49 protein-coding genes (1 of these 49 cut by a window edge) are annotated in these 48,019 nt (G+C 70.9%); 23 read left to right on the forward strand and 26 right to left on the reverse strand.

Annotated features, from left to right (window positions below; translation table 11 throughout):
• Positions 1 to 108: the end of a hypothetical protein gene (locus ACFWVV_RS23180; protein ID WP_384348591.1), read on the forward strand. 264 nt of this gene lie to the left of the window's left edge; 108 of the gene's 372 nt are visible here — the last part of the coding sequence; its start codon lies off the left edge, out of view; its stop codon occupies positions 106 to 108.
• A 126-nt stretch (positions 109 to 234) separates the two neighbouring features.
• Here ACFWVV_RS23180 and ACFWVV_RS23185 read toward each other — a convergent pair whose 3' ends face one another.
• A complete protein-coding gene (locus ACFWVV_RS23185) occupies positions 235 to 663 on the reverse strand; it encodes a nucleoside deaminase (RefSeq protein WP_384348588.1) in 429 nt (142 codons plus the stop codon).
• Between the two features lie 151 nt (positions 664 to 814).
• On the opposite strand from ACFWVV_RS23185, the gene ACFWVV_RS23190 reads away from it, so the two are divergent.
• The 5 genes from ACFWVV_RS23190 to ACFWVV_RS23210 all read left to right on the forward strand — a co-directional run bounded on the left by ACFWVV_RS23190 (position 815) and on the right by ACFWVV_RS23210 (position 5,615).
• The gene (locus ACFWVV_RS23190) at positions 815 to 1,285 is read left to right on the forward strand and encodes an Lrp/AsnC family transcriptional regulator (protein WP_384348585.1); all 471 of its coding nucleotides are present in this window, start codon (positions 815 to 817) and stop codon (positions 1,283 to 1,285) included.
• A 1,283-nt stretch (positions 1,286 to 2,568) separates the two neighbouring features.
• The gene (locus ACFWVV_RS23195) at positions 2,569 to 3,009 is read left to right on the forward strand and encodes a hypothetical protein (protein ID WP_384348582.1); all 441 of its coding nucleotides are present in this window, start codon (positions 2,569 to 2,571) and stop codon (positions 3,007 to 3,009) included.
• 156 nt (positions 3,010 to 3,165) lie between these two features.
• Entirely contained in the window at positions 3,166 to 3,852 is a 687-nt protein-coding gene (locus ACFWVV_RS23200; RefSeq protein ID WP_384348579.1) for a maleylpyruvate isomerase N-terminal domain-containing protein, read from the forward strand.
• Between the two features lie 368 nt (positions 3,853 to 4,220).
• Positions 4,221 to 5,054 carry an NAD(P)H-binding protein gene (locus ACFWVV_RS23205; protein ID WP_384348577.1) on the forward strand — a complete coding sequence of 278 codons (834 nt, stop codon included), beginning with the start codon at positions 4,221 to 4,223 and terminating at the stop codon, positions 5,052 to 5,054.
• Positions 5,055 to 5,117: 63 nt separating this feature from the next.
• On the forward strand, positions 5,118 to 5,615 hold the full coding sequence (locus tag ACFWVV_RS23210; RefSeq protein WP_384348575.1) for an HIT family protein: 498 nt from the start codon (positions 5,118 to 5,120) through the stop codon (positions 5,613 to 5,615).
• 11 nt (positions 5,616 to 5,626) lie between these two features.
• Here ACFWVV_RS23210 and ACFWVV_RS23215 read toward each other — a convergent pair whose 3' ends face one another.
• Positions 5,627 to 6,313 (reverse strand): lysophospholipid acyltransferase family protein, encoded by a 687-nt coding sequence (locus ACFWVV_RS23215; RefSeq protein ID WP_384348572.1) that lies wholly within the window; start codon positions 6,311 to 6,313, stop codon positions 5,627 to 5,629.
• A gap of 300 nt (positions 6,314 to 6,613) precedes the next feature.
• Here ACFWVV_RS23215 and ACFWVV_RS23220 point away from each other — a divergent pair, with 300 nt between their 5' ends.
• Positions 6,614 to 7,393: an alpha/beta fold hydrolase gene (locus tag ACFWVV_RS23220; RefSeq protein WP_384348569.1), complete on the forward strand. Its 780-nt coding sequence runs from the start codon at positions 6,614 to 6,616 to the stop codon at positions 7,391 to 7,393.
• Positions 7,394 to 7,498: 105 nt separating this feature from the next.
• Here ACFWVV_RS23220 and ACFWVV_RS23225 read toward each other — a convergent pair whose 3' ends face one another.
• Together ACFWVV_RS23225 and ACFWVV_RS23230 are read right to left on the reverse strand one after the other, a co-directional pair.
• Positions 7,499 to 8,272: a hypothetical protein gene (locus tag ACFWVV_RS23225; RefSeq protein WP_384348566.1), complete on the reverse strand. Its 774-nt coding sequence runs from the start codon at positions 8,270 to 8,272 to the stop codon at positions 7,499 to 7,501.
• On the reverse strand, positions 8,253 to 9,482 hold the full coding sequence (locus ACFWVV_RS23230; RefSeq protein ID WP_384348564.1) for a hypothetical protein: 1,230 nt from the start codon (positions 9,480 to 9,482) through the stop codon (positions 8,253 to 8,255). Before ACFWVV_RS23230 ends, ACFWVV_RS23225 begins: the two co-directional genes overlap by 20 nt.
• Positions 9,483 to 9,698: 216 nt before the next feature.
• Here ACFWVV_RS23230 and ACFWVV_RS23235 point away from each other — a divergent pair, with 216 nt between their 5' ends.
• The 3 genes from ACFWVV_RS23235 to ACFWVV_RS23245 all read left to right on the forward strand — a co-directional run bounded on the left by ACFWVV_RS23235 (position 9,699) and on the right by ACFWVV_RS23245 (position 12,061).
• Positions 9,699 to 10,208, forward strand: a complete 510-nt coding sequence (locus ACFWVV_RS23235; RefSeq protein WP_384348726.1) for a GNAT family N-acetyltransferase — start codon at positions 9,699 to 9,701, stop codon at positions 10,206 to 10,208.
• A 69-nt stretch (positions 10,209 to 10,277) separates the two neighbouring features.
• Complete coding sequence (locus ACFWVV_RS23240; RefSeq protein ID WP_384348561.1) at positions 10,278 to 10,766, forward strand: MarR family winged helix-turn-helix transcriptional regulator; 489 nt, start codon at positions 10,278 to 10,280, stop codon at positions 10,764 to 10,766.
• Positions 10,763 to 12,061: an MFS transporter gene (locus ACFWVV_RS23245; RefSeq protein WP_384348558.1), complete on the forward strand. Its 1,299-nt coding sequence runs from the start codon at positions 10,763 to 10,765 to the stop codon at positions 12,059 to 12,061. The genes ACFWVV_RS23240 and ACFWVV_RS23245 overlap by 4 nt, the downstream gene beginning before the upstream one ends.
• A gap of 71 nt (positions 12,062 to 12,132) precedes the next feature.
• Here the strand turns inward: ACFWVV_RS23245 and ACFWVV_RS23250 are convergent, their stop codons facing one another.
• Entirely contained in the window at positions 12,133 to 14,001 is a 1,869-nt protein-coding gene (locus ACFWVV_RS23250; protein WP_384348723.1) for an ABC transporter ATP-binding protein, read from the reverse strand.
• A 762-nt stretch (positions 14,002 to 14,763) separates the two neighbouring features.
• Between ACFWVV_RS23250 and ACFWVV_RS23255 the strand changes: the two genes are divergently transcribed.
• Both ACFWVV_RS23255 and leuE read left to right on the forward strand, forming a co-directional pair.
• A complete protein-coding gene (locus ACFWVV_RS23255) occupies positions 14,764 to 15,237 on the forward strand; it encodes a hypothetical protein (protein ID WP_384348556.1) in 474 nt (157 codons plus the stop codon).
• Positions 15,238 to 15,555: 318 nt separating this feature from the next.
• Positions 15,556 to 16,218, forward strand: a complete 663-nt coding sequence (gene leuE / locus ACFWVV_RS23260; protein WP_384348553.1) for a leucine efflux protein LeuE — start codon at positions 15,556 to 15,558, stop codon at positions 16,216 to 16,218.
• Between the two features lie 162 nt (positions 16,219 to 16,380).
• On the opposite strand, the gene ACFWVV_RS23265 is transcribed toward leuE, so the two are convergent.
• Entirely contained in the window at positions 16,381 to 17,097 is a 717-nt protein-coding gene (locus ACFWVV_RS23265; protein WP_384348549.1) for a S1 family peptidase, read from the reverse strand.
• Positions 17,098 to 17,489: 392 nt separating this feature from the next.
• Positions 17,490 to 18,638, reverse strand: a complete 1,149-nt coding sequence (gene rho / locus ACFWVV_RS23270) for a transcription termination factor Rho (protein WP_384348546.1) — start codon at positions 18,636 to 18,638, stop codon at positions 17,490 to 17,492.
• A gap of 483 nt (positions 18,639 to 19,121) precedes the next feature.
• Between rho and ACFWVV_RS23275 the strand changes: the two genes are divergently transcribed.
• Entirely contained in the window at positions 19,122 to 19,841 is a 720-nt protein-coding gene (locus ACFWVV_RS23275) for a class I SAM-dependent methyltransferase (protein ID WP_384348543.1), read from the forward strand.
• A gap of 26 nt (positions 19,842 to 19,867) precedes the next feature.
• Here the strand turns inward: ACFWVV_RS23275 and ACFWVV_RS23280 are convergent, their stop codons facing one another.
• The 3 genes from ACFWVV_RS23280 to ACFWVV_RS23290 all read right to left on the reverse strand — a co-directional run bounded on the left by ACFWVV_RS23280 (position 19,868) and on the right by ACFWVV_RS23290 (position 22,198).
• A complete protein-coding gene (locus ACFWVV_RS23280; RefSeq protein ID WP_384348540.1) occupies positions 19,868 to 20,068 on the reverse strand; it encodes a hypothetical protein in 201 nt (66 codons plus the stop codon).
• Between the two features lie 226 nt (positions 20,069 to 20,294).
• Complete coding sequence (locus tag ACFWVV_RS23285; RefSeq protein WP_384348538.1) at positions 20,295 to 21,011, reverse strand: esterase/lipase family protein; 717 nt, start codon at positions 21,009 to 21,011, stop codon at positions 20,295 to 20,297.
• 479 nt (positions 21,012 to 21,490) lie between these two features.
• On the reverse strand, positions 21,491 to 22,198 hold the full coding sequence (locus ACFWVV_RS23290) for a class I SAM-dependent methyltransferase (RefSeq protein ID WP_384348535.1): 708 nt from the start codon (positions 22,196 to 22,198) through the stop codon (positions 21,491 to 21,493).
• 328 nt (positions 22,199 to 22,526) lie between these two features.
• Between ACFWVV_RS23290 and ACFWVV_RS23295 the strand changes: the two genes are divergently transcribed.
• On the forward strand, positions 22,527 to 22,970 hold the full coding sequence (locus ACFWVV_RS23295) for a nuclear transport factor 2 family protein (protein WP_384348533.1): 444 nt from the start codon (positions 22,527 to 22,529) through the stop codon (positions 22,968 to 22,970).
• Positions 22,971 to 23,469: 499 nt separating this feature from the next.
• On the opposite strand, the gene ACFWVV_RS23300 is transcribed toward ACFWVV_RS23295, so the two are convergent.
• Positions 23,470 to 23,865, reverse strand: coding sequence for a hypothetical protein (locus ACFWVV_RS23300; RefSeq protein ID WP_384348530.1), 396 nt, complete (start codon positions 23,863 to 23,865; stop codon positions 23,470 to 23,472).
• Positions 23,866 to 24,060: 195 nt separating this feature from the next.
• Positions 24,061 to 25,311, reverse strand: a complete 1,251-nt coding sequence (locus tag ACFWVV_RS23305; RefSeq protein WP_384348527.1) for an acyltransferase — start codon at positions 25,309 to 25,311, stop codon at positions 24,061 to 24,063.
• Between the two features lie 466 nt (positions 25,312 to 25,777).
• Between ACFWVV_RS23305 and ACFWVV_RS23310 the strand changes: the two genes are divergently transcribed.
• Positions 25,778 to 26,461, forward strand: coding sequence for an esterase/lipase family protein (locus ACFWVV_RS23310; RefSeq protein WP_384348525.1), 684 nt, complete (start codon positions 25,778 to 25,780; stop codon positions 26,459 to 26,461).
• Positions 26,462 to 26,522: 61 nt separating this feature from the next.
• Here the strand turns inward: ACFWVV_RS23310 and ACFWVV_RS23315 are convergent, their stop codons facing one another.
• Both ACFWVV_RS23315 and ACFWVV_RS23320 read right to left on the reverse strand, forming a co-directional pair.
• Positions 26,523 to 28,076, reverse strand: coding sequence for a PH domain-containing protein (locus ACFWVV_RS23315; protein ID WP_384348523.1), 1,554 nt, complete (start codon positions 28,074 to 28,076; stop codon positions 26,523 to 26,525).
• Positions 28,073 to 28,546: a PH domain-containing protein gene (locus ACFWVV_RS23320; RefSeq protein ID WP_384348520.1), complete on the reverse strand. Its 474-nt coding sequence runs from the start codon at positions 28,544 to 28,546 to the stop codon at positions 28,073 to 28,075. The genes ACFWVV_RS23315 and ACFWVV_RS23320 overlap by 4 nt, the downstream gene beginning before the upstream one ends.
• 241 nt (positions 28,547 to 28,787) lie before the next feature.
• Between ACFWVV_RS23320 and ACFWVV_RS23325 the strand changes: the two genes are divergently transcribed.
• From ACFWVV_RS23325 to ACFWVV_RS23335, 3 genes are all read left to right on the forward strand, one after another.
• Positions 28,788 to 29,417, forward strand: coding sequence for a TetR/AcrR family transcriptional regulator (locus ACFWVV_RS23325; RefSeq protein ID WP_384348518.1), 630 nt, complete (start codon positions 28,788 to 28,790; stop codon positions 29,415 to 29,417).
• Positions 29,418 to 29,566: 149 nt separating this feature from the next.
• On the forward strand, positions 29,567 to 30,505 hold the full coding sequence (locus ACFWVV_RS23330) for an NADP-dependent oxidoreductase (protein WP_384348515.1): 939 nt from the start codon (positions 29,567 to 29,569) through the stop codon (positions 30,503 to 30,505).
• A gap of 271 nt (positions 30,506 to 30,776) precedes the next feature.
• A complete protein-coding gene (locus ACFWVV_RS23335) occupies positions 30,777 to 31,499 on the forward strand; it encodes a hypothetical protein (protein ID WP_384348512.1) in 723 nt (240 codons plus the stop codon).
• A 121-nt stretch (positions 31,500 to 31,620) separates the two neighbouring features.
• Here the strand turns inward: ACFWVV_RS23335 and ACFWVV_RS23340 are convergent, their stop codons facing one another.
• Both ACFWVV_RS23340 and ACFWVV_RS23345 read right to left on the reverse strand, forming a co-directional pair.
• Entirely contained in the window at positions 31,621 to 31,986 is a 366-nt protein-coding gene (locus ACFWVV_RS23340; protein ID WP_384348509.1) for a hypothetical protein, read from the reverse strand.
• A complete protein-coding gene (locus ACFWVV_RS23345) occupies positions 31,983 to 32,246 on the reverse strand; it encodes a hypothetical protein (protein ID WP_384348506.1) in 264 nt (87 codons plus the stop codon). The genes ACFWVV_RS23340 and ACFWVV_RS23345 overlap by 4 nt, the downstream gene beginning before the upstream one ends.
• 228 nt (positions 32,247 to 32,474) lie before the next feature.
• Here ACFWVV_RS23345 and ACFWVV_RS23350 point away from each other — a divergent pair, with 228 nt between their 5' ends.
• Together ACFWVV_RS23350 and ACFWVV_RS23355 are read left to right on the forward strand one after the other, a co-directional pair.
• A complete protein-coding gene (locus ACFWVV_RS23350; RefSeq protein WP_384348503.1) occupies positions 32,475 to 32,777 on the forward strand; it encodes a hypothetical protein in 303 nt (100 codons plus the stop codon).
• 207 nt (positions 32,778 to 32,984) lie between these two features.
• Complete coding sequence (locus ACFWVV_RS23355) at positions 32,985 to 33,812, forward strand: PaaX family transcriptional regulator C-terminal domain-containing protein (RefSeq protein WP_384348500.1); 828 nt, start codon at positions 32,985 to 32,987, stop codon at positions 33,810 to 33,812.
• Positions 33,813 to 33,866: 54 nt separating this feature from the next.
• Here ACFWVV_RS23355 and lexA read toward each other — a convergent pair whose 3' ends face one another.
• The 8 genes from lexA to ACFWVV_RS23395 all read right to left on the reverse strand — a co-directional run bounded on the left by lexA (position 33,867) and on the right by ACFWVV_RS23395 (position 41,215).
• Positions 33,867 to 34,547: a transcriptional repressor LexA gene (lexA, locus tag ACFWVV_RS23360; RefSeq protein WP_384348497.1), complete on the reverse strand. Its 681-nt coding sequence runs from the start codon at positions 34,545 to 34,547 to the stop codon at positions 33,867 to 33,869.
• Positions 34,548 to 34,690: 143 nt separating this feature from the next.
• A complete protein-coding gene (locus ACFWVV_RS23365; RefSeq protein WP_384348494.1) occupies positions 34,691 to 35,296 on the reverse strand; it encodes a hypothetical protein in 606 nt (201 codons plus the stop codon).
• A gap of 165 nt (positions 35,297 to 35,461) precedes the next feature.
• On the reverse strand, positions 35,462 to 36,331 hold the full coding sequence (locus ACFWVV_RS23370) for a 4Fe-4S domain-containing protein (RefSeq protein WP_384348492.1): 870 nt from the start codon (positions 36,329 to 36,331) through the stop codon (positions 35,462 to 35,464).
• 276 nt (positions 36,332 to 36,607) lie between these two features.
• Positions 36,608 to 36,973 (reverse strand): hypothetical protein, encoded by a 366-nt coding sequence (locus tag ACFWVV_RS23375; protein ID WP_384348489.1) that lies wholly within the window; start codon positions 36,971 to 36,973, stop codon positions 36,608 to 36,610.
• 186 nt (positions 36,974 to 37,159) lie between these two features.
• A complete protein-coding gene (locus ACFWVV_RS23380; RefSeq protein WP_384348487.1) occupies positions 37,160 to 38,002 on the reverse strand; it encodes a glycosyltransferase family 2 protein in 843 nt (280 codons plus the stop codon).
• The gene (locus ACFWVV_RS23385; protein ID WP_384348484.1) at positions 37,999 to 39,033 is read right to left on the reverse strand and encodes a glycosyltransferase; all 1,035 of its coding nucleotides are present in this window, start codon (positions 39,031 to 39,033) and stop codon (positions 37,999 to 38,001) included. The genes ACFWVV_RS23380 and ACFWVV_RS23385 overlap by 4 nt, the downstream gene beginning before the upstream one ends.
• A complete protein-coding gene (locus ACFWVV_RS23390) occupies positions 39,030 to 40,100 on the reverse strand; it encodes a glycosyltransferase (RefSeq protein WP_384348481.1) in 1,071 nt (356 codons plus the stop codon). The genes ACFWVV_RS23385 and ACFWVV_RS23390 overlap by 4 nt, the downstream gene beginning before the upstream one ends.
• The gene (locus tag ACFWVV_RS23395; RefSeq protein ID WP_384348478.1) at positions 40,097 to 41,215 is read right to left on the reverse strand and encodes a glycosyltransferase family 1 protein; all 1,119 of its coding nucleotides are present in this window, start codon (positions 41,213 to 41,215) and stop codon (positions 40,097 to 40,099) included. Before ACFWVV_RS23395 ends, ACFWVV_RS23390 begins: the two co-directional genes overlap by 4 nt.
• A gap of 323 nt (positions 41,216 to 41,538) precedes the next feature.
• Here ACFWVV_RS23395 and ACFWVV_RS23400 point away from each other — a divergent pair, with 323 nt between their 5' ends.
• From ACFWVV_RS23400 to kstD, 3 genes are all read left to right on the forward strand, one after another.
• On the forward strand, positions 41,539 to 42,633 hold the full coding sequence (locus ACFWVV_RS23400; protein ID WP_384348720.1) for a glutamate--cysteine ligase: 1,095 nt from the start codon (positions 41,539 to 41,541) through the stop codon (positions 42,631 to 42,633).
• A 158-nt stretch (positions 42,634 to 42,791) separates the two neighbouring features.
• Positions 42,792 to 43,709: an SDR family oxidoreductase gene (locus ACFWVV_RS23405; RefSeq protein ID WP_384348475.1), complete on the forward strand. Its 918-nt coding sequence runs from the start codon at positions 42,792 to 42,794 to the stop codon at positions 43,707 to 43,709.
• A 361-nt stretch (positions 43,710 to 44,070) separates the two neighbouring features.
• Entirely contained in the window at positions 44,071 to 45,837 is a 1,767-nt protein-coding gene (gene kstD / locus ACFWVV_RS23410; protein ID WP_384348472.1) for a 3-oxosteroid 1-dehydrogenase, read from the forward strand.
• A 59-nt stretch (positions 45,838 to 45,896) separates the two neighbouring features.
• Here kstD and ACFWVV_RS23415 read toward each other — a convergent pair whose 3' ends face one another.
• Positions 45,897 to 46,841 (reverse strand): aldo/keto reductase family oxidoreductase, encoded by a 945-nt coding sequence (locus ACFWVV_RS23415; protein WP_384348469.1) that lies wholly within the window; start codon positions 46,839 to 46,841, stop codon positions 45,897 to 45,899.
• A complete protein-coding gene (locus ACFWVV_RS23420; RefSeq protein ID WP_384348467.1) occupies positions 46,838 to 47,824 on the reverse strand; it encodes an NAD-dependent protein deacetylase in 987 nt (328 codons plus the stop codon). Before ACFWVV_RS23420 ends, ACFWVV_RS23415 begins: the two co-directional genes overlap by 4 nt.
• Positions 47,825 to 48,019: the final 195 nt, after the last annotated feature.

Genomic DNA, 48,019 nt, shown 5'->3' on the forward strand with positions numbered 1-48,019 from the left:
CCCTCGGCGACGGACGGCCAGGAGGCAAGTCCCCCTCCCGGCCGGCCCGGGGGCAAGGTGGGCACCGAGCCGCACGGCACCACCCACCGGGTTTCACCCCCGCGGTAGCAGTGACCGCCGACGCGCAGAAACGTTCGGCCGGACGGCCGCGCCCCGGGCCGCTGCTCAAGGCGGTGCCGCCCGCCGCCGCCCGGTGAAACCGCGGCCGGCGCTAGCGCCCGGTGAAACCGCCGGTCAGCGGTAGTAGGGCTCGACCACGGCCCGCACCTCGTCGAGCAGCGCAGGGCCGTGCTGCGGCACCGACGGCCGGCCGCTGCCTGGCCGGATGTCCAGGAGTTGCTCACCCGACAGGGCGAACACCACCTGGCGCAGGCCCGCCTGCTGGATGACGGACCCGCACATCCCGCACGGCTCGCAGCTGGTGTACAGCGTGGTGTGCGCCGCGGTGTCCGCGTCGAGTTCCCGCGCTGCCCATCTCGCCAGTTTCAGCTCGGGGTGTGCGGTGATGTCCTTGTCGGTGAGCGTGGTGTTGTGTTCCTCGGCCAGTACGGTGCCGTCCGGCCCTGCCAGCAGCGATCCGAAGGGCGGGTTGCCGCTGTCGCGCGCCCTGGCCGCGAGCGCGATGGCGCGGCGGAGGAGGGCGTGGTCGTCGGGTGGGGTCATGACTGCTCCGTTCTGGTGCGTGCGTGGAGGCGGACGGCCACCGCGGCGTGGGATGGTCAGGCCGAGCCTAGCCAGGCGGAGCGGTTCACCAGAAGGGATTCCTGCCTGTTCAGGGGCGGTTGGGCGGTGGATCTACCGGTAATCTGACGGGATGACCGAGAGTCTAGATACGACGGACTGGGCGATCCTGGAGGAAGTCCAGCGGGACGGCCGGATCGCCTTCACGGAGCTGGCGCGGCGGGTGAACCTGAGCACCTCGGCGACGACGGAGCGGGTGCGGCGCCTGGAGGCCTCGGGGGTCATCACGGGTTACCGGGCCACCGTGGATCTGGAGCGGACCGGCTACCCGGTGACGGCGGTCGTCCGGCTCAAGTACCCCGGCCCCGGCACCCGTCACGAGCCGCTGCGCCGGCTGCTCGCGGAGCGCCCGGAGGTCCTGGAGTGTCTGCGCACCACCGGGGACGACTGTTACGTGATGAAGGTGGCGACCACCTCCATGGCACACCTGGAGGAGATCGTCGACGAGTTGGCCGAACTCGGAAGCACCACCACGAGCCTCGTCCTCAGCAGACCCCTACCGTCCCGCGGCCCGCGCGCCCCACGGACGAACAGCACCGCATAGTCGCAGCTGCGTCGACTGCGCCCCTCGGCCCCTCTGCCTCTCTGCCCCTCGGCCCCTCTGCCCCTCGGTTCCTCCGCCCCTCGGCCGCTCCGCCTCTCGACCCACCGCGTCGACTGCGCTCTCCGCGACCCGCCGTCCGGTGGTCCCTCACCGCGCCTCCCGCCCGCACCCCGCAAGGGAACTCGGCGTCAGCGCAGGTAGGTGTCGAAGAAGCGGGTCGCGTAACGGGCCGCTTCCAGGCGCTGCTTGTCGGGGGTGAGCTGACTGGGGGTGTCGGTGTTGTTGGTGCTCCTGCACTTGTTGCCGGGGAGGTTGCGGTGCTCGACGGCGACGTCGTCGGTGGCGAAGGCCGGCCCGCTGCCCGGGGTCTTGGACCCTTTGCGACGACCCCCGTGACACGGGACTCAACGTGCCCACGGTGGCGGTGAAGGCAGGAAGCCTCGGTCCGGCACGGAGAAGTGTGCCGGTCCGGGGCCCGCAGCCCGGGCGGGCAGCCGAGGCCCGCAGTCGGGGCGGGCAACAGTAGTGGTGGACGCTGCGCATGCTACCCAGGCCGGAACGGCGGCCTGGACGAACGCGGATGGCACGACGTGGACCGTACGGGCCCCGCCGACCCGGTCCGCGCGGGCCGGAGCCCCAGCCTGTGCGGCATCGGCTCTCGTCGTACGGGTGACGCACACATGTCGGTCAGCTCCGCGTACGAGAGCCCGGGGGGCGCGGAGTCGTGATGCCCGGTCCGCCGCTGCCGGTTCCCCTCCCCCGGGAGACACCCGTGGTGCGCACGCCCTGGACTTGCCCGGGGGCGCTCTGGGACCGTCGGTGTGTCCACGCGTGCGCGGGGCGTGCCCACCGCCTGGGGGCGGGGGAGTCACAGGAGGACGGTGAGGTCCGTGGCACAGATCTTTGTCGTGGGGCTTGTGTCGACAGCTCTTCTGATTGGCCTGATCGCCGTCGTCGAGACGGTGACCGGCAGGTCCGCCCGGAAGCGCGGCGGCCGTGCGCCAAGTGCGTCGGGACGGGGCGAGGGCGAGAACTGGGTCGTGGGCGGGGCGGCGACAGGCTACGCAGGTTGGGCAGCCGACAGCAGCGCGTCGTGCGACAGCAGCTCGTCCTCCTGCGATACCGGCGGCGGGTGCGGCGGGTGCGGGTGCGGAGGTTGAGCCCGGGCGGGCACGCAGCCCGGGTGCGCCAGGCCGGGTGCAGTGGGCCGGGCGGGGGGCGCGGGGAGACCTCGCCGGGGCCCTGATGCGTGAGGCGGCGGCCGGACAGGCTAGTTTGCTCGGGTGAGTCTCCTTGATGATGTGGCAGAGCGCGACGGTTGGCGCTGCTGGGTGTGCGACGAGCCGGTCGACCCCGACGAGTCGGTGAACGACCCGCGAGGGCCCAGCGTCGACAGTCGGACCGCCGACCGGAAGGCCAAGGTCGCCGAACGGCTCGCGCACCGCGGGTGCAACACCCGCAAGGGCGCGGTCAAGGTGACCATCGCCTGGCCGGAGCACCTGTATGTGGTCGAACCCGCCCCGCTGATCGCCGTCGCCGCGAGGCTGGAGCGCAAGGGCGGCCGCGAGATGGTGGGCCGTTGCCCGACCGAGCGGGACGCCCAGGAGGCGGCGGACTGGCTGGTGGACCGGTTCTCCCGACTGGTACCGGGGCTGCCGGTGACCGCCCACATCGAGCCGGGCGGGGGCCAGTTCCTCGTCGTCCTGGCCACCGGCCGCCGCTGACCACGGATCACCGGCGCTCCGTCGCACCGTCGCACCGAGCGCAGCACAGGCGAACTCTCGCCGAGCGGATCACGGGCGCACTCTCGCGCCGTGCGGATCACAGGCGTACACCCGCGCTGAAAAGTTCAGTTGCGGGACAGGTCGTAGGCTGGCGTCATGATCGAAAGATTCCCGGAGGACGCGCAGCCTGCGGAGGTACTGCACGCCGCGTACGAGGCTCTCGCCGCCGTCGTGGTCCGCGTCGGCGAGCAGGAGTCCTGGCTGCCCACCGGATGCACGGGCTGGGTGGTTCGTGACCTGGTCTTTCACTGCCTCGGCGACGCCCAGCGCGCACTGGTTGCCCTGCACACCCCGGCATCCGGCCCACCGGACCGGGACGCGGTGACGTACTGGCAGGACTGGCGGCCCGACTCCGCGGGCGCGGCCGAGGGCCGGCGGTGGGCCCGGGTGAACGCGAGCACGTTCTCAGATTTTCTCGAGCTGCGTGAACTCTTCCTGGAGACCGCGGCAGCCGCTGCGACGGCGGCCGCCGGAGCCGATCCGCAACGCCTCGTCGCCACTCAGGGGCACGTGCTGAACATCGGCGACCTGATGTCCACCCTTGCGGTGGAAGCGACCGTCCACCATCTCGACCTCACCGACGGGCTTTCCCACGCCCCCCAGCCGTCGGCGGCCGGACTGACGTTGGTGCGTTCCACCCTCGACGGACTCCTGGGCCGCCCCGTACCGCTGGACTGGAGCGACGAGCACTACGCGCGGGCTGCGACCGGGCGCCTGCCCCTGACGGAGGCGGAACGGCAGTCCCTGGGGCCCGATGCCGCGCGCTTCCCGCTTTTCGGCTAGGCACTGTCCCTCCGGTCGTGATCGGAGCCGGAACAGCAGTGCGGCGGCGGTGACGGTGCCGAGGTAGCCGTTTCCGCGCTTGTCACAGCGGGCGACCATGGCTCCGAGATTGGGGCAACCGGTCACCCTGCGCCCGCTGGTCGCCGGCTCGGCGTGTCAATCACGGCTGTCTCCACCTACTTCGGCGGCATGGCCGGCCTCGGCCACGGCCCCGGACTCGCGTCCCTCGTCGCCCCATACCCCCTGCCGCACCAGACCTTTGCGCGCCTCGGAGCTCCTCGCGGCGGGCGGGAACTGCCTTGACCTGAAGCGCGATTGAGCTTCTACCGTGTACCTCAGTTGATCACTTGACGACGGGAGAAACGCTCATGATCCTCGTGACCGGGGCCACCGGAAACATCGGCAGCGCCCTGCTGAAGCAACTGCACGCATCCGGTGCCGGGCCGCTGAGAGGGCTCACCCGTGACGCCGCACGAGCCTCCTTTCCCAGGCAAGTCGAGGCAGTGGAGGGGGATTTCGCGGATCCGGCCTCTCTGAAGCCCGCGCTGGAGGGAGTGCAGTCGCTCTTCCTCGTGTCGCGTGTGGGCCCGGACGCCGACATCCTCCAAGTTGCTCGGCAGGCGGGTGTGGAGCACGTGGTGCTGGTGTCGTCGATCACCGTGCAGACGCATCCGCACCTGGGCCCCGCGGCCGAGAACCTCGCGGTGGAGCAGCTCCTCAAGGAGAGCGGAATGGCCTGGACCATCCTGCGGCCCACGCAATTCGCCTCGAACACCTTGATGTGGGCCGGTTCCATACGTGCGCACGAAACCGTCCGCGTACCGTACGCGGACACCGCGCTGCCGACCATCCACCCCGCGGACATCGCGTCGGTGGCCCGCGTGGCGCTGACCGAGCCCGGCCACCAGGGGCACACGTATGCCTTGACCGGTCCCGAGCCGGTGAGCGCCCGGCAGCAGGTCGAAACCCTCGCGGAAGTACTCGGGCGGGAGATACCCTTCGCCGAGATCAGCCGTCAGCAGGCCCGCGCGCAGATGGCCGCGATCTTCGGTGAAGAGGCCGCCGACGCGGTGCTCGATGTCACGGGCGGCGACGTCAACGACGAGCTGCTGGCCGTGCGCGACACGGTCCCCCGGGTCACCGGAGCTCAGGCCCGCCCGTTCCGGCAGTGGGTGTCGGAGAACGCCGCCGCCTTCCGGTGAGGCGCACGGTGCCCGGGGGATGCGGTCGGTGCGGGGCCGCCCGCGGTGTGTAGCGTCGCCGGGATGAGCGATGACTGGCGGTCGGAACGGATCGGAAGTGCACTGCGGGGAGAGAATCCCTCCATGCTCAGGCGCCTTGAAGCGGGATTCGCGGTGATCGGGGACGTCCAGTTCCTGCCCGGGTACTCGGTGCTGCTGGCGGACGACCCAGCCGTGGAGCGACTCTCGGACCTGCCGAGGGGGAAGCGGCTGGCGTTCCTGTCCGACATGGACAGGCTGGGGGAAGCCGTCGAGCGGGCGTGCGGGCGGCTGGACCCGGCCTTCCGCCGGGTGAACCTGGAGATCCTCGGGAACACCGACGGCTTCCTGCACGCACATGTGTGGCCGCGTTACGAGTGGGAGCCGGCGGACCTGGTGGGCATGCCTGTCTGGCTGTATCCGCGCGAGAGCTGGAGCGACGACACGTATGCACTCGGACCGCGGCACGACGAGCTGCGGCGGGCGATCGGTGCGGAGTTGGACCGGTTGCCGGACGTGCGTGGAGTGCGTGGCGGGCTCTGACGGCCACCTGATCACCGGGTCAGCGGCGTCCCTGTGCCCTCGTGCCTGTGCGGTGAGCCGGCGAGCCGGTCGGCGGCCGTGCGCCAGGCGGCCGTCACCGCCGCGTGGGCGTGTCCTGTCCCGACGGCACCGCCCGATGCCGGTTCGATCGGCGACCCGATGTGGACATGCAGGTCCGGGCGGCGCAACGGTGCCGTGAGCAGGCCCCCGATCTGCTTGGCGGTACGCCCCGACGTGACCCGGCGGGCACCGGCCTGCCCCACGGGCACCACCGGAGCACCGGTGCGCCGAACGAGCCGGGACAGGCCGGAACGGAAGGGCCCCGGGGCTGCCTCCGCGACGTCCGTCCGGCGCGGCAGACCCCCCTCGGCGTAGATCAGGACCAAGCGCCCGCGCTCCAGCGCCTCGGCGGCTCCGTCCAGGGCGTCGGCCGCGCGCCGGTCGCCGCGGTGGACGGGAATGTGCCCCTCACGGGCGAGGATGCGACCGAGGACCGGTACGCGCCACAGTCCGGCGGTCGCCATGACGACCGGACGGGCCCCGAGGCGGTGCAGGGCGGCAAGTACGACGGCAGGGTCGGCGAGCGAGGTGTGGTTGGCGGTGATGATGCTGCCGGGGGCCAGTTCGGCACCTGGATCGGCGGTGACCGTGAGGCGGCCCACGGCAGGCACCAGGACGTCGGCGAGGCGGCTGAGCATGTGTCGGGTCCCCTGACTCGGATGATGTTGATCTGCATCATCGGACACGGGAACGCCGGGGTCCTGAGTAGCCGCACTCATCTTGTCCGGTACCTGGCCACTGATGCTCAGGTCCGACGACGGGACGTTCCGCTGGGTGACCGATGCGTCGTCGGCCCGGTGTGAGGTCGGTGGTGCGGGCGGCGAGGCGTGGGCACTCGGTCGGCGCAGCTGAAGAGGCGTCACAGGGCGGTGGGGGCGCAGCCGGCCCCGGTGGTTACTCTCGTCTCTCCACGATGTTGACTGCAAGGGGAGCAGACCGTGCGCAAGGCCACCGTGACATCCGGGGGCGACCAGATCCGCTGGGTCGAGCTGCCGGGGCGGGAGCCGGTACGCGTCTACGTCCATGGTCTGGGCGCCACCTCGCCCGCCTACTTCACGGAAAGCGCGGTCCACCCCCTGCTGGCGGGCCACCGTTCGCTGCTGATCGACCTGCTCGGCCACGGCATCAGCGACCGCCCGACAGGCTTCGACTACACGCTGGAGTCCCACGCGGACGCTCTCGCCCTGGCCCTGACCGCTGCGGGAGTCGCCGACGCGGAACTGATCGCGCACAGCATGGGAGGTTCGGTGGCCATCGTCCTGGCGGCCCGGCATCCGCACCTGGTGTCGCGTTTGGTGCTGGTCGACGCCAACCTCGACCCGACCGCCCACACGGCCGGCTCAGGCGGCAGCAGCGGAATCGCCCGCTATTCCGAACAGGAATTCCTGGCGGGCGGCTGGGAAGAGGTGCGCGACCGGGTCGGCTCCCACTGGTGGTCCACGATGCGCCTGGCCGGCCGCGAGGCCCTGCACCGCAGCGCGGTCCACCTGTCCCGCGGAACCGTCCCCACCATGCGCGAGCTCCTCCTGGACCTGAAGATTCCGCGCACCTGTCTGCTGCCCGCGGCTGACGGCCCGCTCCCGGGCGCCGGCGCGCTCACCGAAGCGGGGGTGTCCGTCGTCCCGGTCCCGGACTGCGGACACAACATCATGCTGGACAACCCGGAGGCATTCGCCCGCGCCTGCGCCACGGCTCTCGCCGGCGGAGCGCATGAATAGCCGGACCACACGCCGTACCGGGTACGGCGCACACGGCGACCTGGGCACGGTCCGGGGTCCACGAGGACCGGTCCCGGACGGCGCTCTCCTGTGCCGCCGACGGGGTCAGACCGGCAGCATCAGATCGCTCTCGCTGACGGTGTACGTCAACGGGGGGTAGTCGAACTCCGTTTCCTGGTTCTCGCGGCGCCGCAGCCGGTAGAACTCGTGCCGCTGCTCCTCGTCGGCAGGCCTGAGGCGTGCACCCAGCGGGAGGTGTGCGTGTCCGTCCCGAAAACGAAGAACGGTCTTCGACGTGCGAAAGGTGACGCCCAGCCATTCGTTGTCCGCCGGCTGGGCCGGTGCGTCCAAGACAATCCTGTGCTTGAGCCGCCGATTCGAGTCGACGGAGAACGACACGACCCCGTGGTGCGCGAGAGGGATCTCGAACTTCTCGCCCTCGGACCCTTTCGATTCGAAGATCAGCTTCCTCGGCGGGCTCGCTTCGGGGTACCGGTAGCAGGAGAAGACGGCGATGTACGAGTCATGGGCCAGATCGAGGGCCTGGTCGGAATGGCTGCCCATGGTTCTGTAGGCGTTCGTGTAGCGCTCGATGAGCGCGTTGTTGAAGCAGGCCGAACGTGTCATGCGTTCTTGGATTCGCTGTGCCAGCCGCTCGTGCACCGCCCCGAAGCGCTGTGCGGGTCCGCTGTAGCGAGTGGAAGTACGTACGAGAGGCACACCACCCGCCTCGTCGACCCTGGTGAGCACGTTCCCCTGCCGTCCCTTTCCTACGTCCTCCCATCGAGTCGCGGCGGACAGCTCCGCAAAGAGATTTTCCTCGGCGGGCAGACAGAACGAGAGGACTTCGTCCGAGATCCTAGACACGGGGGGCCTCATAGTCTCCCGTGTTCATGCTGAACAGGAAGCCGTCGCCGTAGTCGATGAAGGAAGAGGTCCTGTTCTCCGCGGCGTACAGCCTGCGCAGCTCGTCCAGGCCGGCCGGAGTGGGTGGCTCCAGCTTCACCGGATCCCCGGCCGTTTTGAGAAACGTGTGTCCGTTCCTGTGCACGGCTTCGGCGCTCGAACAGCGCACCACGTATCCCAGACGGGTCGGGAGCAACTCGGCGTCCAGCGACGAGGGCCGGATCTCGTGCGTATACAGGCGGTTGGTGGCCAGTGACATGAAGAACACGGAGCCGGGGTGGAGAGTCAGGGTGAACTGCGGTGGGAGCGCGACCCCTTCGCGGCCCTCGACCGGCTCCTTGAGCCGGAAGTGGAGTCTGGTCAGCCCACTGGCTCCCTTCACGCCGTAGTCGAAGGCGTCTGCGGCCTGGGGCCGCAGCTTGCCGAGTCCGTCGTAGAAGGTGCAGAAGGCCATGATTCCGTTGACGGGCATGTCCTTGGTCTTGTCGGCATGGGCCGAGATCCTGGCCTTGGACTGCTTGCGCTCCGGCGTGGCAAGGGTGTTGTGGTAAACCTGCGCCAGGACGTGGTTGAGCGGCGCCTGGTGACGGAAGACGGTGGCGGCCTCGTGATTCAGCGCCTCGACGATCTCCGTATCGGCCGGGCGGAAGTTCTCGGTCGGCCCCGAGAGATTCGTGGAGCACCGGAGCAGGCGGAAATGCAGTTCGTCCCCGCGGCGTGTGACAGGCGTCAGGTAGATCCCGCTGCGATGGGCCGTTCCCGGCTTGTTGGACTCCGTCAGGGACTGGAACGTGTGTTCCGCGTTGATCCGTCCGAAGTGATCCTCACCGGGTTCGAAGAAGCGCCGGTAGTAGACGCCGGCACCGTGCACGCGGAGGGGCACGCGGCCCGAACCGACGACGGTCCACGGTTCGCCGGCGTTCTCCCGGTATCCGTGCGAGAGCTCCCGGACCACGAAGGCCCTGGCAGCCGTGCGCAGTTGGCTGCTGTCCATCCCGGACATGTCACCGCACAGGTAAACGGTCTTCCGCGTGAGGTCTGCTGAACCAGAAGCAAGGTCTTCCGGCGTCATCGTGGAGCCGAAGAAGTCCCTGAGCAATGCGCTGTCGTGCAACGTCGAAGGCGCGACCAGAATGTTGTCCGCGTCCTCGATGCAGGCTTCCGGCAGCTCTGGTGTGTACATCAACGACACCTGTCATTCGCAGATCTTGACGGATTGCTCCACACCATGGACATGGCGACGGCCCGCACTCATACCTGTGCGCCGCGAAGCAGAGAGGAGAGGAGACGGACCGCCTTGATGCTCTCACGGGGCCGGACAGCGAACAACGGGGTTCCGGCGCAGCAGACCGCGACCCTCAACCGGTTCACTGCCGAGCAGGTGCGCGAGGATGGCTGGATGCTGCTACGTGATGTTGAGTACGGTGACGTCGACGCCTATGTCCGGATGCGCTGCGACCCGGCCATGATGGCCGGGCTTGGCGGCCCGTTGCCCCGCGAGGGTATGGAGTCGAAGGTCCGACGCGATGTCCAGCGCGCGGCGGCGGGCACGGACTGGACAAAAATGATCGTGCCCGACGAAACCGAGCCGGGAGCTGTCGCGGGAACCGTGACCTTGTGGCCGCACCACACCGATGCCGGGCCCCTGTCCGAGATCGGCTGGATGGTCCTCCCGGAGTTCCAGGGACGGGGGCTCGCCAAGCAGGGTGTCCGCCTGCTGCTCCAACTGGCTCGCGAGGACGGCCGGTGGGGGCCCATACACGCCTTCCCGGCCACAGGGAACGCGCCGTCGAACGGTATCTGCCGCTCCCTCGGTTTCGAGTTCCTGGGTGAGCAGGACGTGCCCTTCGCAGGTCGAGTCCTCCGTACCCACCACTGGGCCCTCGACCCTCGCACCGATGTGACCTGATCCAGGTCCGGCGCCGGAACCCCATTCGGTCGCGGGTCACGCTTATACAAGCGCTGTTATATTAGCGCTGTGACATCTTCGGACCCCACCGCGCTTCCTGACCCCTGGCACTCCCTGCACGCGCTGCTGGCCGCCATGGACGCCGAAATCGAGCAGGTATACGTCGAGCGGGGAATCGAGGGCGTGCGGCCTCGGTTCGCCTATCCGCTGATCCGGCTCGCCCACACCGGACCACTGACCATTCGCGAGTTGGCGAAGTCCCTGGGCCGCTCGCACTCCGCCGTCAGCCAGACCGTCGCCGCCATGCGCAAGGAGGACCTGGTCACCTCCGAGCCGGGGCCCGACGCCCGCACCCGGCGCATCGACCTGACCGAGCGCGGCCGATCGTTGGTGCCGTTCCTGGAAGCGGAGTGGCGGGCCACCCACGAGACGGTCGCCGAACTGGACAGCGAAATTCCGTACGCGATGACCGCCGTCGTCGAGGAGGTGCGGCGGGCACTGGAACTCCGGTCGATGCGGCAACGGATCCTGCACCACCTTGCCGAGCCGCCGCGATGAGCACGCGGATTCGCATCCGCTTCCTCGACACCCGCCCGCTGCGGAGCAGCCCGCCGTTTCGCGACCTCTGGATCGGCACCTCCGCCTCCCAACTCGGTGGACAGATAGCCACCGTGGCGGTGCTGGCCCAGGTCTGGGAGCTGACCGGCAGCCCCCTGGGCACCGGTGCCATCGGGCTGGCAACGGGACTTCCGATGGTGCTGTTCGGGCTGCTCGGCGGCACGTTGGCGGACACCTTTGACCGCCGCGCGGTGGTACGGGCCACGACTGCGGGCCAACTGCTGGCCGCCGCAGGGCTGTGCGCCCAGGCCCAGGCGGACAACCGCCACGTGCTCCTGCTGTTCGCCCTCGTTGCCGTGGGGACGAGCTGCAGCGCTTTCGGTGCTCCTGCACGGCGCACCTTCCCCGTCCGGCTGTTGCCCAGCGACCAGGTAGCCGGCGGTCTCGCGCTGCTGAACGTCTCCTTTCAGGCAGCGATGCTGGCCGGCCCCGCGTTTGCCGGGCTGATCATCGCCGGCTGGGATTTCCCTGCCGCGTACGCCGCTCAGGCCGTGGCCCTGGCAGTTTCGGCGCTCTCGTTGATCCGCCTGCCTGCCGTACGCCCGGAATGTGCCGGTGCGGCAGGCGGGAAACGCCGACGCGAACGTGGCGGTTGGCGGATCCTGCGCCGGCCGACGCTGTGGGGCTCGATGGCCACCGACCTGTCCGCAACGCTACTCGCCATGCCCCTCGCGCTCTTTCCCCTCGTCAACGAGATCCGCTTCGGCGGGAACCCGCAGACCCTCGGCCTGTTCCTCTCGGCCGTCGCGGTCGGCGGCTTCACAGCAGGCCTGCTCTCCGGCACGGTCACCCGTTGGCGCCGTGGCGGCCTGGTGCAGCTCTCCGCGGCTGCCGTCTGGGGCCTGGCACTCGCCTGTTTCGGCTTGGCGGAGCCGCTGTGGCCGGCACTCGCCTGCCTGGCCGTTGCGGGTGCTGCCGACACGGTGTCTGTCATCAGCCGCGGTGCCCTGATTCAGCTGGAGACCCCGGACGCGTACCGGGGGCGGGTCTCCTCGGTGGAACACGTCATCGGTGTCGCGGGCCCCGAACTCGGCAACTTCCGCGGCGGTCTGTTGGCCTCGGCCACCTCCGTCTCCTTCTCGCTCGTCCTCGGCGGACTGTCCGCGGTCCTCGCCATCGCCGCGGTCGCCGCGGCCAACGCGCCGCTGCGCGCCTACCGGACACCACCTCCTGCCGCGAAGCCGACTGCTCCTGAAGCCGCCGAAGCGGCACCGGCCTTCGGTGAGCGGTGCTGATCCCGCTTCGAGCACGGATGTCCGGTGAGGGGTCGTCAGTGGCGCAGGGCTCCGACGACCCCTCGGCGGGGTCAGTTCTCCTGCCGGGAGTCCGGCCCGTTCTCGCGCTCGGAGGTGATCTGGTAGGAGAGCAGTTTCTGGAACAGGCCGCCTTCACGCGCGGCGAGTTCCCCGTAGGTGCCCTCTTGTACGACGCGGCCCTCGTCGAGGACCACGATCCGGTCGGCGACGGCCACGTTGGTGATGCGGTGCGTCACCAGGAGCACCACCCGGTCCCGGGCGAGGTCCCGCAACCGCTGGAAGATCCGGTACTCCGCGCGCGGATCCAGGTTCGCGGTCGGCTCGTCCAGTACCAGAAGTCCCGCCTCGCGGAAGAACGCCCTGGCGAGCGCGATGCGCTGCCACTGGCCCCCGCTCAGCTCCTCCCCGTTCAGCCACTCGCGGGCAAGGAGCGTGTCCAGCCCGGCGCCGAGCCTCGCCACGACCTCGTCGGCGTCGGCGGCCTCGCATGCCGCACGCACCGCCGCGTCGCCTCGTGCCGAGGGCTGTCCCTGGGTGACGTTCTCGCGCACCGTCAGCGGCCAGTGCGCATAGTCCTGTGGAACCAGTGCCACCTGCTTCCACAGCGCGTGCGGGTCGGCATCGCCCGTGGGTACGCCGTCCCACAGCACCTGCCCCTCCGTAGGCAGATACAGACCGCTGACCAGCTTCGACAGGGTCGACTTGCCCGAACCGTTGAAGCCGACCAGCGCGGTCACCTCGCCCCGGCGCAGGGTGAGAGTGACCTCCGACAGCGCATCCTGGTTCTTTCCCGCGTAGCGGTGCGACAGCGACTCGATCCTGATCTCGTGGGGCGGCGCCGGACAGTGCTCGCCGCGGCGCATCCGGAACCGGCCTGCCTTGTCCAGGAAGTTGTTCCAGTCGTCCATGTAGAGCCCGGTGCGCACCGCTCGCGCGCCGACGGCCACCAGCCCGCGTACCGACTGCCCCACCATCTGCAGGGCGAAGACGGCCGTACCCGCGTGCCCGACGCTGATGCGGCCGGTGGCAAGCAGCCACACGAGCGCGGCCCACACCGTGGCCGAGCCCAGACCGCCGACCACCGCGCCCACCAGGGACATGCGGGCCCCGCTGTTGGCTGCGGCCCGGTCCTCGCGGTTGATGCGGGCCACCGTCTCCCGGTACCGGCCGGACAGGAAGCGGGTCATGGTGCCGGCGCGGATCTGGTCGGCAGCGTCCTTGGTGTAGATGTGCCACCGGAGCACGGCCAGCATCCGGTAGTCGCCGTTGCTGCGCAGGTTCGCCAGATAGCGCACCCGAGCGGCACTGACCTGGGCAAGAGCCTGCGGCAGGCTGGCCACGACCAGGAGCGGAAGCAGCACCCAGCTCACGCCGGCGAGGACGACCGCCCCGGCGAGGAAGGAGGTCGCAGAGGCGATCAGGTCCTGACCTTCGTTGATGAGATCTCCCGTGACCTGTGCGCCACGGTCCGCGGCCTCCCGGTCCCGGTTGAAGTCGGGTTCGTCGTACGCGGAAAGCTCCACTTCGACGCAGCCGGTGAGCAGCACCTGCTCCGCCTCACGCGACATCATGGGACCCAGTCGGGACGACAGCCAGCTGACCGTGATCCCCAGCACCGCGATGGCCCCGGCGGCGCCGATGAGCAGGGCCACGGACGGCCACGCCTCCAGGAGCCGCTGGAAGATGTCTCCGCTGGTCAGCACCGCGGACACGGTCCCGCTGACGGCAACGAGCCCCAGTGCCTGCATCACCCCGGTGGCGACCTGGCACAGCAGGAGCCCCACGGTCGCCCGCCGGTCGACCTGCCAGGCCAGGGCCAGGGACCTGCGCACCAGATGGGGCAGTCGCCGCGCCATGTCGTACATGCGGATCGACCGTCCGGCCGCTTCGCGGCTGCCGGTCACATCGACGTACCGCATCTGCGGGGCGGGGGAGGCCTGTTCCCCATCCGGGGCCGAGGCCGTCGCAGGAGATTCGACGGTCGGGACGGCGCGTGACTTATGGACGGCGCGTGGCTTCGGGACGGTCCCGGCGGCTTCATCGGTCGATTCGCTCACGCCGTCCCCTCCGTACCCGGAAGTGCGGAACAGCGGACGGCGTCAGTACGGCCGACTGTCACGGCGGCAGGCCGAGGTTCTGGTGGTGCGCTTCCGGAGGGCTTGCGTACGGGAGTCGGCGAGGGGCGCATCGTGTTCCTCCATGGGGGGCGAAGGTGCACTGGTTCCGGATTCACGGCCTTGCCGGGTGTGGGGCGGCCTCGCTCCTTCCAGGTGGCCGTGGTCGGCAGCACCGGGTTCAACGAGCCCGCCCGGATTTCGAACACGCGTCATTCGGCCGAGTGTCGAACCCCGGTTCCCCGCGGCTGCGGGATCGTGCGGGGTACACCGGCCCTTGGGGGACAAGAGCCCTGCTCCATAACGCTGTTGGCCGAATCGCCGATGGTCGGAGCGCGCGCGGACGCGTAGTCCGGGATCCCGGACAGGGGCGGCCTCCTGCCGCACATCTGTTCGACCACCTACCCGGGGCGCCCCGCCGCGGACACGGACTTCGGCCTCTCGGACACGGGCCGGGGAGGGGCTCGGTGCGCACCGGAGCGAGGATCACGCCGTGATCGCCGGAAGGCCCCGATGGGCTGCCGGGTGCGGATAGGGTGCTCCGAAGTCTGCGGCGAGGAGGCCGAGTTGGAACGCCGAAAGGTGATCGGGATCGGACTGGGACTGGCTGTCCTCCCTGGCTGGTGGGTCCTCAGCCGCAGCGATGACGGGGACGACCAGGACGAGGGGGACTGGCACACCGACACCGCACCCCTGGAACGGGCCTTTCCCGTGCTGGGGCCGCTCACCGACGCCAAGTGGGTGAGCAGCCGGGACGACGAACGGACCCTCCCGTCGCCGGAGCTGGTGATCTCGGGCTTCGCCCGGCTGGCACCGGGGAAGCTCGCCGAGCTCACCGCGGCCCACCCGTTCGTCTCCGAGGGGCCGGCCGACGGCTTCACCTCTTGGTTCGAAGAGCCGCTCCAGGACGCGGGGCCGGAAGATCCGCAGTGGACCCGGTCGCACGCACTCGACCGCGACGAAAGCGGCTCCTTTACCTTCCTGTGGTTCGACCGCCGCAGCGACACCGTCCGCTTCCGGGCCCGAAACCCGTACGGCTAGGGGCTTTCCTCCGGCTCACCGCCCGGGTCACCAGCGCGCCTCCAGCCTGTCGGCCTGGCCTGCCCCAAGCCTTCTCGGTACGCGGCGGCGCCAGGGGCCCGGTGTGCCGCCTCGGCGTACGCCGACGGTCTGTCCGCGGCAGGTAGCCACCGCGAGGTCACCGGGTGCCGGTGGAGCGAGAACCCCCTCCACCGGGTGCCGGTTGAGCGAGAACCCGCATGCGCCGCCGAGGTGCCGCAGTCAGAGCCGTTGAGCCGACGCCGTCCGGAATCCGGAATACCGGTGCGGGCCTTCGCTCACGTGTGTGAGACTCCGCCCATGCTGGGTGTAACCGATCTCCCGACCTACCTGGTAGGTCTCGTTCTCATCGTGCTGCTGCCGGGACCCAATTCCCTGTACGTACTGTCCGTCGCCGCCCGTCGGGGTGTCCGCTCCGGATACAAGGCGGCAGCCGGTGTCTGGTGTGGCGATGCCGTGCTGATGGTGTTGTCGGCGGCGGGTGTCGCCTCGCTTCTCCAGGCCAACCCGCTGCTGTTCGGGATCGTGAAGTACGCAGGCGCGGGTTATCTGACCTGGCTGGCGATCGGCATGATGCGGGCGGCCTGGTCGATGTGGCGTACGCGGCGTGAGGTGCGGTCCGCCCGGTCCGACGGGGCGGATTCCGCTCCGGCCGCCACCGCGGAACGTCCGTACCGCCGTGCCCTGGTGATCAGCCTGCTCAATCCCAAGGCGATCCTGTTCTTCATCTCCTTCTTCGTACAGTTCGTCGACCCGGCCTACGCCTACCCCGCCCTCTCCTTCGTCCTCCTCGGCGCCTTCGCACAGCTGGCGAGCTTCCTGTACCTCACGGCTCTGATCTTCAGCGGCACCCGGCTCGCCGCCGTGTTCCACCGCCGCAAGCGGCTGTCGGCGGGGGCGACATCGGCGGCCGGGGTGCTCTTCCTCGGATTCGCGGCGAAGCTGACGCTTGCCAGTGCGTGAAGATCCAGCAGCCCGCGCCCAACGGAAACCGGCCTGCGGCATCCACTGCCGCAGGCCGGACCGGGTGACGTGGACGGTCGGCCGCGGCTGCGAGGCCGGGGTGGATCCGTCCGGGAACTTGTCCGCTGCCGCGGTCCCGTGAGGCGGCAGCGGTGGCGCGGCTCAGACTCCGGCGACGGACCGGATCCAGGAGCGGTACGCGGTGACGTTCGTGTACGCGGTGGTGGTCTGGCGGTCGCTGGTGGAGGCGACGCCCACCTGGACTCCGCCCGCCATCATGGGGCCGCCCGAGTCGCCGCCCGCGGTGATGCCGTTGCCCCGGCGCGCGCAGATGGCCGAGCCGCCGTACGCGTCACTGCAGCCGCCCGTGACGGTCACGTTGGCGACCTTCAGGTAGCGGGACTGGCAGGTCGCCTCGGAGCCGCACTGCGAGGTGGCTCCCCAGCCGTAGACCTGCACGCTCTGTCCGACGCGCACCGTACCGGGCTGCCCGAGCGGCGAGTAGGAGCCCTGGACGGACCGGTCGAGGCGGACCAGCGCCAAGTCGGAGCTGTGGGTGTACGTCTGGACGCCGTTCGCCACCGTGCCCCCGCTGTGCTGGTCGAGGCTGCCGATGCGGAACGACAGGCCGCCCCCGCTCACGCAGTGCCTCGCGGTGAGGATCCAGGTCGGCGCGACGATGGTCGCTGAGCAGGTCTCTCGTCCGTTGGAGAAGAGGCGTGCGGCCCAGGGGGCGTTCTGTGCGTAGCCGCCGCCGATGATCGGCTGGGTGGCGGGGGGCGTGGGCGGCGGGGTGGCCGCGGCGGCCGAGGGCGAGAGAAGGGCGATGACGGAGGCGGCGGCGGCGAAGGCGGCGGGAACCAATCTGGCTATGCGCATGGGTCCTCATTTCAGCAACACGCTGGGGCGCGTGTTCGTGGGGGGTGGACGGCCCCAGGGTGTCGAAAATTGGTGCGGCCGGGTACTAACGGCTGGCCATAACACGGCGATGTGCCCCCACGCGACAACGGCGCTGCCGGGGCGGGCCGGACACGCCGCCGGTCTGTCTTCGTCGTTGAGCCGATGAACCGCGCTTCAGGAATCGAGTCGCTGTCCGTCACGTCACAGCCCGGACTGAGCCGGTGGAAACCCGCTGCCCGTGCCCGTGTCGTGGTCATCTCGTCCTCGACGCTGAGGAAGGGTGACCCGCGTCGTACGCCCACTGCCCCACTGCCCCTCTGCTCTGGGGGACGGCCCGGAGCAGCTCCGCCGGCTGTTCACGCGGGCCGGCCTCAGGAGCCGGGAACGGTCGAGTGGACCTGGCGCAGGAACGCGGCGTTGTCGGGGGTGTTCCGCAGTTTGGTCAGGACGGCTTCCAGGCCGGCCTGCCCTTCGCGTGACTGGAGAGCCCGGCGCAGTCCTCGTACGACGGCCAACTCAGCGGGAGGCAGGAGGAGTTCCTCGCGGCGGGTGCCCGAAGGGGTGATGTCGACCGCGGGGAAGACGCGCCTGTCCGCGAGCGTGCGGTCCAGGCGCAGTTCCATGTTGCCGGTGCTCTTCAGCTCCTCGAAGTAGTAGTCGTCGGCGCGTGAACCCATCTCGACGAGAGCGGTGGCCAGGATCGTCAGGGAACCCGCCTCCTCGGTGAGCCTGGCCGCGCCGAACAGCCGTTTCGGCCCCTGCAACGCGGACGCGTCGACGCCACCGCTGAGCGTCCGGCCGCCGGAGGAGGCCGCGTTGTTGTGCGCGCGGCACAGCCGGGTCAGCGAGTCGAGCAGGATCACCACGTCGCGCCCCTCCTCAACCAGGCGCTTGGCACGCTCGACGGCCAGTTCGGCGAGCGCGATGTGTGTCTTGGCGGGCCGGTCGAACGTCGACGCGTACACCTCGCCCCGCACACTGCGGCGCATGTCGGTGACCTCCTCGGGCCGTTCGTCGAGCAGCACCACCATGAGGTGGACCTCGGGGTGGTTGGCGGCGATCGAGGCGGCGAGCTGCTGCAGCAGTACGGTCTTGCCGGTTTTCGGCGGAGCCACGATCAGCCCGCGCTGCCCCTTGCCGACGGGGGCAACGAGATCCACCACGCGCGGACCGAGGCCACCGCCGAGCTGCTCCAGGTGCAGCCGCTCTCGCGGGTGCAGCGGTGTGAGGTCACGGAAATGGGGCCGGCGTCGCGTGGCGTGCGCCGCAAGCCCGTTGACGAGGTCGGCCTGGGTCAGCAGCTGCGGTTTGCCGCAGACCCCGTTGACCAAGTCGCCCTTGCGCAGGCCGAGTCGGTGAATGAGCGAGGCGGGCACCTGCACGTCGTGCGACGTGGGTACCAAGGCCGGACCACGGAGGAATCCATGGCCCGCCCCGGCGAGATCGAGAATGCCCATGGCCTGGACCGTCGGGTCGGCGGGGGAGGTGTTGCGGGGGTCTTCGAGTGTGGTGGTGGTCATGGTGGACCGGTCCTTTCGGGGACGTCTGGGTGAGAAGAGGTACGGGGGGAGGGGTGACGGGCGCGCCGGCCTCGCGGGGCAGGGGGCTACAGAGAGGTGAACCGCTGCGGGCGAGGGGCGGAAGAGCCAGGATCCGGAAGCTGTTCCGGAAGCGAGTCCGGACCGCGAAGGCCCGAAAGCCCTGAGAGAGGCCCGGGACAGCACTGAGATCGGACGTGCCGGGAGCTCCGGATGCGCCGATACGTCGGACGTGCCGGTGTACCGGATGCGTCGGACGGGCCGGGCAGGCTGGACAGCGGGAGCTGTGTGATCGCAGACGATCAGGAAGTGATCGTGAGGGTGATACGTCTCCGGTAAGAGATCCGGAGGGGAGAGGAGATCGGCACCGGCGCCACGGAAGGGGCGTACACAAGTGCTGCCAGCAATGTAGCACAGGTTCCGGGATGCCCGGTCCGGTGTGCGCCGCCGCCTATGCTGGGCGCGATGTTCACACCCGAGGGCCCCACCTTCAGAGAACTCGCCGTCCAGGCGATGTCCTCCGTCGAGCACGGTTACGACCTGCTCGCCCCGAAGTTCGACCACACCCCCTTCCGAACCCCCGACGCGGTCCTTGCGCCCGCGGCACGCCTGCTACGCCGTCTCGGGCCCTTCGGTACGGGACTTGACCTGTGCTGCGGCACCGGCGCGGGCGCGGCGGTGCTCCAGCAGGTGTGCCGCGAACGGGTGGCGGGGGTGGACATCAGCGCCGGGATGCTGGGAGTCGCCCGCCGCCGCGAGCAGCCGACGCTGCCCGCACACTGGGTACGCGGTGACGCACTCGCCCTGCCTTTCGGCCCGGTCTTCGACCTCGTGGTGAGCTTCGGCGCCTTCGGACACTTCCTGCCCGCCCAGCGGCCCACGCTCTTCGCGCAGGTCGGTGCGGTGCTCCGCCCCGGCGGCCGATTCGCGTTCCCCCTGCCGGCACCGCCCCGGCCCGGCTCGTACGGTCACCTCGCCATGCTCGGCTTCGATGCGGTGATGCGGGTGCGCAACGCGCTCTGGCGGCCCCCGTTCGTCATGTACTACCGCGGCTTCCGGCTCGGCGACGTCACTGCCGAACTGTCCACCGCGGGCTTCGACGTCGAGCTATACGCCCTGGACGAACTGGGCCGGCGTCCGGACGGCACGCCACGCTGCCGGATGCTGGTGGGGACCCGCCGCTGAGGCGCGGGCCGGTCCGCGCAGCGGCATCAGCGCTCCGGCCGCGGGGGCCGCGGCGCCGTCGGCCGGAGCGAATCCTGGAGGGCGGTGCGTAACGCGAAGAGCGCGTCCAGGTCGGCGTCCTGGAGGAAGACCTCGATCAGTGCGTTCAGATGCTCGACGTCGTCGGAGGCGACAGCTTCGACGATGGCGAGGATCTGGTTCTGAATCCCGGTGGAGAAACGTTTCATCCCCTGACGCTGCAACTCCGTGGAGAGCCTGTCACCCGGCTGCCCCTCTCGGCCTTCGAGTACGCCACCCGTGTGCGGGTGACCCGGGCGCAGTCGTTCGCTCACCTGTGCGCCGATCGGCCGCTTTTGCCCGCAGGAGGGACCGCTCCTGCCCGTAGGGCGGAGGGGGAGTTCCGGTAGGGACCCCCGCGATTGCCCTCCGCCCACGCGTCCGCCCGCGCACTTCTCAGGATCGGAGGAAGGCCCGGACTCCGGCGGAGACCGTGTCGTCGCCGAGAAGTTCATTGTGGTCGAGGCAGCCGGCACCGTTGTTCACCGCGCCCGTGAGAGGGACGCTGCTGTCCGGGTTGATCACCTCGTCACAGCGGGACCACCAGGTGCCGTACAGGACGGTGCCCGGCGTCTCGTCGTGTGCGGCGAGGCCCTTCTGGACGTACGAGCCGGGAGTCATGTCGCGACAGGCCTGGTCCCACAGGGCGCAGGCCCACGCGGTGCTGGTCCCGTGGTTGGGGCCGGCGAGGGAGACCCAGTGGGCGACGGATGCCTGGCCGCCTGCGGCGAACTTCACGTACCAGCGGGTGACCAGGCTGCCGAACGAATGGGCGACGAGATCGACCTGGTTCGCGCCGGTCTGTTGCTTGACCTTCTCGACGTATGCGGCGAGTTCGCCGGACAGAACCTCGTTGACGGACTGATGGGTGTCGTAGCCGAAGGAGAAGAGTTCGGCATCGGTGTAACCCTCGGCCTTGAAGTCGTCGCGCAGACCGCCCCACACGCCGGGGCCGGCGTTGTAGCCGTGGACGAAGACGACCGGAAGGCGGGCGGACGCACTCCCGGAGGGCGTGGTCTGCGCATACACGGTTGAAGCGGGCAGCTGGGACGCCACGACGGCGGACAACGAGAGGGCGATCCCACCAAGAAGTTTGGACCAACGCTTCAACACGCTTCCTCCTACCACCAGTTACGCACGAGTAGTGAGAAGCATGGTGAGGCCCGTAGGGATGGATGAACAGACCCGTACGCAGCTTCGTCGGCCTGCCGGGCGATCCCGGCGCTCCCGGCACGTGGGTGAGGGTCCACGCGGGGACTGCGAAGGACAATGAACCAGAGAATTGGATCGGCGGGCACGCCCTATCTGCGGGCTTCCTCCAGCAGCCCTGCCGCATGTGCGGTCCGCTGGTACAACACGTAGCGCCCGTCCCTGACCTTGGTGACGAGGCGCGCGCGGTGCAGTGCGCCGAGGTGGTAGGAGACGGTGGCCGGGGTTCATCCGATCCGGGCGGCGAGTTCGGCGGTGGACCGGGCGGTCTCCAGGTCCGCCAGCAGGGCCGCGCGGGTGTTGGCGGCGGGGCGAGCCGCTTCGTGAAGCTGGTGAGGTGGTCCAGGAACGCGCCGGCAACGGCAGGTGGGGGCTTGGGGGTGTCAGGCGCGTTCCGCCTCCACGATCCACACGGGCAGGGCCACGTGACCGTCGGAGTCGACGACGGGGTCGAGGCCGAGGGCGGTAGCCATGAGGCCGGCCGCCGGTGTCCCGAAGTACTGGCCGGGGCGCAGGCCGGTGACGGTCCAGCCCGTGGCCCCGAGGGTGTCGCGCAGGTTGGTTTCGGAGACGCCCACGGTCGGCCGGGCGGGGGCGGGCAGATCGTCTCGGACACACATGATGGTGAGGAGAGCGCGGGGTGTGGTGGCGCGGTGGAGTGCGGCGGTGTAAGCGAGCCGCTGCTCGTCGTCGAGACAGTGATACAGAGCACTGTCGAGAACGGTGTCGAATCGACCCTCGTAGCCGGTGAGGTCGGTGGCATCGGCGACGCCGAAGGTGACACGCACGCCTTGCGCCGTTGCCCTGGCCCGAGCGTTCTCGATGGCGATGGGGGAGCCGTCCAGAGCCGTGACGTGGTGTCCTTGCACGGCCAGGAAGATCGCGTTGTCGCCGAAGCCACAGCCGATGTCCAGGATTTCACCGCGGAGGCGGCCGTCGGCCTCCATTTCCCGCACCGCCGGCTGGGCTTTCCCGATGTCCCAGGGGAGGCGGTCGAAGCTCACGCCTTCGCTCGATGGCCGGCCTTGATAGATGGCATCGAAGTCGATGTCGTGAAGCGAAACGGGTTCTTCGGGCTGGGAGTTACTCATGGAGTCCTCGCTGCGATGGGGATGTTTCCTTGGATCGGACCGGCGCCATGCGACGGCGCCGTCCGACGGCGCCGTCCGACGGTGCCTACGACTGCGGCCCAATTTCACGGATGAAGAAGAAATGCGGAAGGGGGCGTGTTGTCCGCGCACCCGGCTGCCGTCCTCGCGGACAGCTGTCCGGTCCCCGGGGGCCTGTGCTGCTTGCAGAAGGGGGTGTGGCCGTGTTGGCGTGACTTACCTCAGAGGTAATCGCCCCGGCAGGCCTGCGCAGGCAGGATCGGTGATCTCCCCGCGTCACAGGACGCGGGCCCGGATGGAGAGGCCGGTCATGTCGCCAGCCATGTCTACGAATACACGTGCCGTCGTTGAGGAGCTCCTGCGCAGAATCGGCAAGGGCAACCCCGAGCACATCGCGGAGCTGTACGCCGAACAGGGCGATTGGAAGGTCGACTGGCCGGCAGCCGAGCACGGCCGTGCTGCCACGCCGTGGATCCGTCACCGGTCCACCCGGGCCGACGCGGCGGCCCACTATCGGGAGCTTGCCGCGTACCACGTGCCCGAAGAGGTGGCGACTGTGGTCGAGCGCCTTCTCATCGACGGAAACGACGCCGTGGTGCTGGGCGAGATCCGCCAGACAGCTCGTCCCACAGGACGTGCGTACCGCGCGCGATTCGCCCTGCATCTGACCGTCGAGGACGGCCTCGTCACCCGGCACCATGTGTACGAGGACAGCCTGGCCGTCGCCCAGGCATTCGAGACGAGGGAGCGGTGAGGCGGAGGCGTAGCAGCGCGAAGTCGACGGAGCGCCGGCTTTCCCCCGGCCGCGGCTTCCACTGCCGGGGCCGGTTCGCCGTGCTGGGCGAGGCACAGGTCGAGGTGGTCCAGGCGGTGCAGGGGTTCCTCGGCCCCCAGCTGATTGCCTGGGCGGAGCGAGGCGGCGCCTCCACGTACTGCGCGAACACCGCAGCGCCTGCACCCTGTTGGCGGTGCGCTTGAGCGGCCTCAGCGTCCGGGGGGCCATGGTCGTCCACCCGGGCGTCGGACAGGCGAGTCACTACGGCTGGCCCGACCCGCCCCCGGTGCCGCACCCCCTGGCCCCCCGACGGCAGCGGGCAGAACACCTCACCGACGAGTTGCAGCCGCCGCTCTACACGGCGCTGACCGGGCCGCCAACGCGCCGGGTTCGCCCAGCTTGTCGACGGGCTGACCGCAGGGCTCATTCAGATGATCAATTCCAAGGGGTCAGTGCCGCATCCTTCCTCACGCCGGCCTCACACGGGAAGCCAACCCGGCCACCACGGCGGAACGTTGTCGGGTGCACAGAAGCTGACCGGATATCCGTCAGGCGCGTGCCAGAACGCCATGAGGGGCCACAGCAGGGGGGCGGCTGCGGCCACGGTCATGAGCAGGGGAGGCAGCAACCGGCGACGGCCGGTGACCTTGCGCATGAGCCCCCACAGCAACGTGGAGGCTGCGGCCATGGAGGTCGATGCCAGGACGAGGGCCCCGAGATTGGCCGAGGCGTTGATACCGATGTCGCAGTCGTGCCAGGCGTTGCTCAGCAGCACGGAGGCCGCAAAGCCGGATCCCAGGAAAATGACCCAGCCAACGGCCCAGGCTCCGGCGCTGTACGGCGGACTCTCGCTGTCGATCACGGACTTCCTCACCTGGACACTCCTCGCGACAGCGATCAATCTATGCGGAGGCCGACGAACTGCTCAACGAGCGGCCGGAGTTGGCTGGGATGTGGCTCCGGCGCGCATCCTTGCGCCGACCGCCGAGATCCGGCACAACGACCGCACCGACGTGCCATCCTCCGCTCGCTCACTCGTACGATCACTGACCCCCTGGGATTTGGTCATCTAGGGCCGCATCCCGAAGAGGAACCGCGTTGTCCGAGTGCGGCGGACGAGCAGCTCGTACGCGCTGAGGGTGACGACGAGTGAGAGCGTCACCAGTACGGCGTACTCCACCACAATCGGCGCCGACCAGCCGGTGACGAAGTACGCGACGACGACCACGATCGGCTGATGCAGGACGTACAACGGCAGGACCGCGGCGGCGAGATGGCCGTACAGTCGCCGCCGCATCGTCACGGCCCGGCTCCGCGGCCGGCTCTGGGCCTCGTACGGTTCGTGAGGCGCTGCCGAACGCGACTGCCGGGCCTGCCTGCGGTCGAGGAGGCCCGGGATGGCCACCACCAGGCACCACCCGGCCGCACCGAACAGCGCCCTTGAGGCGGTGGCCAGGGGTGTCGTCGCAGTGAAGGGTTCCTCTGCCAGGGCGAAACCGGGGCCGGCCGCCCCGAACAGGAGGACGCCGAGCAGGGCCGCCGCCGGGGCCGCACGCCGCAGCACGATGCGGAAGCGGTCGTCGGCGGCGAGCACGAAACCGGCGACGAAGAAGAGCAGGTACGACCAGCGGTGCCAGCCCGCGTAGTCCTCCTCCAGCCCCGCGAAGGCACAGAGGGCCGCGAGGCCGACAGCCGGCAGGAACACCAGGGTTCGTCGGCGCAGTGCCGCCTCCGCCACTCGCCCGCCGAGGCGGCGGACGCGCTCGTGGGGCAGCCAGCGGTGCAGCGGAATCAGCAGGAGCGAGTACGTCAGGAGGAGCACCACGAACCAGAGGTGACCGGTCTCGAAGTACTCGCCCTGCACGACGAAGGGGAACTCCGCGGGCTCCATGTGCACGTCGTAGAAGCGTGGCAGGAAACGCCAGTAGGACTCGTGCTGGTGGTCACCGCCACTTGAACGCTGCCGTAGCCACTGCGGCAGCGGGTTCAGTACGAGGGTCGCGAAAAGCAGCGGCACACCGAGCCGCAGCAACCTCTCCTTGGCGAAGCCGCCCGCGCCGCGGTGCCGCAGCGAATACCGGGCACCGAGGCCGGAGATCAGGAAGAGCACGGGCATGGCCCAGACGACTCCGAATCCGGCGATGATCATGACGGCTTCGGTGGTCTCGGCGTTCTTCACGTAATAGTCGTCGTCGGTGGCGAAGACGAGCGCCGAGTGGAAGAAGACCAGCCCCACGACGACCAGCATCCGGATCGCGTCCAACTCCGGCCGCCGCTCCGGCAGCGGCCCTCGCATCGGCTCCGTGCGCGTAGTCGTCATCTGGGCCCCCGTCGCCCGTACGCCACCAGTTGTGAGCGGGTCGTCCGTCGGACGCCGGCCCCGCAACGGACTCCACCCAGCCTGCTCTCCATGCCCTGCGACGGCAACCCACGATGGAGGGGGCAGCGTGTGACAGCCTGCATGAGGAGCGGTCCTCAGCCCGCAGGAGAAGCGTTGCTCAGCCTGCAGCAGGAGCCGTGCTCTGCTCGCAGGAGAAGCGTTGCTGCTCAGCCGTGCCGCGTCCCGTGCCGCACCATGCCGCCGGGTCGCGCAGCCCCGAACCCAGCCGCAGTCCTCGCGCACTCCCACGTGCGCCCCCGCCGCACGCCATGGAGCAGGCGCCAACGAGCCCACACCCTCCACCGGGACCTGCTGGCACGTTTCTGCGGTGAAACCCTGCGGTCGTACGGGTGAACGTCCCGGGCGGGCACGGTCGTTCGCACCGTGCGCGCGCTAGACATCCCCGGTGATCAGAAACCTGTCGCGGAGCGTGTGCGCGCTCCTCCTTGCGTTCGTATCCCTCCTTCCCGTGCCCGCGGCCGCGACCGGTGTCCGGTCCACGGCCGCCCGCCCCGACCCGGTCGTCTTCGTCCACGGCTGGAACTCCGACGGCTCCACCTGGCAGACCATGGCCGGACGCTTCAGGAGCGACGGCTGGCCGTCCGGCCGCCTCGACCAGTGGACCTACGACACCACCCAGTCCAACGCCACGACCGCCGCCCAGCTGGCCGAACAGATCCAGCGCGTCCTGGACCGCACGGGCGCCACCAAGGTCGACGTCGTCGCCCACTCCATGGGAAGCCTCTCTTCCCGCTACTACCTCAAGAACCTCAAGGGCGCCTCGAAGGTGGACGCCTGGGTCTCTCTCGCCGGACCCAACCACGGGACCGCGACCGCTCACTGGTGCGGCGGCGCCTCCTGCGTGGAGATGCGACCGGGATCCGGCTTCCTGCGCGCCCTCAACTCCGGCGACGAGACCCCGGGTTCGACCCGATACGCCACGTGGGCCTCCCCGTGCGACAACGTCATCAACCCGCGCGACAGCGTCGTCCTGACCGGGGCCGTCAACCACACCACGGCCTGCCTGGGCCACAGCGACCTGCACGGTGACCAGAGGGTCTACGAAGAGGTCAAGGCACACCTCCGCTAGGGCGTCCCCTCCCGGATTCCCACCGCTGCCGCGTACCCCCCGGACGACTACCGCCTACCGCCTACCGCTCCAGGAACTCCTCGAGAACACCCGGTCGCGTGGCCAGGGCAAGCGTGACCGCCGTACCGGACGCCAAGTCCCGCACGTGGTACGCGTGGGAGCCCGCCGCGACGGCGGCCGTGAGGGTGACCAGGCCGGATCGTCTGGTGAAGGGCGAGGTGGTGAACGTCCACGCGGCGACCCCCGCCCGCTCGAGCGCGACGGTGTCACGGCTGAAGGTGCCCGACCTGACCACCAGGTGATCGCCCCGCAGGCCGTGGCCGAGGCTGCGGTACGCGTCACGGGCCAGCAGCCAGGTCACCGCTGTCGCGAGCAGCGCGTACGCCCAGGCCACGTGCAGCAGGACAGGGGTCAGGAGCGCCCCCAGGACGAGGAGCGCCACTGTCCCCGGCAGAACGGCGCACAGCAGTCCGCGCATCCTCCGGCGGCGCAGTGCTGCCAGGGGGTGCGGGGTCAGCTCGCCGGCGAAGGGGTGCCGGGCCAGTCCGAGCGCCCCCGCGACCACGCGCAGGGCCTCCGCGCGCGGCGCCGGCGGGAGCAGCACGCCCCGGGCCTGTGCCTCTTCCCGGCTCCCCAGCCCGCCCGCGACCGCGGTGACCCCGGCCCCTCCCGCAGCTCGCAGGAGCAGGGGCTCGCGAAGCATCGCGCCGCGCAGCCGGTCGCGGGTGAGGGCGGACGAGCGGGTGGTCAGCAGTCCACGCCGTACGGTCAGGGTGTGCGCGTCGGTCCACGTGGCGCTGTAGCCCCACCAGTTCTCGACGTACATCACCACTGCCCCGAGTGAACCGGCGGCGAGTACGGCGAGCAGCACGGCGGGCACGGTCAGCCACAGCATGCTGTGGCCGAATGCGGAGAACGCGTCCTGGACGAACCCCACCCGCCACAGTTCGATGCCGAGGGCGTCGAAGATCCGGTAGACCGTGCCCGCGACGATGCCCACGCCACCGATCACCCAGAAGGTCAGCGGGGCGTAGCGCAGCCAGCGCCAGTCGATGCGGCTGAGTTCGGGGCTCGTGACGAGTGTGTCCGCGGTCTGCCTGTGCGCGAGCAGTGCCGTGCGCAGTCGGTGCGCCTCGCGGACCGTGACCGCGTTGAGGGTGATCTCGCCGCGTCCGCCGCCCGTGCCCGACCCGGTGGAGCCGGCCCGTACGACGACGAGACGTAGCAGCCGGTGCAGCGGGGGCGCGGTGGTGTCGACGCTGCGTACGCGGTGCAGCGGCACGGTGCGCAGGCGCCGGTTGAGTACCCCGCCGCGCAGCTCGAACGCCTCGGCCGTGACCCGGTAGCGAGTACGGGTCCAGCTGATCAGGCCGACAGCGGTGACGACGGCGAACGAGGCGGCGAGGGCGGTCAGCGTGAGGAGCGCGCCCGGGGGGAGACGGCCGCCGGTGGCGAGCAGGGTGAGGAGGAGGGAGCCGAGCGGCGGGGCGAGCCACCCGCAGTGCACAAGGAGCGTGCGGGCGGCGGGCCGCTGCCAGGTGTCGGTGTGCTCGTCGGCGTTCGGGGGTGCACTGGTGTGGGGGTACGAGGTCTGCTGGTGCGGGATCCGGCTCATGTGGCATCTCCGGGTACCGCCTCGGCGGCGCGGCCGATGAGCCGGGACAGCTCGTCGGCGTCCGCGTCGGACAGCCCGCTGATCCTGATGTCGCCCGCGGTGGAGGCCGTGGTGACGGTCAGTGTCGTCAGTCCGTACCTCTGCTGGAGCGGGCCCCGTACGGTGTCGACGGTCTGCACCCGGGAGAGCGGGGCGATCCGGCGTTTGTGCCACAGCCAGCCGCTGACCGCATACACGGACTGCGAGCCGAGCTCCCAGGCGTGCACGGCGTACCGCAGTCGCGGCATGAGCAGCAGATAGGCGAGCGCGGGCAGCACGAGGGCGACCAGTAGCAGCGGTCCGAGCCACGGGAGCGCGCCCGGGAAGAAGAGCCAGGAGGCGACGGCGAGCGTGAGCGCCGTGAGGAGCGTCGGCCCGCTCACCGTCAGAAACGCCTGCAGGGTCCACCAGTTGCGGGCCAGAGGAGACACCCGGTGGCAGGGTCGTCTCAAGCGGGGGGCGGTGGAGTGGGGTGGGGGTGGGGGACGTAAAGACACTGCGGGCCCTTTCCAAGTCAACTGTACTGGATAGCGATACGGTACAACGGTACAAGTGACTTGCGAAAGCGCGGGTTCCGGGGCGAGGGCATAAGTCCCGGCAGTTCTGATCGCCCCGAGAGTTGCGAGACTCTGATCGATCCGAGAGTTGCGAGACGAGGAGACGGGAGCACCCGTGCCGAAGAAGGTGGACCACGAGGCGAGGCGCCAGGAGATCGCCCAGGCTCTGTGGCGCATCGCGAGCACCCGCGGTCTCGACGGCGTGAGCCTGCGCGACGTGGCCGCCGAGGCAGACATCTCGCTGGGCAGGCTCCAGCACTACTTCCGCACGAAGGACGAGATGCTGCTCTTTGCCCTCCGGCACATCAACTCCCTTGCGGAGCAGCGCATCAGCGAAAGGATCGGCGCGGTCGCGGCCTCCCTGCAACGGGAGCCTTCACCGCGGACGATGGTGCGGGAATGCCTGATGGGGATGCTGCCGCTGGACGACAGGAGCCGGGTGGGGACCTTGGTGGGAGCGGCCTACTTCGCGCGCGCGATTCACGACGAGCGGATGCGGGGCGAGGCGCAGGAGGGGATTCCCAAGCTGGCGGAATTCCTCGCGGACGTGCTGCGCCGGGCGCGGGACAGGGGGGAGCTGGCGCAGGGGCGGGACATCGAACCGTACGACGAGGCAATGCTGCTGATCAGCCTGGTGGACGGGCTCACCGCCTACACGCTGCTCGGGGTGCACACGGAGGAATCCGTACGCAGGCTGCTGGACGCGCACTTGGGGGCGGTGTTCGCGGGCGGGGGAGAGAAGTAGGGCGGGAGGGATCCGGCCATGGTGCTAGTGTGCCCGCCGCGGTGAGCTGCTTCCAATAAGCCTATGTGTAAGGGGAGTTGGAGGTCTGTCACGCGGGCGCCGGTAAAGGGGGGTGTGTTTATCGGCCAAGATCATTCAGAATGAGCCGTATGACGACGACGAGAGTGATTGTGCAAAGAACCATCGGCGCCTCCGACGTGCTGGAAGTGGCCGAAGTGCCCGTTCCCGCCCCGGGCCCCGGCGAGGTCCTGGTACGAGTGCTGGCCACGGGCATGAACCCGGCGGACTGGAAGGTCCGCATGGGCAAGGTGGACTTCTTCGGCCCGCCGCCGCTCGTCCTGGGCCACGAGTTCAGCGGCACGGTCGAGCGCATGGGCGAAGGGGTGACCCGGTGCGAGGTGGGCGACGAGGTGTACGGGTGGACCACGCCGCCGCACGGCAGCCACGCGGACCACGTCGTGGTGGGCGAGGACCGCCTCGCAGCCAAGCCCCGCACCCTGGACCACGTCGGCGCCGCGGCCCTGCCCATCTCCGGGTTCACCGCATACCAGGCGCTGATCACCCACGCCGACGTGCAGCCGGGCCAGCGAGTGCTGGTGCACGGCGCGGCGGGCGGGGTCGGTCATCTCGGCGTGCAGATAGCCAAGGCCCGCGGGGCGTACGTCATCGGTACCGCCAGCGCGGCGAAGCACGACTATCTGCGCGGCCTCGGCGCGGACGAGTTGGTCGACTACACGGTCGAGGACTTCTCGGCGCTGCGCGACATCGACGTGGTACTGGACACGATCAGCAACGACTACGGCCCCCGCTCGCTCGCCACCCTCAAGCCGGGCGGCATCCTCGTGGACGTCGTGGGTGTCGGAGTGGACCGCACCGAGGTCACCGCGCGTGCCGCGGAGCTCGGCGTGCGGTTCGTGGAGTTCTTCCTCGATCCCTCGCCCGCGGTACTGACCGCCTTCGCCGAACTGGTCGACCACCACGGAGTGCGTCCCACGATCGCCGAGACCCTCCCTCTCGACCAGGCGGCGAAGGCGCACGACCTGAGCGCGACCGGCCGGGTGCGCGGCAAGATCGTCCTCGTTCCGTAGGGCCATCGGCGAAGCTTCTCGCGGGAAGGGGCGCCCGGAAGCGACATCCCGCAGTCCCCTCCCGTGGGGCGGACCCCGGGGCCCGCCGCGCGGCAAGTACGCCGCCGCGTAGCCCACGCAGCCCCCAGAAGCCTCCCGGGCGTACAGCGCCGGGAGGTTCAGCCCGTCACCGCCGCAGGTCAACGGCCGCCCCAGCAGGATCAGAGGTGACGGAACACCGGGGCACGGCCCCAACGGAGCACGCGCGCCGAGGCAGTACACAATGATCGGCATGGACGCGATATCCACGGCATCCCGGCTGGTCACGGCGGCAGCCCGCGAGGCACTCGGACCGCTCGGCCTCCAGCGGCACGGACGGTCGCGCACCTGGATCGACGACCACGGATGGTGGCTCGGCATCGTCGAGTTCCAGCCCAGCCGGAACGCAGGCAGCTACCTGAACGTCGGAGTGATGTGGCTGTGGCAGGCCAGGGATCACCTGGCATACGACGTCGGCGGCCGCGAACCCGGGTTCGAGCGGTTCGTGAACCCCACCCAGTTCGCCCACGACGCGCAGACCCTCGCGCGGCGAGCCGCCGACCTCGCGCGGGAGAACCGGGCCAGGTTCGCCGACCTGCCGTCCACCGCGGACTTCCTGACTCTGCGAAAGCCTCGCCCCGGCTACTTCTGGGACACCTACCACGCCGGGGTCCTCGCCGGACTGACCGGAGACACCTCCACCGCGCGGCGGCGCTTCGGCCAGGTCCTGGCCGAGGACGCCTACGCGTCATGGATGGTCCAGGCACAGGAGTCCGCCCGGCGCCTGCAGGCCTTGGCCGAATCCTCCCAAGCTTCCCAAGCCTCCGAAGCAGCCGAAGCCTCCGAAGCCCGCGTCGCCCCCGCGGCACGCGAAGCCTTTCGGGAGTGGGCGACGGAAGCCATCGACTCCTGCAGGCAGCAGCTCAAGCTCCCCACATGGGCGCAGAGAGCGGCCGGCGGCAGCTACTGGAGTTGACCGGCGGCAGCTACTGGAACTGAACCGTGCCCGCGGAAGCTTGCGGGGCTGCCCGGGTGGGGAGCAGCAGAAGCAGCGGCCCCCGGCTGCACGCCGGGCGTGGTTGTCGGCGCCTGACGGATCAGCTCGTCCAGGTCTTGAGACGAGCGGCGACCTCCCGCACCGGAAGCCCGTCCCGGGCCTCGCGGGCCAGGGGGAGAACAGTGTCCAGACCTGGGCTCACCGGGAGGCCGCAGGCCGCCATGTAGGCCGCCGTCACCGTGGCCGCGAAGAGCAGGTTCCTCGATTCCAGGCTGGGGTTCCGCGCCAGCTCGCACAGGAGCGCCGCGGCCTTGTGGTGGGGCTCGGGATAGACCTCGTGGTCCAGCACCTCCGCCCTGTGTCGTGCTTCGGCCGCGACCGGAACCCCGTAGTCGACGACCTGGGGATCTCCCGGGATCTGCTGTGCCACTGCCAGGATCCAGGCGAGATCGATGCGCAGATTCACGCGGCGTTCCTCGGCGCGCTCTCCGCCGGACCCTCCGGAAGGCCGGGGTACCGATCCTCACCGACCTCCGCCTCGAAGGCGTCCGCGTACCCGGCCAGGAACGTCGCGGCACCGGCCATGAAGGCGGCACGTGACTGGTTCACATCGGCCTCGATCAAGTCGGCCACATAGCCCTGCAGGCTCAGCCCGCGGCGCTTGGCCCGGTCCTCGGCGGCAGCCTTGACGGCGTCGTCCAGCCGGATGTTCGTCTGCTTGCCCATGCCACCACCATAGCTAGGTACTGGTACCGGCGGCTAGCAGACGGTTTCCCGGCAGACGGTCGCTTGGCCCAGGAGGAGGGGATTCTGTACGGAGGTGCTCGGTGCGGGGCCACCGGCCGGAAGGACCGTGCCGAGGGCGGCACCGGGACCGCGCGAGCGGCAGGCCGGTCGGAGCCGGGGGCGGCGCAGGGAGGGGGCGTTGTCAGTGGCGGCTGGGAGGCTGGTCCCATGAACGCCGATGACGAACAGCTGCTGCGCGGCCGGGTGTACGGCCAGGACCACGACACCCCTCACTCCGGTCCGCTGCCCCACCACAGGTACGCCGTTCTGGTCGGCGGGCCGCTGGACGGCCTGCTCCTCGACATCACGGACCGGCGGCCGCAGGACATCGAGGACGGTGTCGCCCTGCCCACCGAGCTCTCGCGGTGGCCCGGCGGCCGCGCACTGTACGACCCGCGCCCCGGCGAGCCGCGCCCGCCGGGCGGCCCGGGCGTGGTGTGCCGCCTCCACTACGCAGGCGACACACCGTGAGACGCGGGGGACGGGCCACTTGAGGGTTGCCCCCGGCCGGAGGGCGGGGGCGGGAAGCCGCCCGGCGTGGCTCGTTGGACGACCTCGCTGGGCGCCGTCGACGAGGCACGCGCACCACCGGCGGTGGCCGCCGACGGGCCCGCACCCGGGCGGGGCATCACCCGCCCCGCTCGATAGGATCGCGACCGCACACGACGGAAGGCGATCATGTCGGACAGCCCCCCACGGCCGAGCTCGCTGATCAGTACGGTCTACGGAGCGTTCCTGCGCCGTACCGGCGGGTGGGTCTCCATCGCCGATCTGATCACCCTGATGTCCGAGCTGGGTGTGGACAGTCCCGCGGTCCGCTCCGCGATCTCCCGGCTCAAGAAGAAGGGCGTTCTGGAGCCCGAACGGCAGGGAGCCACCGGCTACCGGCTGAGCCCGGCCGTCCTGGACACCTTCGACGAGGGCGACCGGCGCATCTTCGCCAGCCTCGCACCCGCGGATCTCCACGACGGCTGGGTGATGGCCGTCTTCTCCGTGCCGGAATCCGAGCGCGCGCACCGCCACCAGCTGCGCACCCGGCTGACCTGGATGGGGTTCGGGAACATCGCCCCCGGTGTCTGGCTGGCGCCGGGCCGGCTGCTCGACGACGCGCGCCGTACGCTCGTACGCCTGGAACTCAGCGACTACGTGCACCTCTTCGCCGCCGACTACGCGGCCTTCACCGATCTGCGCACCAACGTGAGCAGCTGGTGGGACTTCCCGGCGATCCAGACGCAGTACGCGGAGTTCACCGACGCCTACGCCGATGTCGCCGCGCGGCAGGCGCGGCGTCGCAGTGCCCTCGACACCGCCGAGGCGTTCCGGCTCTACGTGCCGATGCTCACCCAGTGGCGCCGCCTGCCCTACCTCGACCCGGGGCTGCCCGCCGAGCTGCTGCCCGCCGACTGGAACGCGGTCGCGGCGCGCAAGGTCTTCCAGCAACTGCACGGCGTGCTCGCCGAGCCGAGCATGCGGCACGTCCAGAAGGTCACCGGCAGTCAGCTGTAGCCCCCGGCCCCCACCCAGGTCCCGGGATGCGCGGGGAGGGCCGCAGGGGGTGCTCTACAGGGCGCGCAGGACGGCGGTGACCTTGCCGAGGATGACCGCTTCGCCGCCCCAGAGGGGGGCGAAGTCCTCGTTCTCGGGCAGGAGCCAGATGCCGGTGCCGTCGCGCTTGAGGCGCTTCACGGTGGCTTCGCCGTCCAGCATGGCGGCCACGATGTCGCCGTTGTTCGCGTCGGGCTGGCTGCGCACGACCACCTGGTCGCCGTCCAGGATCTGCGCGTTGATCATGGACCGGCCGCACACGGTGAGGACGAACAGCTCACCCTCGCCGACCAGTTGCCGGGGGAGCGGCAGTACGTCCTCGACGGCCTGCTCGGCCAGGACGGGGGCGCCCGCGGCGATACGGCCCACGAGCGGGACGTACGCGGGGGCCGGGGAGCCCGGGCCCTCGGATGCCGACGCGGTGTGCCGGCCGGCGCGGATGCGGTAGGCGCGGGGACGGAACGGGTCGCGTTCCAGGATTTCCTTGCGCTCCAGCACGGCCAGCTGGTGGGACACGGAGGACGTGGAGGCCAGGCCGACCATGTTCCCTATCTCGCGCATCGACGGCGGATAACCGCGCTCGGCGACGTGCCTGCGGATCGCGGAGACGATCGCGGACTGGCGGTCGGTGAGCCCGTCGGCACGGGTGCGGATGCCGGCGGGCCTTCCAGGCCCCGCGGTGGTCGTCGTGCGCATGAATCTCCCCGTTGGTGATCTCCCGGTATGCCGACCGTACCCCGTACCGGTCCGGCAGAGGAACGCGCATTCTCTTTTGCGGCCTCACCGGTGGTCAGGGGTCCACACCGCTTCGGTCGGATGGGAGGGGAGGCAGGCCCGGCTCAGCAGCGCAGGCCGATGATGCCCCAGCCGCGGAGGGCGGCCTGGGTTACCACGTCTCCCCACTCGGAGACGAATTCCGCGAAGGAGTCGAAGTCGGGGAACCAACCGCTGGGAACCACGGCGTACCGGTCGAAGGCCGCGCGCAGGCAGGGGAGGCCGCGCTCGACCTGTACCCAGGAGCGGTGGATGACGGCCACGTCCTCGGGAGGGCACCACAGCATGGCCTCGCGGCCCCACCTCTCCTCCCGTACGGGCACGGAAGGAGTGAAGGGCGGTTGGGTGTCCGCCCAGTTGTACTCGCCCCAGAACAGGGAAGAGCTGAACTCGTCCATCGCGTTCCGCGGTCCGGGCTCGACGGCGGGGCGCATCTTCTCCCACCGCTCACCCGCCCAGAAGTGCGCTTTGTACGAGGTGAGCGTGCCGCGGAACTCGTACCGGGCGTACCAGTGGGCGTCTTCGGGCCAGGTCCACCCTTCGGAGAAGACGGTGTCGAAGTCGTCCGGTGCACCGAAGGCGGCCAGCTCGAGCAGGTCCTCCCGCTGGTCGGCCGGCACTGCCCGGAGGTGGCCGAAGTCGGCGATCAGGACCTCCATGCTCACGCCCATGACGCGACTCCTGGTCTCCTGGGGCGGTGGGACCCGGTGGCTCCCGCGCACCGCACCCCCCTTGGCGCGCCCACCCTCCGGCCACAGCCTGTCAGACCTCACCCCTGGGCCGTACCGAATATTCGATCAAGGAGCAGGGCAGTGCGGAGAGAGCGTCGTGTCCGCTCACCAGCGGACGGCGGAGAAGTCCACCGGCCGGGGCTCCAGCAGTCGTGTGCGCTCTGCCAGCGCCTCCAACCGCCGGGACATCTCGTCCGCCGGCAGTTGGCGGCGGTCGCCGTGCCCCGGCAGGACCCAGGAGAACCGGAGGCGTCCGGCCGTCCGGGCGAGAGAGGCGGCCAGCTCCGTGATGGAGTACCAGGTGACGCTCTCCGTGACTTCCAGGTCCCCTGTGGTGCGCGACCAGTAGAAGCTGTCCCCGCTGAAGCAGTACCGGTCGTCCGCGAGGTAGAGCACGCTGCCGGGAGTGTGGCCGGGCAGCGGGTGCGCGGTGACCTCCGGGCCGATGTCGGCGGGTTCAAGTCCTCGGATCACCCGGTCCGCGTCCGGAGCCGCGTCGAGGTCGCCCTCGTGGATCCACAGCCGGGCGCCGAAGTGGTCCGCGTAGCGGCGGCCGTGTGCGGCGTGGTCGCGGTGGGTGAGCAGCACATCGGTGACCCGGCCCCATGCCGCGTACCGCGTGGCGAGTGCACGGCTCCAGCGCGGTGTGTCGACCATCATGACCGTGCGGGAGGGCCGCAGGAGCAGGTAGGAGTTGGCCCCTGCGGTGCGAGGTGAATTGTGGCCGCACAGCAGTACGTCGCTGTCCAGAGCCATCGGGAAGGGATCGAGGCGCTGGTCAGGCCGGCCGGAGCCGGGGCGGATCGAGCGGGTGGGGCAGGAGAAGGCGGCCGCGTGCAGACGGCGCGTCTCCGCTTCGTCGCGCGGCGGGCGCAGGATGTGGGACTTTCCCCCGGCCTCGCCGATCAGATCGGGCGCGAGCTGTCGGGCGACGTCGCAGTTGAAGCACCGGTCGTCCACGTACCAGCCGTCCACGGCAGGTTCCCTTCGTGGGGAAACGGCTCCGGTCGGGGCCGCGCTTCAGGAATATCCCGTCCGCGGCCGGAACCGGAAGCCCCTGCCGATCTTGTACTTTCGGCCCCCGTGCCATCTGCGTGGCCGGGCCGGTACCGCGACCGCCGACGTGTCAGCGGCTGTCCCGCTCACAGGTCGGGGCGTGGCAGGAGCGGGTCGGCCGCCCGTCCTCGGCGGACCCCCCGAGCCGGCTCTTTCCGCGCCAAGCTGTCGGCCGTCGGTCAACGGCCGGCAGGCTCACGCCTCCTGTCCCGGCCGCTCGCCCTGCGCCTGGTCCCCCTGCGCCTGGTCTCCCTGCGTCTGGTCCCTCTGAGCCTGGTCGGCCTGTTGCGCCGCCCGCGCGGCCTCGTACCGGCGTACACGCTCGGCCAGGGGCGGCACGGTCGCGTCCGGGCCGGTGACGGGCCCGCCGGCCATCCGGGCACACACGCCCCGGCAGGCCAGCACGGAGGCCTCACCGCCGTGGGAGACCGCGACGGTCTCCGCGGCCGGCGCCGTGCGGTAGTCGGTGCCGCAGATGACGCAGGTCAGTCCGTGGAGCGCCTCTTCGGTGGGCGCCGAACGGCTGCTGCGGTGGCTGGAGATGGAGGATTGCGAATACATCGGTCCTACGTCCTCGGGGGCGGTCGGGCCCCCGGGTTTGCCGTTCTCCGAGAGCGATGACGAACGTGTCGGCATGCGGGGTACACCCGGCCCTGCCACCGTACTCCGGTCTGCGGCAGGTGAAGCGCAGATGATCCGTTCCTGCGGCGGCGAGGGTGTGGAGCGGCCGGCCGCACCGGTGGGAGGCTACCGGGGCAGGGTCTGGGGGTCGTGGGTCCTTCGCCAGGTGTCGCTGTCCCGGTCGTGCGTGACGAGGCCTCGGTCGGCGAACTCCCGCAGCCACCCTTCCATGGGCCACACGCCCCAACGTCTTTTGAACAGGGCGCCGTTGCTGAGGATGTCGTCGAGGTGCTCGACCGGTGGGCGGCTCACCGGGTGGTGCTGGTGGTACGCGGGTGCGCCGCCGATCCACCAGAGGTCGATGCCGCGTCCCGCTGCCTGGAGGGCGAAGTCGGTGTCCTCACCGCCGTATCCGGTGTAGTCCTCGCAGAAACCGCCGATGTCCTGCCAGGTGCGGGTGGTCAGGGCGAAGGACAGGGACCAGAAGAGGCGGTGTTCGCCGTGGCGCAGCACAGTTGAGTCCGAGGGCGCCGGCCGCCCGGGGTGCGGCGGGGCGAGGCCGGGGAGCGTGGCGAGGCGGTATCCCTCCGGTGGCGGCGGGGGCAGATAGCTGACCGTGCCGCAGAGCAGGGCGCCGTCCGCCGCCGTCTGTGCGTAGCGCGCGAGCAGCGTCTCGCCCGGGACGCAGTCCACGTCGAGGAAGACCAGCAGGTCGGCACCGTCCGCGACGGCTCGCCGGGCACCGGCGTTGCGGGCGGCCGCGAGCGGCATCCGCCCGTCTGCGTCGAGGGCGAGGGCGACGGTCTCCGCTGCGGGCCGCCGCCCGGCGAGCGCGAGCGGGGCAGCGTTGTCGCCCATGGTGACGACCACGTAGTGGTCGGGCGGGCGCGTGCCGGCTGCCAGACCGGACTGTTGCAGCCGTAGGTGCCGATGGCGGCCCGCCACCAGGGTGATCACCGCGACTCTCATGCCACCCGCCGTCCCTGCGGGGCGTCCGCCAGCCGGTCGAGCGCGTCCGCCGCCCGCCGTGCCCCGTCGCCGGGGGCCCACCCGGCCCACCGGTCCGGCGACCGGTGCCGCATCGTACGGTCCAGCAGCCCCGCCCACTCCTCGGGCGCGGGCCAGGAGGCGCACACGGTCGCCAGGCCGCCGGTGCGCAGTGCCTCGGCGGTCGCCCGCTGTTCGCCGTGCGGTCTGTCCTGCGGGACGACGAGGGTGGGCACGCGGGCCGCCGCGCATTCCGCGACGGCGTTCTGACCGCCGTGGGTCACGACCACGTCCGCACGGCACAGGACCGGCCACGGGTCGTCGATCCACGGCCCGCCCGGCCCGCCCAGGAAGGTCCAGGACCAGCCGGGAGTCCGTGCCTGCGCCCGGCGGAAGCCGTCGTCGTCGACACCCGCGCCGCCGGCGCCCAGCATGACGACGACCTCGCGGGTGCCGTCGGTGGAGGCTGCCCGCACGCGGGGGCGGCCGTCGTAGCGGGAGAAGGCTCCCGTGTGCACTGTCTTGTCCCGCCACGCGCGTGGCCAGCCGGGCTCCGGCAGGGACGCCGGCCAGGGCGCGAGCAGGGCGTCGGCCACGTCGTAGCCCAGCTGGTGTGCCGGGTCGGAGCGGTCGCCGCGCATCGCCGCGGCCACGACGGGGACGCCCATGAGCCGTACCAGGAGGGTCATTTCGACGGAGACGTCGCTGACGAACAGTGAGGGGCCCCGCCGGGTGACCCAGTCGGCGACGGCGCCCATCCGGTCCCTGAGGCCGGGGTGGTGGCGTGGAACCCAGTGCAGTCGCCCGCGCGCCGTCGGGTCCGCAGGCTGGACCGCGTCCGGGCCCCGATGGCCGGAGCCGACGTCAAGGGGCAGCCGGACCCACTCCCCCGTCCAGTCGTCGGGCCGGGGGAGCGAGGAGAAACCGGTGACGGGGGCGCGCAGGTGCCGGGCGACGCAGACGGCGCGATGCAGGTGCCCGCGCCCCTGGTGGTGCACGTAGTAGCCGATCATGCGGCGAGCTCCTGGTACAGAGAGGTGTAGCCGTCGGCCATGACGTCCAGGGTGCAGAACCGTTCGGCGCGCTCCCGTGCCGCGCGGCGGTCGAGCCGCGTCGTGTCGTCGATGAGCCCGGCCAGGGCGTCGACGTCGTCGGGCGGCGCCAGCAGACCGCACTCCGGGGTGAGGATCTCGCCGAGGGCGCCCCGGTCGAAAGCGCACACGGGTGTGCCGCAGGACAACGCCTCCGCGACGACCAGCCCGTACGGCTCGTCCCAGCGCGGTGTCACCAGGGCCGCCGCCGACGTTCCCACCAGGGCGGCCAGCGCGCGGCGGTCCAGGTGGCCGACGTAACCGATGTCCTCTCCCAGCAGCGGCGCCAGGCGACTGTCGAAGTAGTCCCGGTCTCCGACGGGGCCCGCCAGGCGCAGGGAACGGCCGGCTCTGCGGGCGGCTTCGACGGCCAGGTGGGGGGCCTTCTCCGGCACGATGCGTCCGAACCAGACCAGGTGCGGCCCGCCGGGACCGGCGGGCCAGAGCGCGGTGTCGACACCGTTGCGGATCACCCGGGCCCTGGACACCAGGGGCTGCCACGCGGCAGCCGTGTGCTCGCTGACGGCGGTGAACGTCACGACGCTGGGGGTGTAGGTCTGGATGGCCGACTCCAGCCACGGCGTGGGCGGGGTGTGCAGGGTCGTCACCACAGGGGCCCGCACGGCCGGTGCCATCGCGACCGGCAGGTAGTGGAGGCTGTTGTTGTGGACCACGTCGAAACCCCGCCCGCCGCCTCCGGCGAGGTCCAGCATCAGCGTGAGGTAGGCGTGGTGTTCCTCCATCCACCTGGCGTCCGGCATGCTGACGTCGGACCGGGCCGCCGTGCTCAGCGAGGGCCGGTGCACGGGTATTTCCGTGACGTCCAGATCGGGGTCGGAGTCCGGAGCCGCGAACAGTTCCACCTGGTGGCCCCGCGCCCTCAGGGCGCGCGCGAGCGTCCAGGTGTGTGCTTCCAGCCCTCCCGCGAACGGTTCCCTGATGGGAAAGCGGGCGGACGCGATCAACGCGATGCGCAGGGGTGCACTCATACCAGGAGCTCGGCGTAGATCGTGCGGTGCGCAGCGGCCACCGAGGCCCGTTCGGCGGCCCGCTGCGGCGCCGTGGCACGCCACTGCGGACGTGTCCGGTACGCCTCGCGCACGGCGGCGTCCAGGGACGCCTCGTTCAGACCGCCCCGCTCCGTGTTGTCGAAGGAGAGGCACGGCCGCTGTTCGGCGTAGTACCCACAGGTGGGGGCGGCCACGGCCGTACCGAGGTCATGACACGCTTCGAGCCAGCCGGAGTGGGTGCCGAACACATAGGGCAGCACGGACAGGTCCAACGACGACAGATAGTCCCAGAGTTGGCCGTCGTCGAAGTAGTCGTGCACCTGGAGGCGAAGCCGCCCTGCGTCGGCCAGGTCATGGAGCTCCTTCAGCACGCCGGGCGCGTAGGCGTGCGCGTCCGGGTCGCCCACCTCGCGGTGGATGTCGACCTGGAGCTCCGCGTCGGGCAGCTCGCCGAGGCTGTTCACGAGGGCATGGACGACCGGCAGCAGGGTCATGTTCGGGCGCAGACTCTTGGCATGCACACCCACCCTGAAGCGGTCGCGGGAGGGGCGGGGCCGGGTGAGACGGGGCTCCTCCACGACGTGCGGGTGCGGCAGGACCGTCGCCGTACGGTGCCAGCGACGCGCGATCTCGGCGGCCGCCCCGGAGGTCAGCGTGATCAGGTGGTCGGCCGCCGGAACGAGGACGTCCAGGGCGGCGTCGTGCGCCGCGGGATCGGGCTGATGGGGATTGCGCAGGTCGTGCACCGTGTACACCAGTGGCTTCCCGTGCTGCCGCAGGGCCCGCACCAGGTCGCTCAACTGCTGCGGTGACTGTGCGTCGAACCCGAAGTGCAGATGGAACACATCGAAATCGGCCTGGTGCGCGTGCACCCACTCCGGGTCGAGCATGACCGGAGGCCACCAGCGCTGGGAGGTGCTGGGCGCCCCGTTGGGTCGCGGATCGCGAAGCCGGACGACCCCGTCGGACCCACGCGGGTCCGAGCAGTGCCGTACGTACACGTGCCCGGCGGGTACCGAGGCGACTCTGATGGCAGCGGAGACCGCGGTGCCGGTTCCGGGCCCGTACGTGGCGGCCGGGGTGTGGTGGTTCATCGTCGCTCTGCTCCTGACTCGCACAGCGGTGGGGGATGCCGTCTCCGACAGCCCGTATTGCTGATCCGCTCGGACCTTATGCCGCTTTTGTCCCATTGCTCTCGCGCTGAGTACCCCCAGGAACGAACTCCAAGCACAGCACTTCAGGATTGCCGCGCGGTGACCCCCATGCTTCCGGGTCCCGCCCCATCGCGCGATCGGTGCGCACCCGGTCGGAGGATCCCCGGAGGTGCGGACTGCGCGTCTCCGCCCGAGGATGGCAACACCCGTGCAGGCCGTGCTTCGGACCGCTGGGGCCCCGGGGTCCAGAGCAGAGGGTGATGATGACGACGATCGGTGTGGAAGAAGAATATGTACTGATCGACACCGACAGGGGTCTCCCGGTGGCACTGGCGGAGAAGGTGCGCCAGGCGATGGGCGTGGAGAGTCTCGCCACCGACCGCGAGGTACAGCCGGAGCTCTTGCAGGCGCAGGTCGAAGTGGCGACCCCCGTGTGCGGCACGCTGGAGGAGGTCGGGGGACATCTGATGCGTCTGCGGCACGCCGTGGGGACGGCCGCGGAGGCACACGGGTGCCGGTTCGTGGCCTGCGCGACGCCGCCGCTGCGCGACGTGCACCCGGTGGCCGTCACCGATGTCGCCCGCTACCGGAGCATGCGCGCGCGGGCGCCGCAGCTGGTGTCCGAGCAGTTGATCAACGGCATGCATGTGCACGTCGCCGTTCCCAGCCGCGAAGCGGGTGTGCAGGTTCTCAACCGCATCCGGGCCTGGCTGCCGACCCTGACAGCCATGTCGGCGAACTCACCGCTGTGGGACGGCCACGACACCGGCTTCGCCAGCTGGCGGACCGTGATTTTCGGCCGCTGGCCGGTGACCGGCGTACCGCCGCACTTTCTCGGCGTGGCCGACTACGACCGGCGTGTGCGGCACCTGCTGGAGAGCGACGTGATCTCGGACTGCGGCCAGCTGTACTGGCAGGCCCGTCTGTCCGAGCGGTACCCCACTGTCGAAGTGCGGTGCATGGACGTCCAGTTGAGGGTGGACGACGCGGTCATGCTCGCCGGGATCACCCGCGCGCTCGTGGAGACCGCTCTGACCGAAGCCCATACTGACGCTGCCGCGCCGGACTGCGCACCGGAGATGCTCCAGGCTGCCATGTGGCACGCGTCCCGGCACGGCCTCGGCAGTGCCCTGATCGATCCGCACGGCAGACGCCGCAGTAGCGGCGACGTGCTGAATCAGCTGCTGGGCCACGTGGCTCCCGCGCTCGAGGCCTCCGGCGACATGCGGCAGGTGACCGGCCTGGTCCACCGTCTTCTGCGGGAGGGCACCGGAGCGGACCGGCAGCGGACCGCCTTCGCGCAGGGCGGCACGGAAGCGGTCATCGAATTGATCGCAGGCGAGAGTGCCATGTCCTGACAGGCGAGAGTGCCATGTCCTGACGCGTTGGCGCGGGGAAGAGAGCCGCGGGGGCGATCGGCAGGTGTGAAACCGCGGTCCGTGGGACACATGGAGTGCCAGGGATGCAGTTTTACGTATGAACCGGAGCAAACCGCACCACAGGAGGAATCGCACCGATGGGTAACACCCCCCAGGGCCCGCAGACTCCCCAGGACCCGAACGCCCCGCAGGACCCGAGGACGAAGCACCCGCAGCCCCCCTTCCCTCAGCAGGACCAGGAGCCCCCGGGCGCCACCGCAGCCATGGACCCGGCGCCCGACCACGGCGAGGAGTCCTACCGGGGGAGCGGCCTCCTGCTCGACCGGGCGGCGGTCGTGACCGGCGGCGACTCCGGCATCGGCAGGGCCGTCGCGCTCGCCTACGCCCGCGAGGGGGCGGACGTTCTCTTCACCCACCTGCCCGAGGAGGCCGAGGACGCCCGGGAGACGGCGCGCCTGGTCGAGGAGGCCGGCCGCCGGGCGGTGGCCGTACCGTGCGACATCCGGGAGGAGGAACAGTGCCGCGCGCTCGTCGAGCGGGCCGTGGCGGAGTTCGGACGGATCGACGTGCTGGTCAACAACGCGGCGTACCAGATGTCCCAGCCCGGAGGCATCCAGGACATCAGTACCGAGCAGTTCGACCGGGTGATGCGCACCAACCTGTACGGCATGTTCTGGCTGTGCAGGATGGCCGTGCCGCACATCCCCGCGGGCGGGTCGATCATCAACACCACCTCGGTGCAGGCCTACCAGCCGAGCCCGCACCTGCTCGACTACGCCATGACGAAGGGCGCCATCGTCACGTTCACGCAGGGGCTCGCGCAGATGCTGATCGACAAGGGCATCCGGGTCAACGCCGTCGCCCCGGGGCCGGTGTGGACGCCGCTCATCCCGGCCACGCTGCCGGACACCGAGGAGTTCGGTGCGCAGGCCCCGATGGGACGGGCGGCCCAGCCCGCGGAGATGGCACCCTCGTACGTCTTCCTCGCCTCGGAGCACGCGAGCTTCATCACCGCGGAGATCATGAACGCGACCGGTGGTACGCCGCTGCCGTAAGCGACCGCCGCGGGGCGCCTGCGCGCGTAGTGGTCAGGGGCGCCGGGGCTCGTCACCGCGCGAGAGACCAGGGGCGCCGGGGCTCGTCACCGCGCGAGAGACCAGGAGCGCCGGGGTTCGCCACTGCGCGTGAGTGTCGGGGGGCCGGGGCTCGCCGGCGCGCGAGAGAGTCGTGACTTCCGGGGTTCGTCGTCGCGCGTGAGCCTCTGGGGCCCCGGCGTCGCATGCCTCGGCGAGCAGGGGGGCGGCTGGTTCGTCATTGGCCAACAGGCTTGTATTCGCCGTGCCTTGACATTGCGAGCCCGACCGGCCAAGTTCCTGACGCGCCGTCAACTCGGTCCCGTCACCCCTGGGAGTCGCCGTGCACGATGTCTCTTCGCCCTCGCGTCGTGCCGTGCTCGGCGCCACCGGACTCGCGCTCGGTGCGGGTCTGCTGGGATCCGGCGCGAGATCGTACGCGGCGGACGTTCCGGTCGTCGGGGAGTACGACGTCGTCGTGGTGGGGTCAGGAGCGGCCGGGCTCACCGCCGCGCTCGCCGCGGCCGCCCGCGGACTGAGCTGTGTGGTCGTCGAGAAGGCGCCGACCTTCGGCGGCTCCGCCGCCCGCTCGGGGGCGGGCATCTGGATCCCCAACAACTCCGTGATCCTGGCCCGCGGCGTTCCCGACACCCCGGACAAGGCGGCCCGCTATCTGGCGTCGGTCGCCGGGGACGAGGTTCCCGCGGAGCGGCAGCAGGCCTTTCTGTCGGGCGGCCCGAAGATGATCGACTTCGTCATGCGCAACAGCCCGCTGCGGTTCCGCTGGATGGAGGGGTACAGCGACTACTACCCCGAGCGGCCCGGCGGTCTGGCGATGGGGCGCTCCATCGAGCCGGACGCCTTCGACGGCAGGCTGCTGGGTCCGGAACTGGCCCGCCTCAACCCGTCGTACCTGCCCGTTCCCGCCGGTCTGGTGATCTTCAGCCAGGACTACCGCTGGCTGAACCTGACCGCGGTCAGCGCCAAGGGCGCGGCGGTCGCGGCCGAGGCGCTGGCGCGCGGCACCGCGGCCGCACTGCGCGGCGAGAAGCCGCTGACGATGGGTCAGGCGCTGGCGGGAGCACTGCGCAAGGGCCTGCTGGACGCGGGCGTTCCGGTGTGGCTGAACACTCCGCTGGTGGACCTGCACACCGAAGGCGGCCGGGTCGGCGGAGTGCTGGTGGACCGGGCGGGCACACCGGGCCTGGTCCGGGCCAGGCACGGCGTGATCGTGGGCTCGGGCGGTTTCGAGCACGACGCGCAGATGCGCCGGGAGTACCAGCGCGCGCCCATCGGCACCGAGTGGACCATGGGTGCGAAGGAGAACACGGGGGACGGCATCCGGGCCGGACAGCGCGCGGGGGCGGCACTCGCGCTGATGGACGACGCCTGGTGGGGGCCGACGGTCCCGCTGCCCGAAGGGCCGTACTTCTGCCTCGCCGAACGCACCCTGCCCGGCGGCCTGTTCGTGGACGCGGCGGGCCGGCGGTTCGTCAACGAGGCAGCGCCGTACTCCGACGTCGTCCACCGCATGTACGACCGCCATCCCACGGACCCGTGCATACCGTGCTGGCTGGTGGTCGACCAGAACTACCGCAACCGCTACCTCTTCCGCACGGTGGCGCCCACCCTGCCGTTCCCCTCCTCCTGGTACTCCTCCGGCGCGGTGCGCTCCGCGCTGACCCTGGACGCTCTGGCCCGCGCGATCGGCGTGCCCCAGGGCGCGCTGCGCGCCACCGTGGACCGGTTCAACGGCCAGGCCCGTACCGGCAAGGACACCGACCAGGGGCGGGGGAACAGTGCGTACGACCACTACTTCGCCGACCCCGCGGTCGGGCCCAACTCCACACTGGCGCCCCTGTGGTTGCCGCCCTTCCACGCCCTGAAGATCGTCCCCGGAGACCTGGGGACCAAGGGCGGCATGGTCACCGACGCCGCCGCGCGGGCGCTGCGGGAGGACGGCTCGGTCATTCCCGGCCTGTACGCGGCGGGGAACGCGAGCGCCGCGGTGATGGGACACAGCTACGCGGGCGCGGGTTCGACGATCGGCCCCGCCATGACCTTCGGATACCTGGCCGCCCAGGACATCGCCGACCGGGCCGCGCGCTGACGTGGCCTTCGCGCGCCGACGTGCTCCCTCACGGGCTGACGCTGTCCCTCCTGACGCGCTCAGGGCAGTGGCGCGCCCCTGGCGGTGGTCCACAGCTCGTACCACTCCTCGTGGGTGAGCTCCGGTTCGCGCCGCACGGCGTCGCGGCACGCGAGGATGCGCCCGGGCCTGCTGGAGCCGATGACCGGGGCGATGCGGGCGGGGTGGCGCCGGAGCCACCACAGGAGGATCGTCTCCGGTGTCGTGCCCTTGCGGGTGGCGAGGCCGGAGACGAGCCGCGCGGCCGGTGAGGGGTGCCGGCCGGTGTAGCGGCCCTGGGCGAGGGCGCCCCAGGCCTGGAGCTGGATCCCGTGGGCCTGGCAGTACTCGACCGTGCCGTGCGGGAATCCGTTGTCGGCCGCCGCCTTGGTGTTCAGCAGGACTCCGGCCTCGACCCAGTCCCTGGCGGCCAGGCTCATCTCCAGCTGACTGGTCGCCAGCGGTACGTCGAGGTGCGACTGCAGGAGCGCGATCTGCGCGGCGCTCATGTTCGACACGCCGAAACGCCGCACCAGTCCCTGCGCGTGCAGGGAGGTGAGCGCCTCCGCGATCTCCGCCGGGCCCGTCAGAGGGTCGGGCCGGTGCAGGAGCAGCACGTCGATCACGTCGGTGCGGAGCCGGACGAGGCTCTCCTCGACCCGCCGTACGATGCTCGGCCCGCGCAGGTCGTACCGGCCGCCGTGCTCGCCGTCGGCCAGCCGGATACCGCACTTCGTCTGCAGGACGATGCGGTCGCGCAGCCCGGCGTCCCTGGCGAGCAGTTCGCCGAAGACCGCTTCGGACTTGCCGTGCCGGTAGATGTCGGCGTGGTCGAACACGGTGATGCCGATGGACAGCGCGGCCTGGACGGCCGCCTCCGCCTCGGCGATGTCCGCGGCGGTGTACGGCTCCGTGTCCCAGGTGCCGCCGAGGCCCATGCACCCGTAGAGCGGTTGGCCGGCGAGGCCGGCGGACGGTGCGGTCATCGGCCCTGCTCCTGTTCTTCTCCGGTGGGCCCGCCTTCTCCGGTCGGCCGCCCGCCCCGGGGGAGCCGGTCCTCACCGGCGGGACCGCGCGCCGGCACACCGTCGACGCGGACGCCGAGTCTGTCTGCCACGTCGGTGAGCACCTGCCCGAGCGGCAGCGCCACCCTGGCCAGCGCCTCGCGGTCGCCGCGCGTCGCGTCCCGGTTGACGATCAGCACGGGCTTGTCCTCCTTGGCCGCCTGCCGGACGAACCGGAGCCCGGACATCACGGTCAGCGAGGACCCGAGAACCAGCAGGGAGGCCGCCTCCCGGACCAGCGCACGGCACTGCTCGACCCGCTGCGGCGGGACGGCCTCTCCGAAGAACACCACGTCCGGTTTGAGTACACCCCCGCAGACCGTGCAGGGCACCACCCGGAAGTTCCCCACCTGCGCGTCGCTGAGGTCCGCGTCGCCGTCCGGATTGATCCCGGCGGACACCGGCGCGAAATGCGGGTTGGCCTCGGTCAGACGGACGGCGAGTTCACGGCGGGTCCCGAGCGTGCCGCAGGTCAGACAGCGGACGCGGTCCAGACTTCCGTGCAGTTCCACGACGCCCCCGCTGCCCGCGGCCTGGTGCAGCCCGTCGACGTTCTGCGTGATCAGACCCGAGAGCAGGCCGTGCCGCGCGAAGGCCGCCACGGCCAGGTGCCCGGCGTTCGGCCGGGCCCGGCCGAAGACCCGCCAGCCCAGATGGCTGCGCGCCCAGTAGCGGCGCCGGGCCTGCGGGTCGGAGAGGAACTCCTGGTAGGTCATGGGGGTGTGCCGGCTCAGGCTTCCGCCTTCACCCCGGTAGTCGGGAATTCCCGACTCCGTGGAGATTCCCGCTCCGGTGAGCACCAGCACGCCGCCGCGGCCCAGCGCCGCGGCGACGGGCTCCGGATCGGAGGTGCCGGGGGGCAGGTCCCCGTCGGGGACCCAGTTCAAGGTGGGGCGCATACGCATGCTGCCAGCGTACGAAAGCCGGTCGGCCGGCGTACGAAAGCCCGTCGGCCGACGTACGAATGCCGCGGTCGGCCGCCGTACGGAAGGCCGCCCGGGGCGGCTGCCCCGGGCGAGGCCCGCGGACGTGCGGGCGGTCCCGTTGTCCGGAGGTGGCGTGCCGGCCCACCGCGCAGGGCGGTGGGCCGGCGCAGAATG

This window comes from Streptomyces sp. NPDC058663 (genome assembly GCF_042716745.1).
Lineage (GTDB): Bacteria > Actinomycetota > Actinomycetes > Streptomycetales > Streptomycetaceae > Streptomyces.

Excerpts from the sequence above, each read along its gene's own strand:
- ACFWVV_RS23375 (WP_384348489.1), bottom strand. The coding sequence starts at position 36,973 with ATGTATTCGCAATCCTCCATCTCCAGCCACCGCAGCAGCCGTTCGGCG.
- ACFWVV_RS23290 (WP_384348535.1), bottom strand. The coding sequence starts at position 22,198 with ATGAGTAACTCCCAGCCCGAAGAACCCGTTTCGCTTCACGACATCGAC.
- ACFWVV_RS23215 (WP_384348572.1), bottom strand. The coding sequence starts at position 6,313 with ATGCTCAGCCGCCTCGCCGACGTCCTGGTGCCTGCCGTGGGCCGCCTC.
- ACFWVV_RS23305 (WP_384348527.1), bottom strand. The coding sequence starts at position 25,311 with ATGACGACTACGCGCACGGAGCCGATGCGAGGGCCGCTGCCGGAGCGG.
- ACFWVV_RS23210 (WP_384348575.1), top strand. The coding sequence starts at position 5,118 with ATGAGCGATGACTGGCGGTCGGAACGGATCGGAAGTGCACTGCGGGGA.
- leuE (WP_384348553.1), top strand. The coding sequence starts at position 15,556 with ATGCTGGGTGTAACCGATCTCCCGACCTACCTGGTAGGTCTCGTTCTC.
- ACFWVV_RS23245 (WP_384348558.1), top strand. The coding sequence starts at position 10,763 with ATGAGCACGCGGATTCGCATCCGCTTCCTCGACACCCGCCCGCTGCGG.
- ACFWVV_RS23235 (WP_384348726.1), top strand. The coding sequence starts at position 9,699 with ATGCTGCTACGTGATGTTGAGTACGGTGACGTCGACGCCTATGTCCGG.
- ACFWVV_RS23415 (WP_384348469.1), bottom strand. The coding sequence starts at position 46,841 with ATGACCGCACCGTCCGCCGGCCTCGCCGGCCAACCGCTCTACGGGTGC.
- ACFWVV_RS23355 (WP_384348500.1), top strand. The coding sequence starts at position 32,985 with ATGTCGGACAGCCCCCCACGGCCGAGCTCGCTGATCAGTACGGTCTAC.
- ACFWVV_RS23190 (WP_384348585.1), top strand. The coding sequence starts at position 815 with ATGACCGAGAGTCTAGATACGACGGACTGGGCGATCCTGGAGGAAGTC.
- ACFWVV_RS23265 (WP_384348549.1), bottom strand. The coding sequence starts at position 17,097 with ATGCGCATAGCCAGATTGGTTCCCGCCGCCTTCGCCGCCGCCGCCTCC.
- ACFWVV_RS23200 (WP_384348579.1), top strand. The coding sequence starts at position 3,166 with ATGATCGAAAGATTCCCGGAGGACGCGCAGCCTGCGGAGGTACTGCAC.
- rho (WP_384348546.1), bottom strand. The coding sequence starts at position 18,638 with ATGACCACCACCACACTCGAAGACCCCCGCAACACCTCCCCCGCCGAC.
- ACFWVV_RS23230 (WP_384348564.1), bottom strand. The coding sequence starts at position 9,482 with ATGTACACACCAGAGCTGCCGGAAGCCTGCATCGAGGACGCGGACAAC.
- ACFWVV_RS23275 (WP_384348543.1), top strand. The coding sequence starts at position 19,122 with ATGTTCACACCCGAGGGCCCCACCTTCAGAGAACTCGCCGTCCAGGCG.
- ACFWVV_RS23295 (WP_384348533.1), top strand. The coding sequence starts at position 22,527 with ATGTCGCCAGCCATGTCTACGAATACACGTGCCGTCGTTGAGGAGCTC.
- ACFWVV_RS23385 (WP_384348484.1), bottom strand. The coding sequence starts at position 39,033 with ATGATCGGCTACTACGTGCACCACCAGGGGCGCGGGCACCTGCATCGC.
- ACFWVV_RS23395 (WP_384348478.1), bottom strand. The coding sequence starts at position 41,215 with ATGAACCACCACACCCCGGCCGCCACGTACGGGCCCGGAACCGGCACC.
- ACFWVV_RS23405 (WP_384348475.1), top strand. The coding sequence starts at position 42,792 with ATGGGTAACACCCCCCAGGGCCCGCAGACTCCCCAGGACCCGAACGCC.
- ACFWVV_RS23280 (WP_384348540.1), bottom strand. The coding sequence starts at position 20,068 with ATGAAACGTTTCTCCACCGGGATTCAGAACCAGATCCTCGCCATCGTC.
- ACFWVV_RS23225 (WP_384348566.1), bottom strand. The coding sequence starts at position 8,272 with ATGAGGCCCCCCGTGTCTAGGATCTCGGACGAAGTCCTCTCGTTCTGT.
- ACFWVV_RS23185 (WP_384348588.1), bottom strand. The coding sequence starts at position 663 with ATGACCCCACCCGACGACCACGCCCTCCTCCGCCGCGCCATCGCGCTC.
- ACFWVV_RS23350 (WP_384348503.1), top strand. The coding sequence starts at position 32,475 with ATGAACGCCGATGACGAACAGCTGCTGCGCGGCCGGGTGTACGGCCAG.
- lexA (WP_384348497.1), bottom strand. The coding sequence starts at position 34,547 with ATGCGCACGACGACCACCGCGGGGCCTGGAAGGCCCGCCGGCATCCGC.
- ACFWVV_RS23205 (WP_384348577.1), top strand. The coding sequence starts at position 4,221 with ATGATCCTCGTGACCGGGGCCACCGGAAACATCGGCAGCGCCCTGCTG.
- ACFWVV_RS23365 (WP_384348494.1), bottom strand. The coding sequence starts at position 35,296 with ATGGGCGTGAGCATGGAGGTCCTGATCGCCGACTTCGGCCACCTCCGG.
- ACFWVV_RS23250 (WP_384348723.1), bottom strand. The coding sequence starts at position 14,001 with ATGCGGTACGTCGATGTGACCGGCAGCCGCGAAGCGGCCGGACGGTCG.
- ACFWVV_RS23335 (WP_384348512.1), top strand. The coding sequence starts at position 30,777 with ATGGACGCGATATCCACGGCATCCCGGCTGGTCACGGCGGCAGCCCGC.
- ACFWVV_RS23315 (WP_384348523.1), bottom strand. The coding sequence starts at position 28,076 with ATGAGCCGGATCCCGCACCAGCAGACCTCGTACCCCCACACCAGTGCA.
- ACFWVV_RS23330 (WP_384348515.1), top strand. The coding sequence starts at position 29,567 with ATGACGACGACGAGAGTGATTGTGCAAAGAACCATCGGCGCCTCCGAC.
- ACFWVV_RS23380 (WP_384348487.1), bottom strand. The coding sequence starts at position 38,002 with ATGAGAGTCGCGGTGATCACCCTGGTGGCGGGCCGCCATCGGCACCTA.
- ACFWVV_RS23400 (WP_384348720.1), top strand. The coding sequence starts at position 41,539 with ATGACGACGATCGGTGTGGAAGAAGAATATGTACTGATCGACACCGAC.
- ACFWVV_RS23390 (WP_384348481.1), bottom strand. The coding sequence starts at position 40,100 with ATGAGTGCACCCCTGCGCATCGCGTTGATCGCGTCCGCCCGCTTTCCC.
- ACFWVV_RS23420 (WP_384348467.1), bottom strand. The coding sequence starts at position 47,824 with ATGCGTATGCGCCCCACCTTGAACTGGGTCCCCGACGGGGACCTGCCC.
- ACFWVV_RS23345 (WP_384348506.1), bottom strand. The coding sequence starts at position 32,246 with ATGGGCAAGCAGACGAACATCCGGCTGGACGACGCCGTCAAGGCTGCC.